Source organism: Pseudoxanthomonas sp., assembly GCF_002863005.1.
Taxonomy (GTDB): Bacteria; Pseudomonadota; Gammaproteobacteria; order Xanthomonadales; family Xanthomonadaceae; genus Pseudoxanthomonas_A.
In genome coordinates this window covers 1-54,673 of the sequence record NZ_PKDG01000038.1, presented here as the reverse complement: position 1 = coordinate 54,673, position 54,673 = coordinate 1, and the positions used below count along the sequence as shown (strand labels likewise).

Annotated in this window: 55 protein-coding genes, 1 tRNA gene and 2 pseudogenes; 27 read left to right on the top strand and 31 right to left on the bottom strand. The window is 68.5% G+C overall.

Annotated elements, in window-relative coordinates; genetic code table 11:
• Positions 1-383 precede the first annotated feature (383 nt).
• The 5 genes from lipA to CYU89_RS14165 form a co-directional block, all read right to left on the bottom strand.
• Entirely contained in the window at positions 384-1,400 is a 1,017-nt protein-coding gene (lipA, locus tag CYU89_RS14185; protein WP_296281977.1) for a lipoyl synthase, read from the bottom strand.
• Positions 1,401-1,951: 551 nt separating this feature from the next.
• On the bottom strand, positions 1,952-3,478 hold the full coding sequence (locus CYU89_RS14180; protein WP_296281975.1) for a carotenoid oxygenase family protein: 1,527 nt from the start codon (positions 3,476-3,478) through the stop codon (positions 1,952-1,954).
• 11 nt (positions 3,479-3,489) lie between these two features.
• Positions 3,490-3,918: a DUF2141 domain-containing protein gene (locus CYU89_RS14175; protein WP_296281973.1), complete on the bottom strand. Its 429-nt coding sequence runs from the start codon at positions 3,916-3,918 to the stop codon at positions 3,490-3,492.
• 94 nt (positions 3,919-4,012) lie between these two features.
• Positions 4,013-6,376: an EAL domain-containing protein gene (locus tag CYU89_RS14170; RefSeq protein ID WP_296281972.1), complete on the bottom strand. Its 2,364-nt coding sequence runs from the start codon at positions 6,374-6,376 to the stop codon at positions 4,013-4,015.
• Between the two features lie 142 nt (positions 6,377-6,518).
• Complete coding sequence (locus CYU89_RS14165) at positions 6,519-7,592, bottom strand: 3-deoxy-7-phosphoheptulonate synthase (protein WP_296281970.1); 1,074 nt, start codon at positions 7,590-7,592, stop codon at positions 6,519-6,521.
• A 352-nt stretch (positions 7,593-7,944) separates the two neighbouring features.
• Between CYU89_RS14165 and CYU89_RS14160 the strand changes: the two genes are divergently transcribed.
• On the top strand, positions 7,945-9,258 hold the full coding sequence (locus CYU89_RS14160; protein ID WP_296281968.1) for an aminotransferase class V-fold PLP-dependent enzyme: 1,314 nt from the start codon (positions 7,945-7,947) through the stop codon (positions 9,256-9,258).
• A 66-nt stretch (positions 9,259-9,324) separates the two neighbouring features.
• Here the strand turns inward: CYU89_RS14160 and groL are convergent, their stop codons facing one another.
• Both groL and CYU89_RS14150 read right to left on the bottom strand, forming a co-directional pair.
• A complete protein-coding gene (groL, locus tag CYU89_RS14155) occupies positions 9,325-10,965 on the bottom strand; it encodes a chaperonin GroEL (RefSeq protein WP_055939743.1) in 1,641 nt (546 codons plus the stop codon).
• 131 nt (positions 10,966-11,096) lie between these two features.
• A complete protein-coding gene (locus CYU89_RS14150) occupies positions 11,097-11,390 on the bottom strand; it encodes a co-chaperone GroES (RefSeq protein ID WP_093301702.1) in 294 nt (97 codons plus the stop codon).
• A gap of 206 nt (positions 11,391-11,596) precedes the next feature.
• On the opposite strand from CYU89_RS14150, the gene cutA reads away from it, so the two are divergent.
• The 6 genes from cutA (at position 11,597) to accC (ending at position 17,375) form a co-directional block, all read left to right on the top strand.
• Positions 11,597-11,932, top strand: coding sequence for a divalent-cation tolerance protein CutA (cutA, locus tag CYU89_RS14145; RefSeq protein ID WP_296281958.1), 336 nt, complete (start codon positions 11,597-11,599; stop codon positions 11,930-11,932).
• 4 nt (positions 11,933-11,936) lie between these two features.
• Positions 11,937-14,231 carry a protein-disulfide reductase DsbD gene (locus CYU89_RS14140; protein ID WP_296281955.1) on the top strand — a complete coding sequence of 765 codons (2,295 nt, stop codon included), beginning with the start codon at positions 11,937-11,939 and terminating at the stop codon, positions 14,229-14,231.
• Positions 14,228-14,821 (top strand): TlpA disulfide reductase family protein, encoded by a 594-nt coding sequence (locus CYU89_RS14135; RefSeq protein ID WP_296281953.1) that lies wholly within the window; start codon positions 14,228-14,230, stop codon positions 14,819-14,821. The genes CYU89_RS14140 and CYU89_RS14135 overlap by 4 nt, the downstream gene beginning before the upstream one ends.
• A 208-nt stretch (positions 14,822-15,029) precedes the next feature.
• Positions 15,030-15,470, top strand: a complete 441-nt coding sequence (gene aroQ, locus CYU89_RS14130) for a type II 3-dehydroquinate dehydratase (protein ID WP_296281951.1) — start codon at positions 15,030-15,032, stop codon at positions 15,468-15,470.
• A 47-nt stretch (positions 15,471-15,517) separates the two neighbouring features.
• Positions 15,518-15,997: an acetyl-CoA carboxylase biotin carboxyl carrier protein gene (gene accB / locus CYU89_RS14125; protein WP_296281950.1), complete on the top strand. Its 480-nt coding sequence runs from the start codon at positions 15,518-15,520 to the stop codon at positions 15,995-15,997.
• Between the two features lie 10 nt (positions 15,998-16,007).
• Positions 16,008-17,375, top strand: a complete 1,368-nt coding sequence (gene accC / locus CYU89_RS14120; protein ID WP_296281948.1) for an acetyl-CoA carboxylase biotin carboxylase subunit — start codon at positions 16,008-16,010, stop codon at positions 17,373-17,375.
• 88 nt (positions 17,376-17,463) lie between these two features.
• Here accC and CYU89_RS14115 read toward each other — a convergent pair whose 3' ends face one another.
• Together CYU89_RS14115 and CYU89_RS14110 are read right to left on the bottom strand one after the other, a co-directional pair.
• A complete protein-coding gene (locus CYU89_RS14115) occupies positions 17,464-17,823 on the bottom strand; it encodes a hypothetical protein (protein ID WP_296281945.1) in 360 nt (119 codons plus the stop codon).
• On the bottom strand, positions 17,820-18,755 hold the full coding sequence (locus CYU89_RS14110; protein ID WP_296281944.1) for a hypothetical protein: 936 nt from the start codon (positions 18,753-18,755) through the stop codon (positions 17,820-17,822). Before CYU89_RS14110 ends, CYU89_RS14115 begins: the two co-directional genes overlap by 4 nt.
• 135 nt (positions 18,756-18,890) lie before the next feature.
• Here CYU89_RS14110 and prmA point away from each other — a divergent pair, with 135 nt between their 5' ends.
• From prmA to purD, 6 genes are all read left to right on the top strand, one after another.
• Positions 18,891-19,805 (top strand): 50S ribosomal protein L11 methyltransferase, encoded by a 915-nt coding sequence (gene prmA, locus CYU89_RS14105; protein ID WP_296281942.1) that lies wholly within the window; start codon positions 18,891-18,893, stop codon positions 19,803-19,805.
• Positions 19,806-19,854: 49 nt separating this feature from the next.
• On the top strand, positions 19,855-20,790 hold the full coding sequence (locus CYU89_RS14100) for a DUF3426 domain-containing protein (protein WP_296281940.1): 936 nt from the start codon (positions 19,855-19,857) through the stop codon (positions 20,788-20,790).
• A gap of 120 nt (positions 20,791-20,910) precedes the next feature.
• Positions 20,911-21,183, top strand: a complete 273-nt coding sequence (gene fis / locus CYU89_RS14095; RefSeq protein ID WP_296281938.1) for a DNA-binding transcriptional regulator Fis — start codon at positions 20,911-20,913, stop codon at positions 21,181-21,183.
• A gap of 62 nt (positions 21,184-21,245) precedes the next feature.
• On the top strand, positions 21,246-22,832 hold the full coding sequence (gene purH, locus CYU89_RS14090) for a bifunctional phosphoribosylaminoimidazolecarboxamide formyltransferase/IMP cyclohydrolase (protein WP_296281937.1): 1,587 nt from the start codon (positions 21,246-21,248) through the stop codon (positions 22,830-22,832).
• A gap of 44 nt (positions 22,833-22,876) precedes the next feature.
• Positions 22,877-23,305: a hypothetical protein gene (locus CYU89_RS14085; protein WP_296281935.1), complete on the top strand. Its 429-nt coding sequence runs from the start codon at positions 22,877-22,879 to the stop codon at positions 23,303-23,305.
• Positions 23,306-23,315: 10 nt separating this feature from the next.
• A complete protein-coding gene (gene purD / locus CYU89_RS14080; protein WP_296281934.1) occupies positions 23,316-24,608 on the top strand; it encodes a phosphoribosylamine--glycine ligase in 1,293 nt (430 codons plus the stop codon).
• A gap of 4 nt (positions 24,609-24,612) precedes the next feature.
• Here the strand turns inward: purD and CYU89_RS14075 are convergent, their stop codons facing one another.
• Complete coding sequence (locus CYU89_RS14075) at positions 24,613-25,719, bottom strand: NADH:flavin oxidoreductase/NADH oxidase (RefSeq protein WP_296281932.1); 1,107 nt, start codon at positions 25,717-25,719, stop codon at positions 24,613-24,615.
• A 145-nt stretch (positions 25,720-25,864) separates the two neighbouring features.
• Between CYU89_RS14075 and CYU89_RS14070 the strand changes: the two genes are divergently transcribed.
• The 4 genes from CYU89_RS14070 (at position 25,865) to CYU89_RS14055 (ending at position 28,953) form a co-directional block, all read left to right on the top strand.
• Complete coding sequence (locus CYU89_RS14070; protein ID WP_296281931.1) at positions 25,865-27,763, top strand: MFS transporter; 1,899 nt, start codon at positions 25,865-25,867, stop codon at positions 27,761-27,763.
• Between the two features lie 113 nt (positions 27,764-27,876).
• Entirely contained in the window at positions 27,877-28,164 is a 288-nt protein-coding gene (locus tag CYU89_RS14065) for a CD225/dispanin family protein (protein WP_296281929.1), read from the top strand.
• A 43-nt stretch (positions 28,165-28,207) separates the two neighbouring features.
• A complete protein-coding gene (locus CYU89_RS14060; protein ID WP_296281928.1) occupies positions 28,208-28,543 on the top strand; it encodes a CD225/dispanin family protein in 336 nt (111 codons plus the stop codon).
• Positions 28,543-28,953, top strand: coding sequence for a DUF2752 domain-containing protein (locus CYU89_RS14055; RefSeq protein ID WP_296281983.1), 411 nt, complete (start codon positions 28,543-28,545; stop codon positions 28,951-28,953). Before CYU89_RS14060 ends, CYU89_RS14055 begins: the two co-directional genes overlap by 1 nt.
• A 16-nt stretch (positions 28,954-28,969) precedes the next feature.
• Here the strand turns inward: CYU89_RS14055 and CYU89_RS14050 are convergent, their stop codons facing one another.
• The 6 genes and pseudogenes from CYU89_RS14050 to CYU89_RS14025 all read right to left on the bottom strand — a co-directional run bounded on the left by CYU89_RS14050 (position 28,970) and on the right by CYU89_RS14025 (position 33,219).
• Positions 28,970-29,848, bottom strand: a complete 879-nt coding sequence (locus tag CYU89_RS14050; protein WP_296281926.1) for a hypothetical protein — start codon at positions 29,846-29,848, stop codon at positions 28,970-28,972.
• Between the two features lie 38 nt (positions 29,849-29,886).
• On the bottom strand, positions 29,887-30,834 hold the full coding sequence (gene nudC / locus CYU89_RS14045) for an NAD(+) diphosphatase (RefSeq protein WP_296281924.1): 948 nt from the start codon (positions 30,832-30,834) through the stop codon (positions 29,887-29,889).
• Positions 30,835-30,854: 20 nt separating this feature from the next.
• Positions 30,855-31,241 carry an iron-sulfur cluster insertion protein ErpA gene (gene erpA, locus CYU89_RS14040; protein ID WP_213604616.1) on the bottom strand — a complete coding sequence of 129 codons (387 nt, stop codon included), beginning with the start codon at positions 31,239-31,241 and terminating at the stop codon, positions 30,855-30,857.
• Between the two features lie 37 nt (positions 31,242-31,278).
• Positions 31,279-32,007 (bottom strand): DUF6776 family protein, encoded by a 729-nt coding sequence (locus CYU89_RS14035; RefSeq protein ID WP_296281921.1) that lies wholly within the window; start codon positions 32,005-32,007, stop codon positions 31,279-31,281.
• A 119-nt stretch (positions 32,008-32,126) separates the two neighbouring features.
• Positions 32,127-32,483: pseudogene (locus CYU89_RS14030) on the bottom strand (polymer-forming cytoskeletal protein); the annotation flags it as partial.
• 1 nt (position 32,484) lies between these two features.
• On the bottom strand, positions 32,485-33,219 hold the full coding sequence (locus CYU89_RS14025; protein ID WP_296281919.1) for a DUF6776 family protein: 735 nt from the start codon (positions 33,217-33,219) through the stop codon (positions 32,485-32,487).
• Positions 33,220-33,317: 98 nt separating this feature from the next.
• Here CYU89_RS14025 and CYU89_RS14020 point away from each other — a divergent pair, with 98 nt between their 5' ends.
• The 3 genes from CYU89_RS14020 (at position 33,318) to CYU89_RS14010 (ending at position 38,420) form a co-directional block, all read left to right on the top strand.
• Positions 33,318-33,938 carry a DUF4126 domain-containing protein gene (locus CYU89_RS14020; RefSeq protein ID WP_296281918.1) on the top strand — a complete coding sequence of 207 codons (621 nt, stop codon included), beginning with the start codon at positions 33,318-33,320 and terminating at the stop codon, positions 33,936-33,938.
• An 82-nt stretch (positions 33,939-34,020) separates the two neighbouring features.
• The gene (locus CYU89_RS14015) at positions 34,021-35,922 is read left to right on the top strand and encodes an EAL domain-containing protein (RefSeq protein ID WP_296281915.1); all 1,902 of its coding nucleotides are present in this window, start codon (positions 34,021-34,023) and stop codon (positions 35,920-35,922) included.
• A gap of 2 nt (positions 35,923-35,924) precedes the next feature.
• Positions 35,925-38,420 (top strand): ATP-binding protein, encoded by a 2,496-nt coding sequence (locus CYU89_RS14010; protein ID WP_296281913.1) that lies wholly within the window; start codon positions 35,925-35,927, stop codon positions 38,418-38,420.
• Here CYU89_RS14010 and bfr read toward each other — a convergent pair.
• From bfr to CYU89_RS13995, 3 genes and pseudogenes are all read right to left on the bottom strand, one after another.
• The gene (gene bfr, locus CYU89_RS14005; protein ID WP_296281911.1) at positions 38,387-38,863 is read right to left on the bottom strand and encodes a bacterioferritin; all 477 of its coding nucleotides are present in this window, start codon (positions 38,861-38,863) and stop codon (positions 38,387-38,389) included. The genes CYU89_RS14010 and bfr overlap by 34 nt on opposite strands.
• Positions 38,864-38,980: 117 nt before the next feature.
• The gene (locus CYU89_RS14000) at positions 38,981-39,193 is read right to left on the bottom strand and encodes a bacterioferritin-associated ferredoxin (RefSeq protein WP_296281909.1); all 213 of its coding nucleotides are present in this window, start codon (positions 39,191-39,193) and stop codon (positions 38,981-38,983) included.
• A 184-nt stretch (positions 39,194-39,377) separates the two neighbouring features.
• Positions 39,378-39,857 (bottom strand): annotated as a pseudogene (locus tag CYU89_RS13995) (RNA pyrophosphohydrolase); the annotation flags it as partial.
• Between the two features lie 116 nt (positions 39,858-39,973).
• On the opposite strand from CYU89_RS13995, the gene CYU89_RS13990 reads away from it, so the two are divergent.
• Positions 39,974-40,050 (top strand) — tRNA-Met (locus CYU89_RS13990).
• A 202-nt stretch (positions 40,051-40,252) separates the two neighbouring features.
• Here the strand turns inward: CYU89_RS13990 and CYU89_RS13985 are convergent.
• From CYU89_RS13985 to CYU89_RS13975, 3 genes are all read right to left on the bottom strand, one after another.
• Positions 40,253-41,107, bottom strand: coding sequence for a hypothetical protein (locus CYU89_RS13985; RefSeq protein WP_296281906.1), 855 nt, complete (start codon positions 41,105-41,107; stop codon positions 40,253-40,255).
• Between the two features lie 259 nt (positions 41,108-41,366).
• Positions 41,367-41,924, bottom strand: a complete 558-nt coding sequence (locus tag CYU89_RS13980) for a molybdenum cofactor guanylyltransferase (protein WP_296281905.1) — start codon at positions 41,922-41,924, stop codon at positions 41,367-41,369.
• Positions 41,921-43,345: a molybdopterin molybdotransferase MoeA gene (locus CYU89_RS13975; protein ID WP_296281903.1), complete on the bottom strand. Its 1,425-nt coding sequence runs from the start codon at positions 43,343-43,345 to the stop codon at positions 41,921-41,923. Before CYU89_RS13975 ends, CYU89_RS13980 begins: the two co-directional genes overlap by 4 nt.
• Positions 43,346-43,453: 108 nt before the next feature.
• Here CYU89_RS13975 and CYU89_RS13970 point away from each other — a divergent pair, with 108 nt between their 5' ends.
• Genes CYU89_RS13970 through arsN2 form a run of 6 tightly spaced genes read left to right on the top strand, consistent with a single transcriptional unit; the run spans position 43,454 to position 46,305 of the window.
• A complete protein-coding gene (locus CYU89_RS13970) occupies positions 43,454-43,792 on the top strand; it encodes a helix-turn-helix transcriptional regulator (protein WP_296281901.1) in 339 nt (112 codons plus the stop codon).
• On the top strand, positions 43,789-44,280 hold the full coding sequence (locus CYU89_RS13965) for an ArsI/CadI family heavy metal resistance metalloenzyme (RefSeq protein ID WP_296281898.1): 492 nt from the start codon (positions 43,789-43,791) through the stop codon (positions 44,278-44,280). The genes CYU89_RS13970 and CYU89_RS13965 overlap by 4 nt, the downstream gene beginning before the upstream one ends.
• A 20-nt stretch (positions 44,281-44,300) precedes the next feature.
• Positions 44,301-44,780, top strand: coding sequence for an arsenate reductase ArsC (locus tag CYU89_RS13960; RefSeq protein ID WP_296281897.1), 480 nt, complete (start codon positions 44,301-44,303; stop codon positions 44,778-44,780).
• A gap of 18 nt (positions 44,781-44,798) precedes the next feature.
• Complete coding sequence (locus CYU89_RS13955; protein WP_296281894.1) at positions 44,799-45,188, top strand: arsenate reductase ArsC; 390 nt, start codon at positions 44,799-44,801, stop codon at positions 45,186-45,188.
• The gene (locus CYU89_RS13950) at positions 45,185-45,862 is read left to right on the top strand and encodes an aquaporin (RefSeq protein WP_296281891.1); all 678 of its coding nucleotides are present in this window, start codon (positions 45,185-45,187) and stop codon (positions 45,860-45,862) included. The genes CYU89_RS13955 and CYU89_RS13950 overlap by 4 nt, the downstream gene beginning before the upstream one ends.
• The gene (gene arsN2 / locus CYU89_RS13945) at positions 45,859-46,305 is read left to right on the top strand and encodes an arsenic resistance N-acetyltransferase ArsN2 (protein WP_296281889.1); all 447 of its coding nucleotides are present in this window, start codon (positions 45,859-45,861) and stop codon (positions 46,303-46,305) included. The genes CYU89_RS13950 and arsN2 overlap by 4 nt, the downstream gene beginning before the upstream one ends.
• Positions 46,306-46,322: 17 nt before the next feature.
• On the opposite strand, the gene CYU89_RS13940 is transcribed toward arsN2, so the two are convergent.
• The 9 genes from CYU89_RS13940 to CYU89_RS13900 all read right to left on the bottom strand — a co-directional run.
• The gene (locus CYU89_RS13940; protein WP_296281981.1) at positions 46,323-47,690 is read right to left on the bottom strand and encodes an ATP-binding protein; all 1,368 of its coding nucleotides are present in this window, start codon (positions 47,688-47,690) and stop codon (positions 46,323-46,325) included.
• Between the two features lie 17 nt (positions 47,691-47,707).
• A complete protein-coding gene (locus CYU89_RS13935) occupies positions 47,708-48,382 on the bottom strand; it encodes a response regulator transcription factor (protein WP_296281887.1) in 675 nt (224 codons plus the stop codon).
• A gap of 24 nt (positions 48,383-48,406) precedes the next feature.
• Entirely contained in the window at positions 48,407-49,030 is a 624-nt protein-coding gene (locus CYU89_RS13930) for a hypothetical protein (protein ID WP_296281980.1), read from the bottom strand.
• A gap of 22 nt (positions 49,031-49,052) precedes the next feature.
• Positions 49,053-49,898, bottom strand: a complete 846-nt coding sequence (locus CYU89_RS13925) for an SDR family oxidoreductase (RefSeq protein ID WP_296281885.1) — start codon at positions 49,896-49,898, stop codon at positions 49,053-49,055.
• Positions 49,898-50,572 (bottom strand): iron-containing redox enzyme family protein, encoded by a 675-nt coding sequence (locus CYU89_RS13920; protein WP_296281883.1) that lies wholly within the window; start codon positions 50,570-50,572, stop codon positions 49,898-49,900. Before CYU89_RS13920 ends, CYU89_RS13925 begins: the two co-directional genes overlap by 1 nt.
• On the bottom strand, positions 50,569-52,074 hold the full coding sequence (locus CYU89_RS13915; RefSeq protein WP_296281881.1) for an AMP-binding protein: 1,506 nt from the start codon (positions 52,072-52,074) through the stop codon (positions 50,569-50,571). The genes CYU89_RS13920 and CYU89_RS13915 overlap by 4 nt, the downstream gene beginning before the upstream one ends.
• Complete coding sequence (locus CYU89_RS13910) at positions 52,071-52,730, bottom strand: thermostable hemolysin (protein WP_296281879.1); 660 nt, start codon at positions 52,728-52,730, stop codon at positions 52,071-52,073. Before CYU89_RS13910 ends, CYU89_RS13915 begins: the two co-directional genes overlap by 4 nt.
• Before the next feature lie 141 nt (positions 52,731-52,871).
• Positions 52,872-54,434 carry a sodium/sugar symporter gene (locus tag CYU89_RS13905; protein ID WP_296281877.1) on the bottom strand — a complete coding sequence of 521 codons (1,563 nt, stop codon included), beginning with the start codon at positions 54,432-54,434 and terminating at the stop codon, positions 52,872-52,874.
• Between the two features lie 73 nt (positions 54,435-54,507).
• Positions 54,508-54,673: putative glycoside hydrolase (locus CYU89_RS13900; RefSeq protein WP_296281978.1), on the bottom strand; the 166-nt coding region annotated here is incomplete at its 5' end.

Sequence of the window (54,673 nt, the reverse complement as noted above, 5' to 3'; positions counted from 1 at the left end):
GGCGCGGACGATACGCGTAACGGCTGTCGGACAGCAGGCCGTACACCAGCTTCGACGTGCTGGCCTGGTCGGCGGTCGGCGCCACCGCGATCGCACCCCCATCGCCGCGCGCGAGCAGCGCCAACGGGGTCGACAGAGCCAGGGCCAGCAGCAGGAGGGGGACTTTCTTCAGTGTCATTGCGTACTCATGGCCCCGGGGGCCCGTCAGGCGGAACGTAGGTCGGTTTCGACACGAAGACAGTGCACAAAGTTGCGCGCCTTGTCATCTGCCTTTCGGCAGCCTAAAGGCGGTGGCGTAGGAAAAGGTGAACCGCGCCCGTGCTCCGGTCGCCCACGATGCGGACAGGCTTCTCTGCGGCGCGACGGCGACCGCGCCGACGCGTTCAGCCCGCGTGCTGTGCGGTGAAGGCGGCCTGCGCCGCCTGCTGGTCGGCGTGGTACGAGGAACGCACCAGCGGTCCTGACGCGACGTGGCTGAAGCCCAGCGCCATGCCGTAGTCCTCGAGGGCCTTGAACTCCTCGGGCGTCCAGTAACGCAGCACCGGATGGTGGTGCGGCGTCGGCTGCAGGTACTGGCCGATCGTGACCATGTCGACGTCGTGCGCGCGCAGGTCGCGCAGCGTGCCCTGGACCTGCTCCATGGTCTCGCCCAGCCCCAGCATGATGCCGCTCTTGGTCGGCAGGTGCGGGTGCTGCTGCTTGAAGCGCTGCAGCAGGGTCAGCGACCACTGGTAGTCGGCGCCGGGGCGGACGTTCGGATACAGGTCCGGTACGGTTTCGATGTTGTGGTTGAACACGTCCGGCGGGTTGACCGCCAGGATCTCCAGCGCGCGGTCCATGCGGCCCTTGCCACGGAAGTCCGGGGTCAGGATCTCGATACGGGTCGCCGGCGAATGCTCGCGGATGGCCGTAATGCAGTCGACGAAGTGCTGGGCGCCGCCGTCGCGCAGGTCGTCGCGGTCGACGCTGGTCACCACGACGTACTTCAGGCCCATGTCGGCGACCGTGTTGGCCAGGCTCAGCGGCTCGGACGCATCCGGCGGCTTGGGCCGGCCATGGGCGACATCGCAGAACGAGCAGCGCCGCGTGCAGACCTCGCCGAGGATCATGAAGGTGGCGGTGCCGTGGCCGAAGCACTCGTGGATGTTCGGGCAGCTGGCCTCCTCGCACACCGTGACGAGGCGGTTTTCGCGCAGCTTGGCCTTGAGCTTGGCCACCGAACCATCGGACGGGATGCGCACGCGGATCCACGACGGCTTGCGCAACACGGGCGCATCGGCGAACTGCACCGGCGAACGCCCGATCTTGTCGTTGCCGAGTTGCTTGGCGCCCGTTTCCAGCGGTGCGGGAACGGAACTGACGACCTGGAGGGGAATCACGCGAGCGGGGGTATCGGCCATGAGGTCATTCTAGCCGCTTTCACCGGCCGGCCCCGGCCCGCCGCAAGCCTCTCGGGTACGGGAAAGGCGCTGGGCGACGCTGCCGGGTCAGGGAGCGCCGGGGGCTGCGGCCGCGCAGCTCGGGCCGGCGATTTACTCTCCTGGCCCCGGTTCCTGATGCCTGCGGCGCGGGAATAAAAAAGCCCGCAACGGCTAGGCCATTGCGGGCTTGCTCCCTCCCCCACGTCGGGATGCGGGGCCATCGTGAAGGGCGTGTTACGGGTGTTGCACGCTGCACTGCAAAACAGAACCCGCGGGTTCACCCTTTCGCGACGTGATGTCACATATATGAATGCGAGCAAAACCCTCGCCGTTGCGGCGTGTTACCGATATCAGACCAATTCTCAGGTGAGCAAAGAGAATTTCGGTTACGTTCTTCACTCCATTTACCTGAACAGGGCGCGCGGGTCGGGCGCGCGCGAATGCTGAGCGTGCGAGCCAGCGCCGGCCTGCGGTGCGTCGGGGTGCCCTTCCATCCGCACGGGACGCCGCCTCCGCGCCCGGCCCAAGGATCAAAGCGCTGCGGCGAAATGACCGTGGAAGCCGAGCGGCACCGTGTACGGCAGCCATGCCTGCGCCAGCGGACCGCCTTCGACCCGCCGCGCATCGAGTACGGCGATGCCGCTGCGGCCTTTCGCCGCGTCGAGCAGGGTGCCGACCAGCCAGCCGTCGTCGGGACGCGTGCTGCCGGGGCGCGGGACGAACAGGTGTTCTTCGACCAGCACGTCGCGACCGTAGTCGTGCGCCTGGCGCCGGTTGCGTGCGAGATCGAACGCACCGATGCGACTGAAGTACGGCGCGGTGGATCCGTCGGCGTGGATCGGGGCATACAGACGCGCGGCGTCCCGCGAGGGCGTCCGCGGATCGAACACGGGGAACTCGATGCCCACGATGCCGGTGTCCTGCCAGTGCGCCTTGCCGGTGCGCAGGTCCAGCACCAGCTCACGCAGCGGACCCTTGCCGCCGTGCGCATCGCCCCGTGCATTCCCGTTCATGGCGGCCTTCATGGGCGAGCGCGCTTCTTCCAGGTCGAGGTGCTGCACTGCGCGGACCGTGATGCGGCCCTTGTGCTCGCGCGCGTCGCCGAAATGGTAGATGGCGGCGAAGTCGGCCTCGAACCAGCGCGCCTGCGACGGCGTGGCCTTGTCGACGACGGCGATGCGCAGCGGCTGGTCGGACCGAAAGCGCAGGCGCTCGAAAAACGCACCCTTGCCTTCGAGATACCGGAACGGGATGAGCGCGAACACCAGATGCCGATCGGTCATCGCGAAGCTGTGCAGGTAACCCGGCACCGGCGTCTCCAGCACATCGGCCGACGCCAGCGTCCCGTCGCGGCCGATGTGCCAGACCACCAGGCCGTTGCCGCCCATCATCGCGATGGAGCCGAAGTTCCACGACGAGCCGTCGCGATCCTTCAGCGGATGGGCCGAGAACGGTATCGCCGCCAGGTCCGGGCGCCAGGTCACGGGGCCCAGCGTCGTCAGATCGTCCGGATCCAGTTCGAACGCCGATCCCGCTTCGGACAGCGCGAACAGGCGCCCATCGATCATCGTCACGGAGGTGTTGGCGGTGTTCGCATCGTCGTTGTTTCGGATCGGCTGCATGTCCGGGATGGACGTGCCCGCGACGGGATAGAGGAAGCGGCCTGCCTTCTGCTCGCGGGTGAACTTGGGCGTGGCGACCATGCGCGCATGGTGGCGCAACGTGCCGTCGCCGTCGAATCGCCAGCCGTGCACCATGCCGTCGCCATCGAACCAGTGTTCGTAGCGGAAGCCCGCGCGCTCGGTCCAGGCGGGTCCGTTGCGATACAGCGTGCCGGCGAAGCCCGCAGGCAGACGTCCCTCGATCTGCACGGTGGCAGGCCCGAGCGTTTCGGACTGCACGGAGGTCCAGCCGGCCAGCCACGGCTGCTCGCGCAGGGCGGCGGCGAAGCGGGCAGGGTCGCCGGCGAAGGCTTCTTCGCCACGCAGGAACGCGGGCGCGATGGCCAGCGCTGTCGCGCCGGAAAGGAGATTGCGCAGGAAACGGCGGCGATCCATGGCCTGGGTCCTCAGCGCAGCGCGATGTCGATGGCGGCGTCCTGCGTGCCGATGGCGATGCGCGCTTCGTCCCAGGTCGGCTTGCGCATCACGCGCGGGTTGTTGCTGAAGCCGTACGCTTCGACCGGCATGCCGATCATGTTGCTGTCGAGCTTGCCGTTGCCGTTTTCGTCGTGGGTCACCAGCACGGCGTAGGCGCCCGGCGCCAGGCCCTTGAATACGAACGTGGCGGTGTCGCCGCGCGGTGGCGCGCCGTCGGCCTGTACCGGCTTGGCCTGGCCATCCCAGCCGGCCTGGGAATCGACGACCGCTACCTTGATCACGCCCGTCTGCGCGCGCACGTCGCGCAGCACGACGGTCAGGTCGGCCGCATGCGCGGGCAGGACGGCGGCGACCAGCAGGGTGGACAGGCACAGCGTGCGACGGGCAATGCAGTTCATGGCGGGCTCCGGTAGCGAGGGGACGTGTGGCCAGTGTCGTTGTCGCCTCGCACGGAATCAGTTGCCAGCCGTCACCACCTGCACCTGCCGGAAGTCACTCCGCGGGAGCCTGCGGTACGGGCGGCCCTGCGACGATCGGACCAGGCGGACCGAACAGGTATCCCTGGACCTGGGTGCATCCCAGCGCGCGCAGCAGCTCGAACTGCCGCAGTGTTTCCACGCCTTCCGCCGTCACGGTGAGCCGCATGGCGCCGGCCAGCTGGATCACCGACGCGATGATCGACGTGGTCATGTGGCGTGCGCCGTCCTTCAGCAGCGCGGCGGCGAACGATTTGTCCAGCTTGATGCTGTCGAACGGCAGCTCGCGCAGCTGCGCCATCGACGAGTAACCAACGCCGAAATCGTCGATGGAGATGCGGATGCCCGCTGCACGCAGCCGCTCGAGCACATGGCGTGCCGCGGCGGGGTCGCGCGCCAGCACCGATTCGGTGATCTCCAGCTCAAGCCGGCCAGGCGCCATGCCGACCCGGTGCAGGATGTCCAGCACCGACTCCACCAGCGTCGGAGACGCCAGCTGGACCGGGGAAACGTTGACCGCCAGCGTGGTGTCCGCGCTCCAGCACATCGCGTCGCGGCAGGCACGCTCCAGGAGCCATAGACCGATCGGGAGGATCAGTCCGGATTCCTCCGCCGCCGGGATGAAGTCCATCGGGGCGATGCGCCCATGCAACGGGTGCCGCCAGCGCAACAGGGCCTCGTAGCCGCGGATGCGCTGGTCGTCGGCCGCCAGCACCGGCATGTAGTCCAGTTCGAGCTGGCCAGCATGTGCGGCCATCGCCAGGTCGCTGACCATGGCCAGCCGCTCCTGCAGCCGCTCGCTCATCCGCGGCGAATAGTGCCGCAGCATGTCGCGCCCCTCGCGCTTGGCCGCATACAGGGCGTTGTCCGCCTGGCGCAGCAGCTCCCCGCTGTCGGCCGCATCGGTCGGCTGCGAGGCGCCGATGCTGGCGCGCACGTCGACCCGGTAATCCGCGATCTGTTCCGGGATCCTGAGCATGTCGAGCACCGGCGACAGGCGCGCATGCACTTCGTCTTCCGCACCCTGCACGGGCAGGCCGCGCAGGAGCATGGCGAACTCGTCCCCGCCCAGCCGCGCCAGCAGGTCGCCCTGACGGCACACCTGCCGCAGGCACCCTGCCACGATGCACAGCACCTGGTCGCCCGTGGTGTGCCCCAGGCTGTCGTTGATCGTCTTGAAGTTGTCCAGGTCGATCATCGCGACGGCATGCGGTCCGCTGCGCTCCTTCTTCAGCGCCGCCAGGAACGCACGCCGGTTGGGCAGGCCTGTCAGCGGATCGTGGTGGGCGAGATGATGCAGGTGCCGTTCCCGCGCGAGCGACTCGGCTTCCCGCAGGCGGGCATCGGAAACGTCGCAGCCGACGCCGCGCCATCCCACCCACTCGCCATCGGGTGCGCACAAGGGTTTCGCGCTGAGCATCCAGCTGCGCGGCCGGCCCTCGATCGTGGCTTCCATCACTACCCCGGTGAACGCCGCCCCCGTTCGCAGGCGCGACCGCAGTGCGTCGGGACCGATGCTGTTTCCGTCGCCCTGCACCGCCACCAGTCGCTGCTGCGCGAACAGGCCGTCGAGCCGCTGACCGACCAGCTCGGCCTGGCCCCGCCCCAGCAGGTGCACCAGGCGATGGCCCGCGCGGGTCAGGACACCTTCGCGGTCGCTTTCCCACAGCCAGTCGTTGGCCTTGCTTTCGAAGTCGCGCAGCAACAGGCCCACGATCTGCCCCTGCCGGTCCGCGGCCAGCTCGGCTTCCACGCGGCGCACGAACAGGTGCGAGGCGAACAGCAATGCGATCGACAGCATCACGGCGTAACAGCACAGCAGCGTGACCGTCGTGCCCTGCGCGAGGAAATCGAGCCGCACCACCATCAGGCAGGCCGACACGGTCAGGATCGACATCCAGGTGAAGGACACGATGGGCATGGTGATGCCCGCCAGCACGCCCGTCGCGATCAGCCCCGGCGTGTAGGCACTGAGCAGCAGGCGACTGCCGTCGCTGCCGGCGAGCGGCGCCCCCAGATAGATGCCCGACCCGCACGCCAGCGCGCACAGGGCGCACCAGAGCACGCCCACGTGCAGGTCACGGTGTCGCAGTGATGCTTCGCCGGCACGCTGCGCACGTCGCGCGCAAACGACGGCATGCCAGCCCCACCCGAGATGGGTGGCGGTGAAGCATGCGAACCAGGGCCACGCGCCACGCGCATCGATGAAAGGCCACATGACCCACAGCACACCGCCTGCCGTGTAGAAATTCGACGCCACGTACCAGGGCACGACGCGGAACAGCGCGCGCAGCTGCCGTCCCAGCAACACCCGGTTCGCTTCCTCGTCCGCACGGGGCAACGCCCAGCACAGCCGCAGCCTTTCCCATATGCCCCGCATGGCCTGTCTCCCTCAGGCGCTGCGTCCACAAACGTGAGAAAGTCACATTAATCAATGGCTTGCAGCGGGGATATTAGCGGCCCGCGTCAGGATCCGTGCAACCCGTCCACCCTGGCGCCGATCCTTGGCGCGCCGGGGCCTGTCATGCAGCGCGCGAGACGGCGTGCTCGCGGCGGAAGCGGACTGCGGCCGCCAGCCGCTCCAGGACGGCGACCGAGTCGTCCCATCCGAGGCAACCATCGGTGATGCTCTGTCCGTAACGCAGGGGTTGCTGTTCGACGAGCTCCTGGCGGCCACCGATCAGGTGGCTTTCCACCATCACGCCGACGATGCGCGCCTCGCCCTGCGCCATCTGGCGGGCGATGTCGTCGATCACCGCGGGCTGGTTGTCGGGATTCTTGCCGCTGTTCGCGTGGCTGGCATCGACCATCAGGCGTGCCGGCAGGCCGGCTTTCGCCAACACCTGGCTGGCCGCTTCGATGCTGGCCGCATCGTAGTTGGGCGTCTTGCCGCCGCGCAGGATCACGTGGCAATCCGGATTGCCCGCCGTCGCGGCGATGGCGGAACGTCCTTCCTTCGTCACCGCCAGGAAATGATGCGGATGCGACGCCGCCCCCACGGCATCCACGGCGATCTTCACGTTGCCGTCGGTGCCGTTCTTGAAACCGACCGGACACGACAGGCCGCTGGCCATCTCCCGGTGCACCTGGCTCTCGGTGGTACGCGCGCCGATCGCGCCCCACGCCACCAGGTCGCTGACGTATTGCGGCGAAATGGTGTCGAGATACTCGCAGCCCGCCGGCAGGCCAAGCGCATTGATGTCGCGCAGCAGGCGGCGCGCCAGGCGCAGGCCGCGGTTGATGTCGAAGCTGCCGTCCAGTGCAGGGTCGTTGATCAACCCCTTCCAGCCGACCGTGGTGCGCGGCTTTTCGAAGTACACGCGCATGACGATTTCCAGGTCGTCCGCCAGCGCATCGCGCAGGGGTTTCAACCGTTGCGCGTAGTCCATCGCGGAAGCGGGATCGTGGATGGAGCACGGACCGATCACGACGATCAGGCGGTCGTCGCGGCCATGCAGGATGTCGTGCAGCGCACTGCGCGCATCCGAGACGGTCTGCGAGACGGCATCGTCGCAGGGCAACTCGCCGATCACGGCGGCGGGTGTCACCAGCTCATCGAGTTTGCGGATGCGCAGGTCGTCGGTGTGGGGGGCCATGGGGGTTCTCCGGGTCAACAAAAAAGCCGCCAGGTTCGCTGGCGGCTTCAAGGGGATTCTTCTGGTGTCTACCTAGAATGAACGCAGCCCCGTCTCCGCCGTAGGTTCGCGGTAATACCAAAACCAGAAGCGGGCGCGGGTCGGGTTCATCGGAGCGTAGAGATATCATGCCTTTCGCGGACTGGCGAATGTTTCATCTGCAACCTGGAATGGCACGTCCATCGTCCCCGCATGCGCAGAGGGAACATCGTGAAACGCTTGTCACGCGCGCCGCCCAGCGGTGGCCGAGTGCGGCACACGATCGCGTTGGCCCGGTTGTCGCATCCCGCGACGCCACCGGTCCCGGTGCACCATGGCCCTGTCCCGCCGACACCTGCTCGCGGCGCCCGCCGCGTTCGCCGCCACCACGCTGCTGCCCGGTCCTGCGCTGGCCGCGCTGGCCGCGCAGACGCCGGCCCTGCCCGACCTGTCCGACTGGGAGGCCGTGCGCGCGCAGTTCGCGCTGGATCCGGCCTACCTGCATTTCGCGTCGTTCTTCATCGCCAGCCATCCCACGCCGGTGCGCGACGCGCTGGAGGGCTACCGGCGCGCCATCGACGCCAACCCTTTCCTGTTCGTGGAGCGCGCGATGTTCGAAGACGATGCCCACAACCTGCCGCTGCAGGTCTGTGCGGAAGTGGCGGAGTACCTGGGCGGGCGCGGCGACGAGGTATGCCTGGCGCGCAGTACGACCGAAGGACTGGCGCTGGTCTATCACGGGCTGCCGCTTCAACCCGGCGACGAGGTCTTGACCACGGTGCACGACCATTACTCGCACCACGAGTCGATCCGGCTGGCGGCGACGCGCGCGAATGCGACGATGCGGAAGGCCACGCTCTTCAAGCAGGCACGCGATGCCAGCGTCGACGAAATCGTCGGCAACCTGAAGGCCGCCATCCGCCCGCAGACGAAGGTGGTGGGCGTGACGTGGGTGCACTCCAGCACCGGCATCCGCCTGCCGATCCGCGATATCGCCACGATGCTGCGCAGCCTTCCCGACCCGCCCCTGCTGGTCGTCGATGGCGTGCACGGGCTCGGCGCAGTCGACGACACCGTCGGGACGATGGGAGCGGACTATTTCTGCGCCGGCACGCACAAGTGGATGTTCGCGCCGCGCGGCACCGCGCTGGTGTGGGCGAACGCGACGAACTGGGGGCGCCTGCGGCCCCTGGTGCCCAATTTCACCGAGATCGAAAGCTACAACGCGTGGACCGAAGATCGCCCGCCGGCTGGACCCGCGAATGCCGCACGGATGACGCCCGGCGGCTTCCACGCCTTCGAGCACCAATGGGCAATGGCCGCCGCCTTCCGCATGCACAGGCAGATGCAGCGACCGCGCGTCGCCGCACGCATCGCCGCGATGAACGACCAGCTCAAGCAGGGATTGGCTGGCCTGCCGAAGGTGACCATGCACACCCCGCGCGCTGCGGCGCTGTCGGCCGGCCTGGTCGCCTTCGAGATCGAAGGCGTGGCACCGACCGACGTGGTGAAGCAGTTGCTCGCGCGCCGCATCATCGCCAGCACCAGTCCTTATGCCGTCACCTACGCACGCCTCGCACCCAGTCTCGTCAACACGCCGGACGAGGTGGATGCAGCCTTGCGTGCGGTGCGCGTCCTCGCGTCCTGACCGGCAAACAAAAACCCCGCCTCGCGGCGGGGTTTTCGTGGAACGGTGACGCGGGAAGCGGACTTCTTAGAAGTCCATGCCGCCCATGCCGCCCATGCCACCGCCGGCCGGCATCGCCGGCTCGTCCTTCTTCGGAGCCTCGGCCACCATCGCTTCGGTGGTGATCATCAGGCCCGCGATCGAAGCGGCGTTCTGCAGCGCGGAGCGCGTGACCTTGGTCGGGTCCAGGATGCCGAACTCGATCATGTCGCCGAACTCGCCGTTGGCGGCGTTGTAGCCGAAGTTGCCCGAACCGTCCTTCACGCGGTTCACGATCACCGACGGCTCTTCACCGGCGTTGGTCACGATTTCACGCAGCGGGGCTTCCATGGCGCGCAGGGCGATCTGGATGCCGTGGTTCTGGTCTTCGTTGGCGCCCTTCAGGGTGCCGATGGTCTGCAGCGCGCGGATCAGCGCGACGCCACCGCCCGGGACCACGCCTTCTTCCACCGCCGCACGCGTGGCGTGCAGGGCGTCTTCGACGCGGGCCTTCTTTTCCTTCATCTCGATCTCGGTCGAAGCACCGACCTTGATCACGGCCACGCCGCCGGCCAGCTTGGCCACGCGTTCCTGCAGCTTCTCGCGGTCGTAGTCCGACGAGGTCTCTTCGATCTGCGCCTTGATCTGCTTGATGCGCGACTGGATGCGCTCGGCATCGCCGGCGCCGTCGATGATGGTGGTGTTCTCCTTGGAGATCACGACCTTCTTCGCACGACCCAGGTCGTTGATGGTGGCCTTCTCGAGCTGCAGGCCGACTTCCTCGGAGATCACCGTGCCGTTGGTCAGCGTGGCGATGTCTTCAAGGATGGCCTTGCGGCGGTCACCGAAGCCCGGCGCCTTGACGGCGGCGACCTTGACGATGCCGCGGATGGTGTTGACCACCAGCGTGGCGAGGGCTTCGCCTTCCACTTCCTCGGCCACGATCAGCAGCGGCTTGCCGGCCTTGGCGACGCCTTCGAGCACCGGCAGCAGTTCGCGGACGTTGGAGACCTTCTTGTCGTGGATCAGGATGAAGGGGTCGTCGAATTCGACCTGCTGCGACTGCTGGTTGTTGATGAAGTACGGCGACAGGTAGCCGCGGTCGAACTGCATGCCCTCGACGACGTCGAGTTCGTTCTCCAGGCCCGAACCTTCTTCAACGGTGATCACGCCTTCCTTGCCGACCTTCTTCATGGCCTCGGCGATGATGTCGCCGATGTTGCTGTCGGAGTTGGCGGAGATGGTGCCCACCTGGGCGATCGCCTTGTCGTCGGCGGTCGGCTTGGAGAGCTTCTTCAGCTCTTCGACGGCGGCCTTCACGGCCTGGTCGATGCCGCGCTTCAGGTCCATCGGGTTCATGCCGGCAGCGACGGCCTTGGAGCCTTCGCGGATGAACGCCTGCGCCAGCACGGTGGCGGTGGTGGTGCCGTCACCGGCGTTGTCGGAGGTCTTGGAAGCGACTTCCTTGACCATCTGCGCGCCCATGTTCTCGAACTTGTCGGCCAGTTCGATTTCCTTGGCGACGGAAACGCCGTCCTTGGTGATGGTCGGGGCGCCGAAGCTCTTCTCGAGCACGACGTTGCGGCCCTTCGGGCCGAGGGTGGCCTTGACGGCATTGGCGAGGATGTTCACGCCGCGCACCATGCGCGTACGGGCGTCTTCACCGAAACGGATATCTTTGGCTGCCATTGGAAAAACTCCGTGATTCGTAATTCGTGATGAATGATTCGGGAAACGTCGGGCAGCGGGAAATCGGATGGAGTGGGATCGTCAACGCGGCTGCGCTACTGCGAATCCCCAATCCCCAATCCCGCCTCGGCTCAGCCGAGGATTGCGAGAACGTCGTCTTCCTTGATGATCTTGTACTCGATGCCGTCCTGCTTGTAGGCGGAACCGGAGTACTGGCCATAGATCACCTTGTCGCCGACCTTGACCTTCGGGGCGCGCACGCCACCGGTGGCTTCGACGAACTTGCCTTCGCCGACGGCGATGACTTCACCCTTGGTGGGCTTCTCCTTCGCGGCGTCGGGAATGATGATGCCGCCGAGGGAGGTTTCTTCGGCTTCGATCGGCTTGACCACCAGGCGGTCGTACAGCGGCTTGATGTTGCTCATGTCAATCCTCTTAAGTGATTGATTGGACTAGGAAAGGGGCGGCGATGTTAGCAGTCCCAGGGAGAGACTGCCAACGACGCGGACACAAAAACCCGGCAGCGCCGGATGCCGTCCGATGTTGGGTGGGGGCCATGCGCTTTCAAGGGCCGGGTCGAAAAATTTTTTCGCCAGGGCCGTCTGGGCCGGTCTGCGATAATCGCCGGCCCATGCCCGTCTTCCTTATCCTCTCCACCTGCCCGGATGCCGACACCGCCCAGCGGCTGGCGCGGACGCTGGTGGAAGAGCGGTTGGCCGCCTGCGTCAGCCTGTTGCCCGGTGTGGTCTCGACCTACCGCTGGCAGGGCGACGTGGAACAGGCGACCGAGGTCCAGCTGCTGGCCAAGACCTCCGGCGACCGCCGCGAGGCCCTGATGGCGCGCCTGGCCGAACTCCACCCGTATGAACTGCCGGAGATCCTGGCGGTCGAAACCGCCGCCGGCCTGCCCGCCTACCTGGACTGGGTCGCCGCCGAAACCCGGGCCGACGCCCGTGCCTCCGAGTGACCCGATGACGCCGATCCGCGCCCTGCTCTCCCTCCTGCTGCTGTCCCTGACCTCGCTGCTGGCGCCGGCCGCGTCCGCCGCGATTACCCAGGACGACCTGCTGCCGGTGGACGAAGCGTTCGTGCTGACAGCCACCGCGCCGACGCGCGACAGGATCGAGATCCGCTGGAAGATCACCGAGGGCTATTACCTCTACCGGCATCGCACCAGCGTGGGCGCCGATCCCGGCTTCGCCGCGCAGCCCCTGCAGTTGCCGAAGGGCAAGGCCTACCGCGACGAGTTCTTCGGCGACGTCGAAACCTACCGCGGCGAGCTGCTCGCCACCCTGCCCGGCCAGCCGACGGCGTCGACCGACCGCGTCACGCTGAAGATCAAGTACCAGGGCTGTGCCGACGCCGGCATCTGCTACCCGCCGCAGACGCGCACGCTGACGGTGGCGTTGCCGCCCGCCGCCGGCGAGGCCTTCGTGCCGCTGGGTTCCGGTGCGCTCGCCGGCGGCCTGCTCGGCCAGAAACCGCAGGCCGGCATGGACGCACTGCCGCTGCCGGAGGAACAGGCGTTCGCGTTCGAGGCGATCGCCTTCAACGGCAACGAGCTGCTGCTGCGCTTCACCCCCGCGCGCGGTTATTACGTCTACCGCGACCGCACGTCGATGGCGCTGGAAGGCGCGCCGGGCATCGCTCTGCAGGCGCCACGCTGGCCGACAGGCAAGGCGCACCGCGACGCGCATTTCGGCGAGGTCACGGTCTACTTCGACCAGGCCGAAGTGCCGGTGCCGTTGCGGCGGGAGAACGCAAAGGCCGCACAGGCGACTCTGCGCGTCACGTTCCAGGGGTGCCAGACCGACGGCATCTGCTATCCGCCGATGACGCGACGGGTGAAGCTGTCGATCCCCGCCGGCACGGTGACGCCGGCCGCCACGCCGGACGTGCCGGCGCCCGCCGCCGTCGCAGCGCTGCCGACGAGCGAGACGACACCCGCGAGCACGCAGGTCGCGGTTCCCGTCGCGGGCGCGACGACCTCACCCGTTGCGGCCGACGTCGAACGGACACGTCCTCCGGCAGACGTGCTGGCACGCAACCAGGGCAGCGCCACGTCGCTGCTCGTCGCACTCGCGCTGGCGCTGGCTGGTGGCCTGATCCTCAACCTGATGCCGTGTGTGCTGCCGATCCTGTCGTTGAAGGCGCTGTCGCTGGCCGAGAGCGGGCGCGATGGTGGTGACGCGCGACAGCGCGCGCTCTGGTACACGGTGGGCGTGCTGGTCAGCTTCGTCGCCGTCGGTGCGCTGGCACTCGCGCTGCGGGCCGCCGGCCTGGCGCTCGGGTGGGGCTTCCAGTTGCAGCAGCCGTGGGTCGTCGGGCTGTTGGCCTATGTGATGTTCGCGGTGGGTCTGAGCCTGTCGGGCGTGTTCGCGGTCGGGCATCGCCTGGCGGGCACCGGCCATGGACTTGCGTCGCGTCGCGGTCCGGTCGGCGATTTCTTTACCGGCGTGCTGGCGGTGGTGGTGGCCAGCCCCTGCACGGCCCCTTTCATGGGCATCGCACTCGCGTACGCCTTCACGGCGCCCACGCCGTTGGCACTGCTGGTCTTCGCGGTACTCGGCCTGGGATTGGCGTTGCCGTTCCTGCTGATCGGCTTCGTGCCGGCGCTGGCACATCGCCTGCCGCGCCCCGGCGCTTGGATGGAGACGCTGAAGCAGGTACTCGCCTTCCCGATGTACCTCACCGCGGCATGGCTGCTGTGGGTGCTGGGCAAGCAGCGCGGCGTCGATGCGGTGGGGCTGGCGCTGGTCGGACTAGTGCTGCTGGCGCTCGGGCTGTGGTGGTTCCAGCGCGTGCGCTTCGCGGCACCGCTTCAGCGCATGCTGGCACTCGCGTTGGCGACCTCCGCGCTGGTACCTCTGGTGATGGTGCACCGGTTGCCTACAAGCACGTCAGCAGCAGCGATGACGGACGGCCACGTGCCTTACTCGGCGGAACGCCTGGCCGCCCTGCGTGCGGAGGGCCGCATCGTCTTCGTCGACATGACCGCCGACTGGTGCGTGACCTGCAAGGCCAACGAAAAGGCCGTGCTGAACACCGACGCGTTCCGTGAGCTGCTGTCAGAACACGATGCCGTGATGATGACGGGCGACTGGACGAACGTGGACCCTGCCATCACCGCCTTCCTCGAACAGCACAAGGCCGTCGGCGTGCCGCTGTACGTGATGTACCCGCGCAACGGCGGCGAAGGCGAGGTCCTGCCGACCGTGCTGACCCACGACACGGTGCGCCAGGCCTTCGAACGGGCGGCGCGATGAAGGCCACCACGCCGCGCATCCTGGCGGTCGCCGGCCTGGCGGCCGGACTGGGTTTGCTCGCCAGCCTCTGGCTAGACGGCAACCCCCTGTGGCGGACCGGCCCGGGCGAGCGCGCCCTGCATGCCGCCATCAACGCCACGGCACCGACGCCGCCGCCAGGCGTCACGCCGGCGGCCATCGGCGATCCGATGCCCGCCATCGCGTTGCCGGGACTGGATGGCAAGATCGTCGATCTCGCCGCCCACTACCGCGGCAAGCGGCTGCTGATCAATGTCTGGGCCAGCTGGTGCGGCCCCTGCATCGAGGAGATGCCCGAGCTGCAACGCTTCGCGATGGCGCAGGGGGCAGAGGGCGTGCAGGTGATTGGCCTGGCGCTGGATTCGCCGGAAGCGGTGCGGGATTTCCTGTCCCGCGTGCCGGTCGGCTATCCCATCGTGCTGGACACGCCGGGCCCGTCCGACGCCAGCGTATGGCTGGGCAACGCCAAGGGCGTCCTGCCGTATACCGTACTGATCGGCACGGATGGCCGGGTCGAGCGACAGAAGATCGGCCCGTTCCAGCACGGCGAGATCAGCGACTGGGCGCAGTAGCAACGCCGCGTTACGTCGTCGAAACGGCGGTCATCGTGCGCCATCAGTTGAAAACCCGCCTTGCCGGCGCGCCTTGTCGCCCCGCCTCGACCTGATCGGCACGAATCGCGCCAGGAATCAAACAAGCGCTTAAAACGAGGCAAACTTCGGCGAACTGGACAGCATTGCCGGGTTCGCGCAGACTGCCGGCCTTCCGCTGGAGAGCCGAATGGCGAAGCTGCTGGTCCTGCATGGCCCCAACCTCAATCTGCTCGGGACGCGCGAGCCGGAGCTCTATGGCCACACGACGCTGGCGGACATCGACCTGGCGCTGACGGCACAGGCGCAGGCGGCCGGGCATGAACTCGCGACCTTCCAGTCCAACGCGGAACACGCGCTGGTCGACCGCATCCAGGCCACCCGCACCGACGGCACCGCCTTCATCCTGATCAACCCGGCCGCGTTCACCCACACCTCCGTCGCGATCCGCGACGCGCTGGCGGCGGTAGCGCTGCCCTTCATCGAAATCCACCTGTCCAACCCGCACAGCCGCGAACCCTTCCGCCACACCAGCTACTTCAGCGACAAGGCGGTCGGCGTGGTCTGCGGGTTCGGTGCGGACAGTTACCGCTACGCGCTGGACGCCGCCCTGCAGCGGCTGCCCGCCTGACTTTCCTCTGTTCCCCGCGGGGAACGATGTTCAACCACGAGGCTCCCATGGATCTCCGCAAAATCAAGAAACTCATCGACCTGCTGGAAGAGTCGAACCTGGCCGAAATCGAGATCAAGGAAGGGGAAGAATCAGTGCGCCTGGCGCGGACGCCCAAGGGCGGCTATGCCGCGCCCGCCGCACCGGCGCCCGTGGCCTACGCCGAACCGCGCCCCGCGGCACCGATGCCGATGAGCTCGCCGACCGAAGCCTCCACCGGCGGCACCGCCAAGCCCGGCAACGCGCTGCCCGACGGCCACGTGGTGCGCGCGCCCATGGTCGGCACCTTCTATGCCTCCCCGTCGCCGGACAAGCCTGCCTTCGTCAGCGTCGGCCAGTCGGTAAAGGCCGGTGAGACGCTGGCGATCATCGAGGCGATGAAGATGTTCAACCCCATCGAAGCCGACGTGTCCGGCACCGTGCTGTCGATCCTGGCCGACAGCGGCCAGCCGATCGAATTCGACCAGCCCCTGTTCGTGATCGGCTGAGGTCGGCACCATGCTGGACAAGGTCGTTATCGCCAACCGGGGTGAGATCGCGCTGCGCATCCTGCGCGCCTGCCACACCCTCGGCATCCGCACGGTCGCGGTGCACTCCACCGTCGACCGCAACCTCAAGCACGTGGCCATGGCCGACGAGTCCGTCTGCATCGGCCCGGCCGCCTCGAAGGACAGCTATCTCAACATCCCGGCCATCATCGCCGCGGCCGAGGTGACCGACGCGCAGGCCATCCATCCGGGCTACGGCTTCCTGTCGGAGAACGCCGACTTCGCCGAGCGCGTGGAGCAGTCCGGCTTCATCTTCATCGGCCCGAAGGCGGACACGATCCGCATGATGGGCGACAAGGTGGAAGCGATCCGCGCCATGCAGGCAGCCGGCGTGCCGTGCGTGCCCGGCAGCGGTGGTCCGCTGGGCGACGACATCGTCGCCAATACCCGGATCGCGCGCGAGATCGGCTATCCGGTGATCATCAAGGCCGCGGGCGGCGGCGGCGGCCGCGGCATGCGCGTGGTGCATGTCGAGGGCGCGCTGAAGGCCGCCATCGAGACCACCAAGTCGGAAGCCAAGGCGGCGTTCGGCAACGGCGAGGTCTACATGGAGAAGTTCCTGGAGAATCCGCGCCACGTGGAGATCCAGGTGCTCGCCGATGGCCAGGGCAACGCCATCCACCTGGGCGAACGCGACTGCTCGATGCAGCGCCGCCACCAGAAGGTGGTCGAGGAAGCGCCGGCGCCCGGCATCACCGAGGAACTGCGCAACGAGATCGGCAAGGTCTGCGTGGAAGCGTGCATCCGCATCGGCTACCGCGGCGCAGGCACGTTCGAATTCCTGTTCGAGGACGGCCGCTTCTACTTCATCGAGATGAACACCCGCATCCAGGTGGAGCATCCGGTGACCGAGCGCATCACCGGCATCGACCTGGTCTGCGAACAGCTGCGCATCGCGGCCGGCCACAAGCTGAGCATCAAGCAGTCCGACATCGTGCTGCGCGGCCATGCCATCGAATGCCGCATCAACGCGGAAGACCCGGACACGTTCATGCCGCACCCGGGCCTGATCCAGCATTTCCATCCGCCGGGCGGCCCCGGCGTGCGCGTGGACACGCACATCTACGAAGGCTACCGCGTCCCGCCGAACTACGATTCGATGATCGCCAAGCTGATCGTCCACGGCCCGGACCGCGACACCGCGATCGCGCGCATGCGCGTCGCGCTCAGCGAGATGGTCATCGACGGCATCAAGACCAACATCCCGCTGCAGCAACGCATCATGCGCGACCAGGGCTTCCAGGCCGGTGGACAGAACATCCACTATCTGGAAAAGCGCCTGGCCGAACGCAAGAACAAGGCGATCTCGCTGGTCTGAGGATTCGCCGCGCCAGACGCACGAAGGGCCGGGATGGCGACATCCCGGCCCTTGCCGTTTCCACGTTCGGGCGAGGCGACGCGGTGTATTACCGCTCGGGTGCCTGCTGCGTGCCGGGCACCGGTACGGCACCGAGCGGCGAGGACGGATCGGTGATCCGCACCACCTCCGACGACCCGTTGGGCCAGACCACCCTGATCGTGCTGCCCGGCGCCAACGTCGAGAACGGCGTGCCGCTGCGCGCGCGGTACAGCGCGGCGACCTGCGCGGCGCCGAGGCGGCGCGCCTCGTCCGGCGCATGGATGGTCATGTGGCCAACCCGCGACAGATCGCGGAACGCGGGGTCGCGTGTTTCGATCACGATCGTCGCCGCCGCGGCGGCATACGCCACCACCACCAAACCCCAGACCAGGAGATTGGCTCCCGGCCGCGTGCGCTTGTATTTCATCCTTCCACTCCCGGGTGGGACAGCAACGTGCCCACCATCTCGTCCACGTTGTCCCGACCTTGGCGCGGCACACCGGCATCGCGCGCGAAGGTGGTGAAATCCTGCGATTCGTCCTGCGAACAGATGCCGCCGTTGACGCAGTAGTTGGTCATCATCGTGCCGCCGGGGCTGCAGTCCATGCCGAGCCGGCAGGCCGCCACGCGCCAGGCGATCTCGGTCAGTTCGCTGCCCGACACCTCGCCCAGCGTGTCGCGACGGCCGCTGCCGATCGTGCCCATCGCCGGCGCGATGGCCAGGTAGGCGAACGGATCGCCCGAATCGAGTACGCGCTGCACCAGGTCGCGCTGGTAGTCGTCGCCTTCCCGCAAGGGCTGCTCCATCGCCAGCAGCGCGGCTTCCGCCGCCAGGCTGCCGGCCTGCGCCGCCTGCAGGCGACGCGTGAAGACCGTCGCCGACGAGAAACCGTCCGCCGGCATGAAGCGTGCGCAGCGTTGCTGCACGCGCTGGCGGGCGGACAGCATCGCAGCACCATTCGACAATCCCAGGCCGGCGATCACGCGCGTGTCCTGCACATAGCCTGCGGGATCGGCCGCGTAGCCCGCGCAGTGATCCTGCACCAGGCTCAACAGCCACATGGCATCCGCATCTCCAGCCGCGGCGAGCACCATGAGTTCGCGCGAATAGGCGAACAGGTCGGTGCTGTCCTCGAACGCGCGCCGCAACGGCGACAAGACCGGCACGGTCCGCGCCGACATGGGGCGCAGCATCGCGTCCGGTGTCGCAAGTGCGGACGGATCCCCGTCGTGCGCAATGGCCGGGGCCTCTCCCGATCCTCCGGCATGCGGCAGCCAACCCGCCTGGCGCAGCGGCATCCACGCCAGCACACCCAGCAGGCCCACCAGCATCGTCGGCAGCAGCAGCTTCCGGGGCACGCGCGCATTATCCCGGTGCCCGCCACCCCTTACAACGTGGCGCACGCGCGTCCTTGACCGCGATCACGCGCAGGCGCGGGGCAGCCGCGGGCGCGTGAGACAATCCCAGCCTGTCCATTCCCCCGCCCGGCCGACATGCCCTACCTGGAACTCTCACTGCGCTGCACCGAAGCCGAGCAGCCTCGCTACGAGAATGCGCTCGACGACGTGGGCGCCCTGTCGGTGACCCTGCTGGATGCCGACGCCGATACCGGCAACGAGCGCGCCATCCTGGAACCCGGCGTCGGCGAGACGCCGCTGTGGAAATCACTGGTGCTGACCGCGCTGTTCGATGCGGACGCCGATGCACTGACGTTGCTGGCCGCACTGGAAGCCTTCGATCCGGGACTCGACTGGACGCAGGCGGGTTTCCGCAAGGTCGAGGACGAGGACTGGGAACGCGCATGGCTGGACCAGTTCAAGCCGATGCGCTTCGGCGCACGCACGTTCATCGTGCCGTGGAACCATGAGGTGCCCGAGGAGGCGGGCGACGATGCGGCGATCGTGCGCCTCGATCCCGGGCTGGCGTTCGGCTCCGGCACGCACCCGACCACGGCGCTGTGCCTGCGCTGGCTGGACACGCTCGCGGGCGAGGGCCTGCTGCAGGACCAGCGCGTGCTCGACTTCGGTTGCGGCTCCGGCATCCTCGCACTGGCCGCGCTGAAGCTCGGCGCCGCGCACGCGACCGGCGTCGACAACGATCCTCAGGCCCTGCTGGCGAGCGCCGACAATGCGCAACGCAACGGTGTCGATGCGCATTTCCACGTCTACCTGCCGGATGACGAACCGGCCGCCACCTATCCGGTCGTGGTGGCGAACATCCTCGCGTCGGCGCTCGACGCCCTCGCCGACGTGCTCGCCGCGCGCGTGGCGGCGGGGGGCCGCATCGCGCTGTCCGGCATCCTCAAGGGGCAGGAAGACGAACTGCTGGCCCGCTATGCCCCCTGGTTCGATGCACTGTCCGCCACGCAGGAAGGCGACTGGATGCGCATCGACGGCATCCGCCGCTGACGCAGCCGGTCACAACACGCCCGCGGACGAGCATGGTTGAATAGCCGCCATGTTCACGGCCTGCCCGCACTGCCAGTTCCTTGTCGCCCGCGATCCGCGCTCCGGCGCGACGCCGGCGGACTGTCCGCGCTGCGGCAAGGCGCTGGTCACGAAGGATGATGTCGCCACGCCGGCCCCCAGCTTCGTGACCCTGCTGCACGCCGCGCCGGATCCCGTATCGACTGCATCGGGGCCGGACGCATCCGACGCGGCGATGGGTGAGCAGGAAGCGTCGCCTGCGACGTCCGCGCCGTCGATGGACGCGCCTGCCCAGATGATCGGCGAGGAGACGCCGCCACTCCCGCCTGCGATCGACGAAGACGCGATCACGCCGCGCGATCCTGCCTCCGCTGGTTCCCACGCGCCCGCAACCGCAACCGCAACCGCAACCGCAACCGCCAGCACGCTCGACGTACCCGTCGCGCGCAAGGCGACAGGGCCCCGCTTCCTTCATCGGACACGCACCACGCCGGTGCATGCGAAGCGCGCGCGCCTGCAGTGGGCCATCGTCGCCGCGCTGTCGGCGCTGCTGTGCATGCAGGTCATCGTCGCGGACCGCGCGAGGCTCGCGATGCAGGCCGGCTGGCGGCCCATCGTCGTCGCGCTGTGCGGCATCGCCCGCTGTGATGTACCGATCTGGCGCGAACCCGCTGCGTTCACCATGCTCAGTCGCGACGTCCGCCCGCTGCTGGACACGCCCGGCACCTTGCTGGCGCAGGCCACGTTCCGCAATGAAGCGCGCTGGGCGCAGGGCTGGCCCATCATCCTGCTGACGCTGAAGGATGCGGATGGGCGCACGCTGGGCGCACGCGCCCTGCGACCAGAGGAATACCTGGCCGAAGGCGAGGCAGTCACCGCCATCGGCCCCGGCCAGAGTGCGCAGGTCGCCGTGCGCATACGCGAGCCCAGCGCCAGCGTCGTCGCGTTTTCCTTCGACTTCCGTTAAACGCGCGGGTTCATGAAAAAAGCGGATGCATGCGCCGCGATCAGGCGCTAGACTCGTCCCCCCGCCGAATACCCACAAGCACAAGGCGGCACCTGCTTCCGTAGCGCCCAGGGGATCCGTTTGAACGCTGCCTCCACACGCCAGGACACGCCTCGCACCGCGTCGCGCCCGCCGTTGCGCGAGCATGTCGCGCAGTCCGTGCGCCGCTACCTGCGCGACCTGGACGGCTGCGAAGCCGACGATGTGTACGAGATCGTGCTGCGCGAGATGGAAATCCCACTGTTCGTGGAAGTGCTGAACCATTGCGACGGCAACCAGAGCCGCGCGGCCGCCATGCTCGGCATCCATCGCGCAACGCTGCGCAAGAAGCTCAAGGATTACGGGCTGGCCTGAGGCACCGGACGCCGTGCTGCAGCGCGTTATAATTCGCGCCCCGCTCCGCACCGTCGTCCTCCATGACTCCTGATCTCCAGCCCGTGCGTCGGGCGCTGTTGTCCGTTTCCGACAAGACCGGCCTGCTCGAGCTGGCGCGCGCGCTGGCGGCGCGCGATGTCGAACTCTTGTCCACCGGCGGCACCGCCAGGACACTGCGTGACGCGGGCCTGGCCGTGCGCGATGTCGCCGACGTCACCGGCTTCCCGGAAATGATGGATGGCCGGGTCAAGACGCTGCACCCCAAGGTGCACGGCGGACTGCTGGGACGTGCCGGCACCGACGACGCGGTGATGGCCGAACACGGCATCGGCGCGATCGACCTGCTGGTGCTGAACCTGTATCCGTTCGAATCGGTCACCGCGAAGGCCGACTGCACGCTGGCGGAGGCGGTGGAGAACATCGACATCGGCGGCCCGGCCATGCTGCGCTCGGCCGCGAAGAACTTCGCGCGCGTCGCCGTCGCGACCGATCCGTCGCAGTACGCCGGCCTGGTGGCCGAACTCGACGCCAACGATGGTGCGCTGTCGGCGGACACCCGTTTCGCGCTGTCGGTGGCGGCGTTCAACCGTGTGGCGCAGTACGACGCGGCGATCAGCAACTACCTGTCCGCGATCACCGACACCTCCGGCGCGGTACCGGTGCGCAGCGCCTTCTCCGCGCAGGCGAACGGCAGCTTCGTCAAGGTCATGGACCTGCGCTACGGCGAGAATCCGCACCAGCAGGCCGCGTTCTATCGCGACCTGTATCCCGCGCCCGGCTCGCTGGCCACGTTCGAGCAGTTGCAGGGCAAGGAGCTCAGCTACAACAACATCGCCGACAGCGATGCGGCATGGGAATGCGTGCGCCAGTTCGACGCGCCGGCGTGCGTGATCGTCAAGCACGCCAACCCGTGCGGCGTTGCCGTGGGCGTGGCCTGCGGGGATGCATACGAGCTCGCGTACGCCACCGACCCCACCAGCGCGTTCGGCGGCATCATCGCGTTCAACCGCACGCTGGATGCGGCCACGGCGAAGGTCATCCTGGACCGCCAGTTCGTCGAAGTCCTGATCGCGCCGGACTACGAGCCCGCCGCCCTCGACTACGCGACGAAGAAGGCCAACGTGCGCGTGCTGCGCATCCCGATGGCGGCTGCCTCGCCCGGCTTCATCGACACCAAGCGCATCGGTTCCGGCCTGCTGCTGCAGACGGCCGACGACCGCGTGGTGACACGCGACGAATTGAAGGTGGTGACGAAACTCGCGCCGACCGACGCGCAGTTCGCCGACCTGCTGTTCGCCTGGAAGGTCGCCAAGTTCGTGAAGTCCAACGCCATCGTCTATGCGAAGGACCATCGCACCATCGGTGTCGGCGCCGGCCAGATGAGCCGCGTGTATTCGGCGCGCATCGCCGGCATCAAGGCGGCCGATGCGAACCTGGTGGTCGAGGGTTCGGTGATGGCCAGCGATGCCTTCTTCCCGTTCCGCGACGGCATCGACGCCGCCGCCGCCGCCGGCATCAAGGCGGTGATCCAGCCGGGTGGCTCGATGCGCGACAGCGAGGTGATCGCCGCGGCGGACGAGCACGGCATCGCGATGGTGTTCACCGGCGTCCGCCACTTCCGCCACTGAGATTCTTCGCCGCGTCGTCGGGCATTCGAGGAGCAGCGCAGGACATGACTCGCAACGTATCCACCGTGCTGGCGTCGATGATCGCGGCGTGTGCCCTGGCCGGGTGCTCGGACACGCGGCAGCCCGTGCAGGAAGCGAGGACGCGGATCGCCGCTACCTTGCCGGCGCCCTACTTCGAGGACCTGGTCACCGAATCGGTGTCCGTCGACGGCGACCGCCTGGTCCTGCTGGTGCGCAGTCCGGCCGGCAGCGCCGCGAAGACGCGCGGCGCCCCCGGCTTCGACGCACTGAAGGACAGTGAGCAGGCCGCGCTGCGCGACCTGTGCGGACGTCCCGAGATCATGCCGCTGCTCGATACCGAAGCGGTGCTCGTACGCCGCTTCGTGGACCGCGAAGATGTCCTGTTCTTCGAAGTCGCCCTCCCCGCGCGCGCCTGCGCGAGCCCGCCGGCCGACGCGCCGGCCCAGCCCTGAGGAAAGCCCCTTGAAAGTCCTGGTGATCGGTTCCGGCGGTCGTGAGCACGCGCTGGCGTGGAAGCTGGCGCAGTCGCCGCGCGTGGACGAGGTGATCGTGGCGCCCGGCAACGCCGGCACCGCGACCGAGGCCAAGTGCCGCAACGCCGCCGTCAAGGCCAATGACATCGAAGGCCTGCTTGCGCTGGTGCGGGCCGAAGGCGTGGGCCTGACCGTGGTCGGCCCCGAAGTGCCGCTGGTGGCCGGCGTGGTGGACCGCTTCCGTCTGGCCGGGCTGCGCATCTTCGGCCCCACGGCGGCAGCGGCGCAGTTGGAAGGCAGCAAGGCGTTCGCCAAGGACTTCCTCGCACGCCACGGCATCCCGACCGCGTTCTACGCGGTGCATACCGACGTGGACGCCGCACTGGCGTACCTCCGGGAGAAAGGCGCCCCGATCGTGGTCAAGGCCGACGGCCTGGCAGCGGGCAAGGGCGTCATCGTGGCGATGACCTTGCAGGAAGCCGAAGACGCGGTGCGCGACATGCTGTCGGGCAATGCCTTCGGCGACGCCGGCGCGCGCGTGGTGATCGAGGAATTCCTGGACGGCGAAGAAGCCAGCTTCATTTCGATGGTGGATGGCAACACCGCCCTGCCGATGGCGACGAGCCAGGACCACAAGCGCGTGGGCGACGGTGATACCGGCCCCAACACGGGGGGCATGGGCGCCTATTCGCCGGCGCCGGTGGTCACGGCGGACGTGCATGCGCGCGTGATGCGCGAGGTGGTGAATCCCACCGTGCAGGGCATGCTCGCCGACGGCGTGCCGTTCACCGGGTTCCTGTATGCGGGACTCATGATCGATGCGGCCGGCGCGCCCAAGGTCATCGAATTCAACGTGCGCTTCGGCGACCCGGAAACGCAGCCGGTGATGCTGCGCCTGAAGTCCGACCTGGTGGAGCTGGTCGAAGCGGCCATCGACGGCCGCCTGGACGCCGCCGAGGCGCAGTGGGATCCACGCCCGTCGCTCGGCGTGGTGATGGCCGCCTCACCGTATCCGGAGACGCCGGTGACCGGCGACGTGATCCTCGGGCTGGACGAGGTGCCGGCCACGGCCAAGGTCTTCCATGCCGGTACCGCGCTGGATGCCGAAGGTCGCGTGGTCAGCGCCGGCGGGCGCGTGCTGTGCGTCGCAGCGCTGGGCGATTCGGTGTCCGATGCGCAAAGACATGCGTACGCAGGCGTGGACAAGGTGCGATGGACGAACGAATTCCACCGCACCGACATCGGCTGGCGCGCGATCGCGCGCGAACGCGCGGACGACTGACCGTCTACTCCGCCTGCACGAAACTCGCCGCGTGCTCGCGCGGCGCACTGCGCAGGTATTGCGGCGCGACGGCGACCTTCGCTCCCAGCGCTGCGGCGGCATGCCACGGCCAGCGCGGGTCGTAGAGGATGCCGCGCGCGATGGCGATCGCGTCGGCCCGGTCCTGCACCAGGAGGTCTTCGGCCTGCTGCGGTTCGGTGATCAGGCCGACGGCGATGACCGGCATCGCCACCTCGCGCTTGATCGCCTCGGCGAAGGGCACCTGGTAGCCCGGCCCCAGCGCGATCCGCTGCGCCGGATGCAGGCCGCCGCTCGATACATGGATGAAATGGCAGCCGCGCGCATCCAGCGCCTTCGCCAGCACGAGGCTCTGCGCGAGATCCCACCCGCCGTCGACCCAGTCGGTGGCCGAGATGCGGATACCGACCGCCACCGACGCCGGCACGGCAGCCTTGACGGCGTCGAACACCTGCAGCGCGAGGCGCATGCGATTTTCCAGCGTGCCGCCGTAGGCGTCATCGCGCTGGTTGCTCAACGGCGACAGGAACTGGTGCAGCAGATAGCCGTGCGCGGCGTGGATCTCGATCAGTTGCAGCCCGAGTCGCACGGCGCGACGCGCACTGTCGGCGAACGCGGCGACGACGGCATCGATGCCGGCCTGATCCAGCGCGTCCGGCGCATGCTGGCCCTCGGCGTAGGCGACCGGCGAAGCCGACACTGTCTGCCAGCCGTGCGGTGCGTCCGGCGCGATCTGCGCGCCGTGGTGGTCCCAGGGACGATGCGTGGACGCCTTGCGGCCGGCGTGCGCCAGTTGCACGCCGATCGGCATGCTGGAGTAGCGGCGCGTCGCCGCCAGCGCGTTGGCGAACGCGGCTTCGGTGGTGTCGTCCCACAGGCCGAGGTCCGCCCAGCTGATGCGGCCGCGCGCTTCAACGGCGGTGGCCTCGATGATCGCCAGGGCGGCACCGGACTGCGCGAGGTTGGGCCAATGGAAGGCGTGCCATGCGGTGGCGCGGCCTTCCTCCGAGGAGTACTGGCACATCGGCGCAATGACGATGCGGTTGGAAAGCGACAGCGGCCCCAGCGCGAGGGGCGAGAACAGGCGACTCATGGACGGGGCGATACCGGACGACGTGGGGCGGCCACTATCCCCCTGCCCCCTCTGCCCTTCAATGCCATCGACGGAACACTGTCGGGCGCAGCGGCGCGCATCGCCATCGCGATTTGCTAGGCTGCGCGCAACCCATGGAGGGCGCATGTCCAGCCACAGCCAGTTTTCGCTGCTGACGCAACGGCGGTTCCTGCCGTACTTCACCGTCCAGGCGCTCGGCGCCTTCAACGACAACGTGTACCGGCAGGCGATCATCGGCCTGCTGATCTTCCTGGGCGCCAGCACCGACGAACGCGCGCTCTACGCCATCATCGCGCCGGCCATCTTCATCCTGCCGTATTTCCTGTTCTCGGCAATCGCCGGCCAGATCGCGGAGAAACTGGAGAAGCACCGCCTGATCGTGATCACCACGACGATGGAGATCGTGATCATGTCGCTGGCCGCGGTGGGCTTCCTGCTGCAGAACATGCCGGTGCTGCTGGTCGCCCTGTTCTGTACCGGCGTGCAGTCCACGTTGTTCGGACCGGTGAAGTATTCCGTGCTGCCGTCGATCCTCAAGCCGGAGGAGCTGACAGGCGGCAACGGCCTGGTCGAGATGGGCACGTCGATCTCGATCCTGTGCGGCATGATCGCCGGCGGCATGATCTTCCAGGTGGCCGGCGCCCACGGCCCGCAGGCGGCCGCCGTCGCCATCGTGCTGCTCGCGTTGCTGGGCAACGCGTTGTCGCGGCTGATCCCGCGCATGGATGCCGGCGCGCCGGACCTGAAGATCAACTGGAATCCGATCCCCGAGTCGCTGGTCGTGCTGCGCATGGCCAAACAGCAACTGGCCGTGCGCAACGCCATCCTGGGCGTGTCGTGGTTCTGGTTCTTCGGCACGCTGCTGACCTCGCAGCTGCCCACGTATGCCGAACTGCATCTCGGTGCGCCGGGCGATTCCGCCACGCTTTACGTGGCGGCACTGGCACTGTTCTCCGTCGGCACCGGCATCGGCTCGCTGCTGTGCGAGAAACTGTCCGGCCGCACCGTCGAGATCGGCCTGGTGCCCGTCGGCGCGGCCGGCATGACGGCCTTCCTGCTGGACCTGTATTTCGCGCGCCCCGGCCTGGCGCCGGTCGGAGGACTGGACCTGGCGCAGTTCGTGCGCCAGCCCGGCAGCGTGCGCATCATCATTGATCTGGTGGGTATCGGCCTGTTCACCGGCATCTTCGTGGTGCCGCTGTTCGCGCTGATCCAGAGCCGCACGCGCGCCTCTGAGATGGCGCGCGTGTTCGCGGCGCTGAACATCCAGAACTCCGGCTTCATCGTGCTGGCGGCCTTGACGGGTCTCGCCCTCCAGCGAGGGCTGGACTGGACCAGTCCGCAGATGTTCCTCGCGCTGGCCATCGCCAACGCCGCGGTCGCCATCTGGATCTTCACGATCGTGCCCGAGTTCCTGATGCGTTTCCTCAGCTGGGTGCTGGTGCGCGCGCTGTACCGGCTGCGCCTCCACGGCATCGAGAAGAACGTCCCCGACGAAGGCCCGGCACTGATCGTCTGCAACCATGTCAGCTACATGGACGCGCTGATCCTGGCGGCCACGATCCCGCGCCCGGTGCGCTTCGTCATGTACTACAAGATCTTCAACATCCCGGTGATGAGCTGGATCTTCCGCACCGCCAAGGCCATCCCGATCGCCGGGGCCCGGGAGAATCCCGAACTCATGCAGCGCGCGTTCGAGGAGATCGACGAGGCGCTGGCCGAGGGCGAGATCGTGGGCATCTTCCCGGAAGGCGCGTTGACGAAGGACGGCGATATAGCCGCGTTCAAGTCGGGCGTCGAGAAGATCCTCGAGCGGCGCCCGGTCCCCGTCGTGCCGATGGCGCTGAAGGGCATGTGGGCCAGCATGTGGAGCCGGCGCGACTCGCGGCTCGGCCGCATGCGCGTACCACGGCGATTCCGCGCGCACGTCGAGGTCATGGCCGGCGAGCCGATGGACGGCGCGACCGTGGATGCGGACGCGCTGGAGGCGAAGGTGCGCGCGTTGCGGGGCGATGCCGCGTGATGCTTCCGCAGCGCCGGGTTACCGGCTAGGCTGACGGCAGGGGCTTCTTCCATCACGCGTCACCGCGCACGGCGGCGGCCCCGCCCTGCCCTCCGTCTTTCCGCGAGAACCGCATGAGCAGCCTGCCGCCCTCCACGCACGGACCCTATGTTCCCAACCATCTGGTATGGGCCATCCTCACCACGCTGTTCTGTTGCCTGCCGCTGGGCATCGTCTCCATCGTGTTCGCCGCGCAGGTGGATGGAAAGCGGGCGGCGGGCGATCTGGCCGGCGCACAGGACGCGTCACGGAAGGCGTTGAACTGGGCGATCGCATCGGCGCTGATCGGCCCGATCCTGATGGCGCTCTGGTTCTTTTTGTTCGGCGGTCTGGCACTATTGGGCGGCATGAGCGGCATGTAGGCCGACTCGCACGACCCTCCATCCCTGCATAAGGAAAGCCTGCATGAGCGCCGTACCTCCCATGCCCTCGTCGTCCACGCCGGACAGCGTACCCAACCATCTCGCATGGGCCATCGTGTCCACCGTACTGGCCACCTGCCTGTGCTGCCCGCTCGGCCTGATCGGCATCGTCGCGATCGTGTTCTCGTCGCAGGTGAACGGCAAGCTCAACCAGGGCGACCTAGAAGGCGCGCGCCGCGCGTCCGCCAACGCCAAGACCTGGTGCTGGGTGGCCACTGCGTTCGCCATCATCGGCCTGCTGCTCAACATCATCATGATCGCCACCGGCGGCATGGAGCAGTACATGGAGATGATGCAGCAGATGCAACAGATGCAGTGATCGCGCTGCGACCCCTGCACTACGCGGCATTGACGGCGGCGGCCCTGGTGGCCGCCGCTGGCGTATGGCTGCTGCTGACGTTCGATCCCAATGCCGCGGACAGCCCGTTCCCGGGCTGCATGTTCCGTGCACTGACCGGTTATTTCTGCGTGGGATGCGGCCTGACCCGCGCCCTGCACGCACTGGTCCACGGCGACCTGGGGCGCGCCTTCGCGATGAATCCGCTCGCGGTGCTGCTGTTGCCGGCGATCCCGATGATGATCGCGCACGGACAGGGCTGGCGCCCGCGTGCGCTCGAACCGGTGATGCGCGTCCTGCTGGCGCCCCGCTTCTGGCTGGTGCTGTTGCCGGCGTACTGGATCGCGCGCAACCTGCCGTGGTTTCCCTTCACGCTGCTCGCGCCGGGCTGACGCTGCACACGCTGGCTCAGCTGACCCAGCCGCCGATCACGAACACTGCCAGCGTCGCCAGCCACAGCAGCAGGATGCGCCACACCAAGCTCATCGCATCGCGCAGTTCGGGCAGGTCGCGCATGGCCTGCACCATGCCCTCCTCCGCATATTCCTCGGCCTCCTCCGCCAGCTCACCGCGCACGCTTGCGCGGGCGGCGTGCGGCAGGAAGCCCGTGTCCAGGCGGAAACGCGTGCCGCCCGCTTCACGCCAGGCGGTGAACACCGTATCGAAGTTGCCCACCAGCGCCATCGCGAGCGTCATCAATTGCGCGACCGGCCACTCGAGTGCCGTCGTCAGCACCTGCGTCCCGCGCCGGTTCTGCTCGGGCAGGACCTCCGAAGCGCGACTGTGCACCGCAAGCCGATAGAGCATCGCCCCCACGGGGCCGAGCAGCAGGAACCAGAACAGCACGCCGAACCAGCGGCGCAATGCATTGGCGAACACGGCCTCCACCAGCGCGGGACCATCCAGCGCCGCCGTCTCGCCCGTCAAGCCGAGGCGCGCGATGGCGGCGCGACGGCTCGGGGCGTCGTGCGCATCGATGACCGCTTCGACGTCGACATCGAGATCGCGCGGACCCCACGCATAGACCAGGACCGCGATATCGAACAACAGGCCCACGAGTCCGTAGACCGGTCCATCGAGCAGCCCCTGCAGCAGCGCGACCACCAGCAGCACCGGCACCAGCGCCAGTGCGATGCCATAGCGTGCCTGCCACGCGCCGCCCGCCGATTCGCCCAGCCAGTGAAGCCACGCGTCGTACCACGCGTAACGACGGAGCGAGGCGACCAGCGTGGGCGCGACATGGCCCAGCACCAGCGCAAGCACGACGGCAACGAGCGTGATCGACATGCAGGCTCCTCCGGCCGGGATTCTAGCGTGGGGGGCTGTTAATGCCCGGTCTCGGCTGCCGTGGGCGCGAGGCGCGCGCGCATGCCGGCGTGCCAGTGCTCGATCAGCGCGCGCGCGATCGAAATCGACGGCGACAACAGCAGGCCTTCGCCATCGTCGCTGCCCTCGCGCGCGAGCGCGGCATCGATCTCGTCGAACGAGAACCAGCGCGCGTCCTCGAGCTCGCCGTCGACCTGCGGCGTGTCCGGTTCGGCGTCCGCACAGAAGCCCAGCATCAATGCGCCCGGGAACGGCCACGGCTGCGCACCCAGGTAGCGGCACGACCGCACGCGCACCTGGGTTTCCTCGCGTACTTCCCGCGCGACGGTCTGCTCGAGCGTCTCGCCCGGCTCCACGAAGCCGGCGACGACCGAATAGCGTCGCGGTGGCCACGATGCCTGCCGGCCGAGCAGCAGGCGCTCGCCGTCGCTTACCGCGACGATCACCGCCGGATCGACGCGCGGATAGTGGTCCTTGCCGCACTGCGTGCAGTGCGCGATGTACCCGGCCCGGCGGAACGTGATGTCGCCGCCGCAGGCGCTGCAGAAACGGGTCGAGGACTGCCAGTGCAGCAGCGCGCGCGCCATCGCGAAGACGCCGGACTCGAACGCAGGCCAGGTCGCCGCCGCGCGTCGCAGGTCACGCCATGCAGGCGCATCCACGGCGTGGTGGCGGGCGTGTGCGGCGAACCACGCCACGCCGTCGCGCACGCCGAGGAAGAGACTGGCGCCTGGCCCCCCGCCCAACGACGCGCCTGCGCAGGCCAGCAGCGCACCGTCGGCATCCGCCATCGCGCGCCCTTCATCGTCCAGCACCAGCACGCACGCATCGGGCCACAGGCGCGCCAGCGCGTCGGCGTCGTCGCGCAAGGCGTCGGCGCGGTCCAGCGTGTCGCCCGCGAAGGCGAACCCGGAAAGCGGCGCAGAAAGGGAAGCGTGACCTGTCACGGGACGCGGCAGGCCGGGCGTCACATGCTGAAACTGCTGCCGCAGCCGCAGGTGGTCTTGGCGTTCGGGTTGCGGATGACGAACTGCGCACCCTGCAGGCTTTCGCTGTAGTCGACTTCCGCCCCCATCAGGTATTGCAGGCTGAGGGGATCCACCAGCAGCGACACGCCATCGGTATCGACGGCGACATCGTCTTCCGCGCGATTCTCGTCGAACTCGAACCCGTACTGGAATCCCGAGCACCCACCGCCCTGGATGTAGACGCGAAGGGCGAGCGAATCGCTGCCTTCTTCCTGGATCAGCTCGCGCACCTTGGCGGCCGCCGCCGGCGTGAAGTTCAGCGGACGGTCGATCGACTGGTAATCGGGCGCGGCCGCCGCGGTGGGCAGGGAAACGACGGTGGTCATGCGGCAAGGATGGGGGCTGGCGGAAGGCAGTTCAAGCTCAGCGCGTGGCGGCGCCCTGGCCGGCACCCTCTTTCGCCGACGCCTGCGCCCACGGGAACGACTGTTCCACGGCCGCGCCGCTCTGCGGCACGACGCGGGCGATGACGCGCACGGGCTTGAAGCCGGGCGGCAGCAGCAGGTCGCCCTCGACCTGCTGGAAATACTTGAACGAGTACGGCACGCCGGGCGCGTTCGGCTGCTGGCGCAGGTCGGCCCAGGCCAGGCGGCGCAGCTTGCCGGCCTCGGTGCCCTCCACGGACACCAGCAGGCGGCCCGCATTCACGGCGCCGCGGTTGAGGTTCTGCGTAAGCGTGGCGGTGAAATGCCAGGCCTGTTCGTCCTGCGGCTGCAGGATGAGCTCGTGCACCGACAGGCCGCGACGTTGCGCGGTGGCACCGACGAACCGTTCGTAGAACGCGACATCGGCGCGAAGGCCGGCGATTTCCTCGTCGCGCTCGGACAGGGTGGCCTGCAGGTCGCGGTTGGCGTCGCGGCTGATCTGGTCGGAGCGGGACAACGTGGCGACCTGCTGCTCGAGCACCTCGATGCGCTGTTGCTGGACCCGCAGTTGCGCGGGCGTCGGACCCGGCTCCGCGTCGCCCGCCAGCGCGTGCCACAGCGCCCAGCCGCCCAACACGAGTGCGCCGCCCAGCACCGAGAGCGCGATGAACGGCCCCCGTTTGAAACGGGGCGGAGGTACGTTCGGCGGGACGGGCCTGGCGTTCATGGCCGCAGGATAGCGCGGCCGTTCCCAGCGGGCTCTGAATGGCGCCGTCAGGCGTCGGCGGTGGCCCAGGCGTCGGTCGGTGCCGCTTCGTGCGCGCCGGTGTCCGCGGGCACCGCGTCGGCATGCACCAGCCGCCCCGTGAGTTGCGCACCGGCAGTCATCTCGACCACCTTGTAGTGCAGGTTGCCCTGCACGCGCGCCTTGGCGGCCAGTTCGATGCGCTCGAGGGCATGGACATCGCCGGTCATGCGCCCGTTGATCACCACCACCGGCACCTGCACCTCGCCTTCGATGCTGCCCTGTTCGGCAAGGGTCAGCACGGCACGACCGCCGGCTTCGGCGATCACCTTGCCCTGGATGTGGCCTTCCACGTACAGGCCACCACTGAACACGACGTCGCCCCGGATGGTGACCTGCGGACCGATCAGGGTGTCGATGGCGCCCACGTCGGGACGGATGGGCTTGGGCTTGAACATCTCACTTGCCTCCTGCGGCTGTGGCGGTCTTCCAGTCGAGGGCCTGCTCCACCGCCGCGTCCTCGCCATGCAACGACACCTTGACGCGTTGCGGGGTGAAGTCCGGCGGCAGCATCACGTTGCCATCCAACTGCTGGAAATAACGGAAGGAATACGCCTGCGCCGGGGCGCTGCGCTGCTGGTGCAGTTCGTCCCACTGCACCGTGGCCAGCTTGCCGGCGCGGACCCCTTCGACGATGAAGCGCATCTGGCCCTGGCTGATCGCGCCGCGGTTCATCGTCTGGGTCAGCATGATCTGGTAGCGCCAGGTGCCGCCGGCTTCAGGCGCGAATTCGGCCACGTGGACACTCAGGCCCTTGCGCTGGCTCGTCGATCCGACCAGACGCTCGTAGAACGCGATGTCCGCGCGCAGCGCAGCGATTTCCTCGTCGCGCTCGGCCAGACCCTCCTGCACTTCGGCATTGGCCGCGCGGCTGATCTGGTCTGAGCGGGCCAGCGTGGATTCGCGCTGGCGCAGGGTGGTCAGTTCGGCGCTCACCGCCTCGAGTTCGCGCTCGGCCTGGGTGCGCGCCGCATCGGCCTGCGCCAGCCGCGGCGCGGCGGTGTGGCTGGCTGCCCACCAGACCGCGCCAAGACTGGCCACCCACGCCACCAGGAAGAGCAGCGAGGTGCCGCGGCGGCGTACGGCCGCGTCGCGCGGCACGATCCGAAAGCGGGAAGGAACAGGCGCAGGCATGACGGACAAGCGGCGGGCGGCGCTCAGCCGGCAGCCACACGGGACCCCTATACTCGCCGCAGTGGCGCGAGCCCAAGAGTCTAACGGGAGTGGCCGGGATGTCCGAAGCGCATCTTTTCGTAATTGGGATCCTGTTGGCATGGATGGCGGGGATCCGCGTCTACCTGACGGTGTTCGGCGTCGGCCTGGCTGGCGCGCTCGGCTGGCTGGACCTGCCGCCGGCGCTGCAGGCGACCGAATCGTGGTGGGTGCTGGGCACTTCCGGTGCGCTGGCGCTGACGGAGTTCTTCGCCGACAAGATCCCGGGCGTGGACTCCGGTTGGGACCTGCTGCAGACCTTGGCCCGGGTGCCTGCCGGCGCCTTCCTCGCGGCCGCCACGCTGTCGCCGGACGGCCAGCTCAGCGGCGGCGTGCTGGCGGCCGGCGCCGGGGTCGCCCTGACCAGCCATGTGCTCAAGAGCGGCACACGCGCACTCATGAACACGTCGCCCGAGCCTGTCAGCAACTGGGCTGCGTCGGTCACCGAGGACGCGGTCGTGGTCGGCGGACTGACCTTGGCCTTTGCGCACCCCTGGATTGCGTTGTTGCTGGTGGTCGGGACGTCGCTGCTGATCGCGGCGGCCGTCTGGTGGGTCTGGCGCAAGCTTGCGCGTGGCGTGAAGCGTCTGCTGCAGGCCGCGCCCCCGGCACATGCCTCGCCCCCGGCCTCCGGCCCGTGACAGGCGCCGGTGCATCGGTAATCATGACTCCGCCTCGGTCGTGAACTTCATCGCATAATGGGGCTCAGCTTGGGGAAGCCTGATGTCCACGCTCGATGCCACATCCCGCCCGCAGGACGAGCCTTCACGCTCGCGCCTGCGGGCCGAAACACCACCGGCGCACCATTGGCGCCGCTGGGTGGACGATGCCGCCCCTGAGGACGCGGCGGATGCCCCTGGAGCCGGAGAGCCCGTCGAGATGACCCAGACGCCACCGCCCCCGCCTGTCGCCGCCCCGGCCGCTGCGCCTGCCGCGCCCACGGATGCGACCGCGCCCGCACCGCCGCCGGAGCCGGTCGATCCGGAATCCCCGTATCGCGTGCTGATCGTCGAAGACGATCGCGGCCAGGCCCTGTTCGCCCAGAGCGTGCTGCACGGCGCCGGCATGCAGGCCGAAGTGCAGATGCAGTCCGACGGCCTGCTGGACACCATGCGCCGCTTCCGTCCGGACCTGGTGCTCATGGACCTGCACATGCCCGGCAAGGACGGCATGTCGCTGACCATGCTGCTGCGGCAGCAGCCGGAGTACCTGCACCTGCCGATCGTGTTCCTGACCGGCGATCCCGACCCGGAACGCCAGTTCGAGGTGCTCGAAAGCGGCGCCGACGATTTCCTCAACAAGCCGATCCGGCCCCGGCACCTGATCGCCGCGGTCTCCAACCGCATCCAGCGCGCGCGCCAGCGCAGCCAGGCACTGCAGGCGCCGCGGCCGTCGGTGAATACCGACACCGGCCTGCCGACGCGCAGCTTCGTGCTGCAGCAACTGGCGGACTCGCTGCAGCGCCAGTCGCGCGGCGGCCTGTTCTTCGTCGAGGTCAACAGTGCGTTGAGCCTGCGCGAGCGCTACGGCTACGCGGTGTTCGAGCACCTGATGAACCAGGCCGGCCGGCAACTGGCCTCCGCCGCGTCGCCGCATCCGGTGGCGCGCCTGAACGACAACAGTTTCCTGATGCTGGCCGACAGCGTCGACGAGGCCACGCTCGCCGCGCTCGCGCAGCAACTGCGCGACGGCCTGGCGGGCCACGATTTCCAGACGCGTCCCAACGAAGTCCTCAAGCTCCGCGGCTCGGTCGGGTACACCGCACTGTCGCTCGGCTTCGCCGACGCCGGCAGCGCGCTGGAGGCCATCGAACGCGCGGTCCTGCAGGCACGCCTGAAGCCCGACAGCCTGGCCGAATTCGTGCCTGCCGAAGTCGACGACGACGCGCCCCGCATTTCGCTGGAGGACGGCCAGTTCGAACTCGCCTACCAGCCGATCGTGGCCGTCGCTGGCAGCGACCAGGCGCAGTACCAGGTGCTGCTGCGCATGCGCCAGCCCGACGGCTCGCTGCTGCCGGCATCGCAGGTGATCCCGGCCGCCGAACTGGCCGGCGGCATCGCCCAGATCGACCATTGGGTGCTGGAACACGCGCTGTACGTGCTGGCCGAACGGCAAGCGGCCGGTCCTTCGCTGCGCCTGTTCGTTTCGCAGTCGCCGCGCTCGCTCGCGCGCGAATCGCATGCGCAGTGGCTGCTCGACGCGCTGCGCGCGCGCGGCATCGAAGGCACGTCGCTGGTCATCGACCTGCGCCTGGCCGATGCGCTGATCCACACCGTCACCCTGCGCCAGTTCTGCCAGCAGCTGATGCCGGCCGGCGTGCAGTTCTGCCTCAGCCAGTTCGAACCCGGCGCGGAAGCCGACGCCCTGCTCACGCAGCTGCCGCTCGGCTTCGTCCGCGTTTCCAGCAAGTACGCCAGCGCGCATGCGGATCCGGTGCTGCGCGACCAGCTGCGCGGCATCATCGACAACGCCCACCGCCAGGGATTGCAGGTGATCGGCCAGCAGATCGAAGACCCCCAGGCCGCGGCCGCCATGTGGATGGGCGGCGTCGACTTCATCCAGGGCAACCTGGTGCAGGCGGTCGGCAGCGAACTCGGGTTCGATTTCCACAACGCGGTGCTGTAACGATGCCCACGGCCGGTCGTACGCCGGTGATGCCATGGGTGACCGTGGCGGGTGTCGCCGCCTCGGGCGTGGCGCTCGGCCTGCACTGGTCCGGCGTACCGGGACCCTGGCTGGCGCTGACCGCAGGCATGGCCGCCCTTGCGCTGGTCGCCGCCGTGGCCTCCGCCCTGAACGCACGCAGCGAGGCGCATCGCCACGCGGGCGTGCAGGCGCGCGCGGCGATGGCCGAATCGGAACGCGACGGCCTGCAGCGTGACCTGCAGCGCCATGATCGCCTTGAGCAGGAACTCGTGCGCGCCAAGCAGGCCGCGGAGTCCGCCGCGATGGCCAAGGGCGAGTTCCTGGCCACGATGAGCCACGAGATCCGCACGCCGCTCAACGGCATCGTGCCGATGCTGGAAATGCTGTCGCGGGCGCCACTGGCCGCCGACCAGCGCGAGATGCTGAGCACCGCGACCGCGTCGTCGCACCAGCTGCTGCGCATCGTCGACGACATCCTCGACTACTCCAAGCTCGAAGCGAACAAGCTGGACCTGGAGATCACCGGCTTCAACCTGCGCGAACTCCTCGACGGCGTGCTGCAGCTGATGTTCCGGCCGGCGGAGAACAAGGGCCTGCGCCTGAGCCTGCAACTCGACCCCGCCGTTCGGCTGCCCGTGCGTGGCGATCCGGTCCGCCTGCGCCAGGTGCTGACCAACCTGATCGGCAACGCCATCAAGTTCACCGAGCGCGGCACGATCACGCTGGTGGTGCGCCGGCTGGGCGAAACCGCCGCTCAGCACCTGCTGCGATTCGAAGTACGCGATACCGGCATCGGCATCGAAGAGGACGCGCGCCATCGCCTGTTCCACTCTTTCAGCCAGGCCGATGCCTCCACTACCCGCCTGTACGGCGGCACCGGGCTGGGGCTGGCGATCTGCCGGCGCATCGTCGACCTGATGGGCGGCCGCATCGACGTGGTGTCGGAGGTGGGGCGCGGCTCCACCTTCTGGTTCGAAGTGCCGCTGATGAAGATCATCGGCGACCTGCGCCAGCGCGACAACGGCGCGCTGGACCACGGCCGCGTACTGATCGTGTCGCCCGACGCGCGCCTGCGCCAACGTCTCACGCTGCTGGCGACCAACTGGGGCATGCAGCCGGTGGCGGTGGAAACGACGCAGGAAGCCCTGGATCGCCTGCGCCTGGTCGGCGAACAGGGGCAGCAGGATTATCTGGCGGTGCTGGCCGACGTCGGCGGCATCCGCAGCACGGCGCTGGCGCTGCACCGGACCATCACGCGACGCCCTTCGCCCGACGCGCTGCGGCTGGTGTGGCTGTACGGCGACGAGACCGTGCCCGTCGAACTGCATCCCCGCAGCACGCTGCTGTCACGGCAATCGCCCGACGCCGACCTGCGCGCCGCCCTGACCGGCGCGGCACCCGAACAGGAGCCGGCGAACGAAGCGCTGGACGGGATGTTCCCGGAGCTGGCCGACATCGCGGCGCCGCCGGCGGATGTGCCCCCCGCTCCCACTGAAGCAGAAGGCGTCGCGCGCCTCTCCGCCGCGCCCGCGGAAGAGCCGGCAACCGCACAACCCGAGTCCGCGGTCGTCAGCGCGATGCGGACCGAACCCCGCCTGCTGCTGGTCGAGGACAACCCGGTCAACCTGCTGGTGGCGCAGAAGCTGCTGTCCGCGCTCGGCTTCTCGTGCGAGACGGCGGCCAACGGCGACATCGCGTTGAAGCGCATGCAGGTGGAGCACTTCGACCTGATCCTGATGGACTGCCAGATGCCGGTGCTCGACGGCTATGCCGCGACGCGGCGCTGGCGCGAGCTGGAGGCGCAGCGCGCCGACGGCGGTCGCCTGCCGATCGTGGCGATGACGGCCAATGCCATGGCCGGCGACCGGCAACGCTGCCTCGATGCCGGGATGGACGACTACCTGGCCAAGCCGGTGTCGCGCGAACAACTGGAAGGCTGCCTGCACCGCTGGCTGCCGGACCGCATGAACTTCGTGCTCCGCAATGCCGCCCTGGTGACGAACGCCGAACCGGCGATCCCCGCCCCCGCCGTGTCGACGGCCCGGGCGCCGGCGCCGAGTTTCCCGGTCCTGGACCAGACCATGCTGGAGGAACTGCGCGAGATCGCCGGCGACGAAACCACGCGCATCATTTCGATCTTCCTCGAAGACGCGCCCCGCCTGATCGGCACGCTGGAGAAGGCGGCGGCCGTGCCCGACCTCGATGCGATGCGCGACGCCGCGCATACGTTGAAGTCGTCGAGCGCGAACGTCGGCGCGATGGCCCTGTCGGCCGCGGCCAAGCGGGTGGAACTGGGCGCCCGTGCGCGGAAGCTGGAACGTCCGGCCGTGGCCGTGGCCCTGGTGATCGCCGAGTACGCGCGCGCGCGCATGGCCCTGCAAGGCTATGCGGCGCAGCAGCTCGGCCGGCGGCTGCTGCAGCAGCCGCCTGTCGCGACCACGCCTCAGTCGTCGCCTTCGAGCTTGGTCAACAGATAGTTCGGCTCGCCGATGCGGTCGATGACCGACAACTGCGTTTCCAGCCAGTCGATGTGCTCTTCTTCGGAATCGAGGATGGCGACGAACAGCTGCCGGCTGACGTAGTCGGCGACGGATTCGCAATGGGCGATCGCCTCGCGCAATAGCGGCAGCGCTTCGTGTTCCAGCGCCAGGTCGCATTCGAGGATTTCACGCGGCGTCTCGCCGATGCGCAGCTTGCCCAGCGCCTGGAAGTTCGGCAGGCCATCGAGGAACAGGATTCGCTCCGACAGTTTGTCGGCATGCTTCATCTCGTCGATGGATTCCTTGTACTCGTGCTCGGCGAGTTCCCTGAAGCCCCAGTTCTTCAGCATCTTGGCGTGCAGGAAGTACTGGTTGATCGCGGTCAGCTCGTTGTAGAGCGCCTTGTTGAGGTACTCGATGACCTTGGTATCGCCTTTCATGGCCATGCTCCGTGGGCGGAAGGACGGCGAAGGTTAGCCCGTGCGCGCCGCGGGTGACGGAACGCGAATCGTGATCATTCGGTGATGCGACCGCGCTGCGACGCAGCCACGGGATCGTCAGGCGGCGTGCGACAGGCCGATGATCGGGAACACGCTCTCGCGAGGTGCGGGCTGGGCGGCCTGCAGCACGTCCATCGCCATGTCCAGGCAGCTGCCGCAGTTGGCGCCGGCACCGGTCCGCATCGTGAGTTCGGCCATGGTGGTGCACCCGGCGCTGGCGGCTTCGCGGATCTGGCGGTCGGTCACGCCGTTGCAGATGCAGACGTACACGGTGGCGGTGGCGATGCGGCGGGCACGGAACGGCCCGGGGCTATTCCACCCCGAATGAGAATGATTGTCAATTCTTGAGGGGTTCGCCCACACCGCCACGTTTACGCAGCGGTCGGTCGCGTCCCCGCCGCCGGGGCGCGTCCTGCGACCGGGGCATGGGCAACTGGGGAGGGATCGCCTGCGGACCGGCGACGGTCCGGGCGAAGGTGGCCAAGTGCTCCAGCGCGCTGGCATAGACCCGGCGCTTGAAGATGACCACATGCTCGAGCGGGTACCAGAAGTCCACCCAGCGCCAGTGGTCGAACTCCGGGCTTTCGGTCAGGTCGAGGCGAAGATGCGCCTCGTCGCCCACCAGCCTCAACAGGAACCACACCTGCTTCTGCCCGATACAGACCTGGCGTTCGTTGCGCCGGATGGCGCGGGGAGGCAGTCGATAGCGCAGCCAGCCGGGCGTGACACCCAGAACTTCAACATGTTCGGGCAACAGGCCGGTTTCTTCGCGCAACTCACGATACATGGCCTCGACCGGCGTCTCGTCCGTGTTCATGCCGCCTTGCGGAAACTGCCAGCCATCCCGGCGCACGCGTCGTGCCCAGAACACCCGGCCATCCGGCCGCATCAACACGATGCCGACATTGGGTCGGTAGCCGTCCGGATCGATCACGATGCGGACTCCTGAAATCTACTGTCACCGACTCTGCCATGCCCCGCCGCAGGCGACAAGCACGTGCCGGCGGCTTGACAGGCGGGGGGTCGAAATGAAGAATACGCGGTTCACGCGGCTATGTAGCTCAGCCGGTTAGAGCACAGCACTCATAATGCTGGGGTCGGTGGTTCGAGTCCACCCATAGCCACCAGATTCCCGAGCGGAATCAACGCGTTGAAAGAAACCCGCCGCGAGGCGGGTTTTTTGTTGTGTCCGCGGGTGCGCCGGGCGAGTGCAACTCCTTGGCAACCCGTTCTCCCGTGTCACCCCGGTTCTACGTCTCAAGGGCAAGATTCTTTCCCGCCGCTGCCTGGATAGCGGGCGTCGCTTTCCGCCACACGGGCTGCCTCCCTTCAATAGCGCAGCGTGATGTAGAGGTGAGGTGTCGCACTGCGGATGCGGAAGTTGCCGCTGAACGTTGACGCGGGGGCCGGCATGCCGGACGCCGCAGGGTTGTTTCGCTCCAGTTCGGTGCGATGGATCGAATAGCGAACTCCTATCGCCATCACGGACACAGGAAGGTACTCGAGGCTTACGCTGGCTTCTTGACTCCGAGCCGCCAGCCGGTCTCCACTCCTGCGGCCGAGCGAGGCATCCGCCCCGACTCGCCAATCGCCTATCCGTCTGGCGTACTCAGCCCTGACATGCGGCAGGGTGACACGCTCGCTGGCGCTACTGTCGATTTCGAACTCACCCGGAAATCCCTCGACGATGGCACTCAGGTTGTTTTCGATCCGAACTCGGGAAGTACCGAACCCGATACCCCATGCCTGCCTGGCATCCTTGGCCAGGAACCACGTATAGGAAAGCGTCTCTATCTTGGCGTCCAGCGAATTGGAGATTGCCGTGCCACTCGAGAATCCGTTGCCATCGATGGTGATTGGCCGAGTTGTCCTGCCTCGATAGGCGTTCCCGATCTTCCAGCGCGTGGCCTGGAGCCGGTGCGAGTCGGCCAAGGTCACACCTGCTTTCCACTGGGACTCGTCGAAATGCGGCAAACCCAAGTCGTCGTAGTAATCGACCTGGGTTCCGCTTGACAGGCCTGGGTAATCCCAGCGAGCGCCGAATTCAGTGCTTTCCAGTGGGATTGCGCTGCTCAGGTAGACCCGGTCGAGCACGGCGCCTGCTTGCGCTGCAGCCGGACCAGCGTGAACACAAAGACCCAGGCCAACAGCCAGGGGCAGCAGGGTGCGATTGACGTGATGCAAGGAGAACTCCTTCCTTCGGTCGGCGGCTCGGCGGCAAGAGGCGATGTACCGTATACGGGCACAGGGAACAAAGCGTCGCGGACAGATCCCGCCACGAGGTACCAGCAGCGTCATGTAGGTCCCGTGCTGGCGGCGTGCGCCCGCTAATCCGCCCCGCCCGCGTGCTTGATCGGGCCGCGCGGCGCCGGTCAGAAGAAGGTTTGCTCAACCACGTGTGCACGCAGGGGTTACTTCTGCAAGAAATTTCCGCTCGCGAGGATCAGCAGAACTCCGCCTGCAGCGCCCTCCACTCCGCCGGTGTATTGCAGTTGCGCAACGCATGCTCCCAACGCGTCGCCGGCAACACACATGTACCCACCGCGCGCTGCAGTGCACGCAGCGAACGCTCGCCGCCGGAACGCGCGCCGACAGCCTCGATCACGGTGCGCGTGGCGGCATCCACGCGCAGCGCCATCGGCAGTGGGTGGCCGTCCACGCAGGTGCAGGTGGCGCCGGTGGTGAGCAACGCCTGCAGCAGGTCGACGGACAGCAGCGGCATGTCGACGGGCACGACGATCCATGCACCGTCGTGCATGCGCGGCGCCAGTTGCGCCAACGCGCCCATCGGCCCGGTATCGAGCGTTGCATCGGGTATGCCCCCCAGGCAAGGACGGTCGCCGCTGACGATCACGTCGTCCGCGCCCGCCGCGATCAAGCGTGCGTGCATGTGCGTCAGCAGCGTGCCATTGCCCCAGAGCAACGCCGCCTTGTCCGTGCCCATCCGCGACGAGCGACCCCCGGCCAGCAGGACGGCGCGCCACGTAGATACGCCGCTCATTCGCAGGTCCAGGACGGGGCGCACAGATGGCTGCTGCCATGGACGTCCACGCATGTCCCGGCGTCGACGCGGTACACGTCCGCCGACAAGGTGATCCACACGGACGATCGCGAGAACGGCAATAGCCGGAACGAGGCCTGGGCGTCGGACACGTGCGCCCGCAACCGCCCTTCCGCGTCGCATCGGAGGGTGCCATGAAGCGCCGTGAGCAATCCCTCTCGCTTGTCGCAGTGCCTGGCGAGGGGTACGCGTCGCCGTGGTTCCGTAGGCAGGCCCAGCCAGGCGCGCAGCAGCGGCTCCACCAGGAAGCGGAAGGTCGCCGCCGTCGACAGGGGATTGCCTGGCAGGCCGACGAACGTCGGTCCGTTGCGCAGGCGCGCGGCCAGGACCGGCTTGCCCGGCCGCATCGCGACGCCATGGAAGAGCATGTCTGCATCGCGCACGGCGAGCGCGGCGGGAACGAAGTCGTAGCATCCCTTCGACACTGCGCCCGTGCTGAGGACCAGATCGACCCCGTCGGCGAGCGCCGCATCGAGCGCGGCCTGGAACGCGGCAACGTCGTCGCCGACGCGGGTGATGTGGATGGCTTCCGCGCCGGCCGCCGACAGCGCGTGCAAGAGCCAGGGCGAGGTGGCGTCGTGGATGCTGCCGATCGGCAGCGGTTCGCCAATGCGTGCGATTTCACGCCCCGTCACCAGCAACGCCACGCGCGGGCGACGCACGACCCGGATCGCGGCAATGCCCAGGCCCGCGAGAAGCATCAGCGCCCCGGCATCAACCACATGGCCGGGCTGCAACACGCACTGCCCCGGCTGCACGTCTTCGCCGCGTCGACGCAGGTTGGCCCCCGGCACGACATCGTCGCGCACGCGGACGCGTGATACCCCCGATGCGGACGAAGCAAGCCGGTCGATACGTTCCAGCGGCACCACGGTATCGGCGCGCGAGGGCAGCGGCGCGCCCGTCATGATCTCCCACGCCTCGGCGTCGTCCTGCGGCGCGGGTGCACCGGCACCGAGGCGCGCGCCGATCTCCCACACGCGATCGGGGGCGATCGGCCGGCCTTCGGTCACGAGAGCCACGCCGTCGACAGCGGCGTTGTCGAAGGGCGGCAGGGCAATGTCGCTCACCACCGGGGCCGCCAGCACACGACCCATGCCATCGAGCGGCGCGACCGCGCATGCATCCAGCGGCAGCACGCCGTCTGTCAGCCGTTTCACCGCCTCGTGATAACCGATCAACTGTGTCCTCTTGGCCAGCGGCGCGGCACGACAGCCTAGTGCCCGACCCCGTACTTGCCAATCGCGTCCCTCGCCCACGGGTGCGTCGAGCCACGCCCGCACCGTGTGCGCGATCCGCGCTGCCCTGCGCCGGACAGAGAAAGGCCTCCGTGTGCGCGTGACGGGGCGGGCCTGCTCCATAAGCGCCCGCGGACAGGCGGGACACGGATGCGCGCACGACGATTACGCCTACACGGCCTGCATGCCGGAAGGGATTGACCTGTCGTATATTTCCTATATTCTGGAATTATGGAAACAATGACCGCCCTGAAATCGCTCGCTGCGCTCAGCCACGAGTCCCGCCTGGCCGCGTTCCGCACGCTGGTGCAGGCGGGCCCCGACGGCCTGGCGGTCGGCGAGTTGCGCGACCGGCTCGACCTTCCACCCGCCACGCTGTCCGCACATCTCAACGTGCTGCGTGCCGCCGCGCTGGTCCACGACACCCGCGAGGGACGGGTCATCCGCGTGCGCGCCAACTACCTGCAGATGAACGGGCTGATCGCATATCTCACCGAGAACTGCTGCAACGGCGTCGCCGCCTGCGCGCCCGCCACGTCATGCCCACCCCGAAAGAAGGCCACGTCATGAACCGCTTCCATGTGCATCTCAACGTCACCGATCTTGACGCCAGCATCCGCTTCTATACGCACCTGTTCGCCAGCGAACCGGCGGTGGTGAAGCCGGACTACGCGAAATGGATGCTCGACGACCCCCGCGTCAACTTCGCCATCTCCCATACCGGCCGCGCGCCGGGCGTGGACCATCTGGGTCTGCAGGCCGATGACGATCGCGGGCTACGCGAGTTCGGCCGTCGCCTGGATGCCGCCGGCGGGAGTGTCGTACCGGAGCAGGCGGCGATCTGCTGCTACGCGACGTCGGACAAGCTGTGGACCGAAGATCCGCAGGGCACGCGCTGGGAAACCTTCCACACGCTCGGCGAAGCCACCACCTACCACGCGGGCGATGCCGCCTGTGCGACGGACGGCGCGAGCTGCACGCCCGATCCGAAAGCGATGAAGACCAAGGTCGCCGCTGCGGGGACGGCCTGCTGCGCACCCCGGTCCGGCTGCTGCTGACGCGCGCACGAGACGCCGACATGACCGACCATGCCTATCGCGTGCTTTTCCTCTGCACCGGCAATTCCGCCCGCAGCCAGATGGCGGAAGCGCTGCTCAACGTACTCGGCCAGGGACGCTTCCATGCGTCCAGCGCAGGGAGTCGACCGGCGGGCTACGTGCAGCCGCTGGCACGCACGCTGATCGACCAACTGGGTTACACCACGCCGTTGCGCAGCAAGGCATGGGACGAATTCGCCGCACCCGGCGCCCCGCCGCTGGATTTCATCATCACGGTCTGCGACAAGGCCGCTGGCGAAGCCTGCCCTGTGTGGCCAGGCCAGCCGGCACTGGCGCATTGGGGCGTGCCCGATCCTGCCCGGCGACCCGACGACCCGGCTGGCTTCATGGATGCCTGGGTCACCCTGCGCCGTCGCATCGAACTGCTGCTCGCGTTGCCGCTGCCTTCCCTCGATGCCCTCGCGCGCGAACAGCGCCTGCGGGACATCGGTCTCTCCTGACCCACCCACGACCTCTCCATGACCACGCCCCGCATTCTCTTCGTCTGCATCGAAAACTCCAACCGCAGCCAGATGGCCGAAGCCTTCGCGCACTTGCACGGCGGCGACCGCGTTGAAGCCTGCAGTGCCGGTTCGCGGCCGTCGGGCCGCATCAATCCCAAGGCCATCCGCTTCATGGCGGAACTGGGCTACGACCTTTCTGCCCATGGTTCCAAGTCGCTGGACGAGGTGGACGGCGAATTCGATGCCGTCATCACCATGGGCTGCGGCGACGAATGCCCCTGGATCCCCGCGAAACGGCGCGAAGACTGGGGCCTGCCGGATCCGCGCGACATGGACGACGACGGGTACCGGGCCGTGCGCGACGACATCGGGCGCCGCGTGAAGGCGCTGCTGGAATCGCTATGATGCAACGCGCCCTGCTGGCCGAAGGCCTCGGAACGCTGTTGTTGCTGTCCGTCGTGGTCGGCTCGGGGATCATGGGCGAGTCGCTGGCAGGCGGAAACGTTGCCGTGGCATTGCTCGCGAACGCGGCGGCGACCGCCGGTGCGCTGTACGTACTGATCACCACGCTGGGACCGGTGTCGGGCGCGCACTTCAATCCTGCGGTGACGCTGGCCATGCGCTGGCGTGGCGCGATCGGCACGCGTGCGGCGCTCGCCTACATGGCCGTGCAGATCGTCGGCGCCGTAGCCGGGGTGCTGCTTGCGCACGCGATGTTCGATCTCGCACTGTTCCAACCCGGTACGCGTGCGCGCAGCGGTGGCGCGCAGTGGCTCAGCGAAGGCGTCGCCACGTTTGGCCTGCTGCTGACGATCCTGCTGGGCCTGCGCCATCGTGCAAGCGCGATCCCCGCGCTGGTGGCGAGCTACATCTTCGCGGCGTACTGGTTCACCGCCAGCACCTCGTTCGCCAATCCGGCGGTGACGGTGGCGCGTGCGCTGACGCAGACCTTTGCCGGGATCCGACCCGACGACGTCCCGGGTTTCATCGTCGCGCAGCTTGTCGGTGCGGCCCTCGCCGTGGCCGTCGCAACGCGGCTCGCTTCGTCGGCGCCGCCCGTTCAGGAGGAATCCGCGTGACCACGATCCGTTTCGCCACCGAGGACGACCTGCCGCACCTGCTTGCGCTGTTGAAGCAATCCTCGCTACCGACGGAAGACCTGGTGGATGCCGACGTGGCATTCCTGGTCGCTGACAGCGATGGCACCATGGCGGGGGTGATCGGGTTGCAGTCCTTCGGCACGGATGCGCTCCTGCGTTCGCTCGCAGTCGCAGCGGATCATCGTGGCCAAGGGCTCGCGCGTCGACTGGTGGCGGAACTGGAGGCCGCCGCGCGCCGTCGCGGCATCGACACGGTGTACCTGCTGACCCAGACCGCCGAGCGCTTCTTCCTGCTGCAGGGTTTCGAGGCGCTGCCTCGCCACGAAGCGCCCGCCACGCTGCAAGCCTCGGCGGAGTTCCGTTCGCTCTGCCCTGCCTCCGCGGTGTGCATGCGCAAACGCCTGACGCGGTCGGTGGCCTGACGGGCGCACCGATCAGGTCAGGCCAGGCAGGGCAGCTCCACCCGCACGGACAGCCCGCCCCACCGCGACGAAGGCGCCAGTCGGATGGTGCCGGCGTGTGCGGTGACGACTTCCTTGACGATCGCCAGGCCCAGGCCGCTCCCTTCGTGCGGGCTGCCCAGGCGGCGGTAGAAGCGGTCGAACACGCGGGCATGGTCCTCGTCGGGGATGCCGGGGCCGCTGTCGTCGACCACGAGGAACGCGCGGCCGTCGCCCTGGCCGGTAAGCACTTCGATGCTGGCGCCAACGGGGGCGTAGCGGGAGGCGTTCTCGACCAGGTTGCGCACCAGCAGGCCGAGCGCGATCTCGTCGCCGGACACCTGCACGGGCTGCAGGTCCGCGTGCAGGACCTGGCGCTTGGCGTCGAGCAGGGGTCGGGCCGCGTCGATCTCGACGCCCGCCAGCGCCGAGAGGTCCAGCCGTGCGGAAGCCGGCGCGCGCGCCGTGCTCTCGGCGCGACTCAACGACAGCAGCTGCGCGACCAGGCGCTCGACGCGCTGCACGCTGGCGGCCAGCAGTTGCTGCGACGCCTCCCGCTCGCGGTCGTCGCGGGCATGCTGTGCGTTGTCGGCGTGGATTTTCAGTGCGCTGATGGGCGTGCGCAGTTCGTGCGCGGCGTCGGCCACGAAGTTGCGCTCGCGCACCAGCGCCACGTCCAGGCGCTGCAGCAGGCCGTTGATGGCATCGACCAGGCCGCGCGCCTCCTGCGGCACCTCCGCCGGATCCAGTGGCGAGAGTCGCTCGGGATCGCGCTGGCCGATCTCATGCGAGATACGTCGCAGCGAGCGCGTCGCCAGCGCCACACTCCACCACACCGCCAAGGCGATCAGCGGAAGCGACAGCAGCAACGGCAGCAGCGTGCCGCCGGCGATGTCGCCGGCCAGTTCCTCGCGGATGTCGGTGAGTTCGGCGGACTGGAACCATCGTCCGTTCGGCGATTGCAGCGTGAACGCACGCCAGTGCGCCCCGTCCACCACCACGTCCTCGTAGCCGGCCTCCAGTGTCGCCAACGGACGCGCCGGCGCGCTGTCGGAGCGCAGCAGCAGCCGACCCTGCGCATCCCAGACCTGGAACGCCAGCTTGTTCTCGTAGGCATGGCCATCGTTGAACGCCAGCGCCTCGCCCACGCCGTGCGCCTCGCCATGCCAGCCGCGCAGCACGATCGGCTCGCCCGGAAACGCATTCAATTCGCTGAGCGGCTCGTCGACCAGGCTCACCAGTACGCGGGTGGACTGCACCAGGCGTGCATCGAACATCTCGCCCGCTTCCTGCAGGCCCGCGCGATAACTGAGCAGGCCCGCGGCGGCCATCACCACCGCCAGCGTGCCCAGCAACAGCCACAGCAGCGTCGCGCGCATCGACCTCATGCAGCATCCCCACCGGCGTCGCCCAGGGCGTAGCCGAGGCCGCGCACGGTGCGGATGATGCCGGGCTCCAGCTTGCGGCGGAGCTGGTGCACATGGACGTCGACGGCATTGCTGGCCACGTCCGCGTCCCAGCCGTACAGGTGCTGCTGGATGGCGTCGCGCGCCATCGGGCGGCCGCGCTGTTCCATCAGCACGCGCAGCAGGGCGAACTCGCGTCGCGTCAGGTCCAGCGCCCGTCCCTTCCAGGTCGCGGTGAGCGAGGCAGGATCGAGCCGCAGCGGGCCCGATTCCAGCGAAGGATTCGCGCGCCCCGCGCTGCGCCGGATCAACGCACGCACGCGCGCCAGCAGTTCGGCGGTATCGAACGGCTTGCCCAGGTAATCGTCGGCGCCGACATCCAGCCCAAGGGTGCGATCGGCCGGGCGTTCTCGTGCGCTCAGCACGAGGATCGGCACGGCGTCGCCGGTGGCGCGCACCTGGCGGATCACCTCGATACCGTCCATCCGTGGCAACCCCAGGTCCAGCACCACCAGGTCGAAGCCGCCATCGCGCAGCGCGAGCAGGCCGCTCGCCCCGTCCTGCACCCAGTCGACGGCGAAGGCGCCGCGCCGCAACGCGGTGCGGAGGCCTTCGCCGAGCGACAGATCGTCTTCCACCAGCAGGATGCGCATGCAGCCAGTCTGGTGGCCGCCCCGTCAGTGCGCAAGATGCGTCGCCACGTCCTTCAGCTTCGCCTGCGCTTCCTGGCGGCGACCGGCGTCGGCGACCTCGCGACCCGGGCGCGCAGGCGCCGCGAGCGCCTTCTGGAACGCCGCACGGGCACCGGCCCAGTCCTTCTGGTCGCGCAGGAAATCGGCGTAGAAATAATTGGCGTCGATGCCGTCCGGATCGATGGCCAAGCCCTTGCGCAGCATGGTGCGCGCGGCATCGTCGTCGCCGAAGCCGAGCGGCCAGCCGGGCACCTGGTAGTAGAGCGCGCCCAGGCTCGTGTATGCCGCGCCATCGAGCGCATTCGCATCGAGCTTGATGGCCGCTTCGAAATCCGCGCGCGCGCGCTTCACCAGGCCCAGCGCACCCATGCCGCCCTTCTCGCCGGCCAGACTGGACAGCACGATGCCTTCCCAGATCAGCGCCGAAGCGTCGCGCGGGTTCGCCTGCCTGACCTTCTCGGCCTGGTGGAGGAGATCCTCGAACGCGGACTCGCGCTGCGCCTTGGGCACCTGGTAGTTGACCTGCGCCCAGCGGTCGCGCACCTGCGATGCGCTGCTTGCGCCCGGCTCGGCGGCCATCGCGATGCCCACGATCAGGGCGGTGGACATGAGGATCAGGAAGAGCATGGACTTACCGTGGCGTCGTTTCATGGCGAAGGGTCTCCTGCGGTGCATGGGAAGTTCGGGGTGGTCGCGCATGGCGACGGATGATGGGCAGGCTGGCGCGCAGGCTGCGGTCGACGAGGCCGGGCAGCGCCCCGTTGAGGCGGGCGAAAAGCTTTTCCGGCCAGCCGATCTGCAGCCGCGGCGCACCCCGCACGATCGCGGCGACCAGCTGGCGCGCAACGTCGGCGGGCGCATCGCTGGCCACCTTCAGGTCCGCGTTCAGGGCGTCGACCGTGGCGCTGTTGAACGGCGTGCGCGTGGCGCGCGGCGACAGGTACTGGAAGCGCAGCGGCGTGTCGGCATACTCGCGCGCCAGCGCTTCGGTCATGCCGCGCAGGCCGAACTTGCTTGCGCTGTAGGCGGCGAAACCTGGGAACGCCAGGCTGCCGAAGGTCGAGCCGACCACGGCCACCGACGCCGACGGATGCGCGAGCAGGACCGGCAGCATCGCGTGCACCAGCAGCATCGGCGCCACCAGGTTGGTCTGCATCAGGTGCGCCATCTCCTCCGGCGACTGGTCCTCGAACAGGCCGAACGCGGCCTGCGCATGCGCGAGTACGAGCACCGATGGCGTGGGAACGGCGGCACGCGCGGCCTCGATCACGCGCGCACGACCCGCTTCGGTCGCCACATCACCCACCGCCCACGACAGGCGGCCCGCAGGCAGTTGCTGGGCGAGCCGGCGCAGCCTGGCTTCGTCTCGCCCGACGGCCAGCACATGCGCGCCGGCGGCGAGCAGCGCCGCGCACAGCGGCACGCCGATGCCGCCACTGGCCCCGGTGACGACCACGGTCCGACCGGCAAGGTCCATCAGGCCGCCTCCGCCAGGCGCACGCCGTCGCTGCGCAGCGTGCGGAAGACATCGCCGTACAGCACGTAGAAGCGGCGCGCCGCGTGCACGATGGCGGCCTTGTCGCCCTCGTCGTCGATGCGGTCCATCAGCCGCTTGAAGAAGCCGACATGCTCGACGTCGAGGTCGCCATGCGAGAGCAGGTAGCTGAAGGCGTTGCGCGGAAGATCGAGCGACGTCTGCAGCGTGTTCGCCGCGCGCGTGGCGAGCGCCACGCTGGTGCCTTCCAGCACCAGCACCATGCCGAAGAAGCCGACCGGATTGCCGCGCTGGATGGTGTCGTAGGCGTAGCTGACCATGAGCTCCGTCGCCAGCGAAGGCGTGGACGCTTCCGCCGCCGCGCGGTCTTCACCGCACCCGGCAATGTCGTCCAGCACCCATTCGTGGTGCCCCATCTCCTCTTCGATGTACTCACCCACCGCCGTGCGCAACCACTCCAGTCGCGCGGGCAGGCGTGCACCGCACGCCATCAACAGCGGTACCGTATGGCGGACGTGGTGGAAGGCCTGGGTCAGGAACGCCACGTAGTCGTCGCGGGCGATCCTGCCCGCAAGCGCGGACTGGATGATGGGGATGGACAGCAGGCCATCGCGCTCGCGCGCCGTCTTCGCGACCAGTTCGTCATGGAAACTCATGCAGCAACTCCGGAGGGGGATACGTTGGGGGCGCGCCGGTAGCAGGCGTCGACGTCGGCCTGGTAGTGGCCGAGGATCGCCTCGCGGCGCGGGCGGCCGTTGGCGGTCATCAGGCCCGCGTCCGCAGTGAAGGGGGCGCCCGCGCGCACGAAGCGGGCGATGCGTGCGTAATCGGGCAAGCCGGCGTTGACGTCGGCCAGCGCACGCGCGAGGCGCGTGTCGTCGATGTCGGCGCGGCGCGGCACCAGCACCGCCACGTTGTCCGCCTGGCCCTCGCCCCACACGACCGCCTGGGCGATGGCGGGGTGTGCGAGCAACTCGCTCTCGACCCACTCCGGCGACACGTTGCGGCCGAACGCGGTGATGAAGACGTTCTTGCGGCGACCGGTGATGTGCACGAAGCCCTCGTCGTCCATGTAACCGAGGTCGCCGGTGCGGACCGGGCCTGCCGGCAGCGGTTCACCGCCGAGGTAGGCGAGCGCACGCGCGCCGTCGACCTGGATCTCGCCGTCCACGATCGAGACGCGGGCGTGCGGCAGCGGGCGACCAACGCTGCCCTCGCGCAGCGCATCGGGGCGGTTCAGGCAGACCACCGACCCGCATTCGGTCAGGCCGTAACCCTCGAACACCGGCAGCCCGAGCGCGCGAGCGCGTCGCAGCAGGCCCGGACCGACGCGTCCGCCACCGACAGCGACGTAGCGCAGCGACGGCGGAAGTGGCGCGCCCTGCTCGGCCGCCATCACCAGCGCCAGCAACAACTGCGGCACCAGGATCACGCTTTCCGGCTGGTAACGGTGCAGGCAACGCAGCAGGGTGGGCACGTCCAGGCCGGTGGCGCCGGTGTAGCCGATCTCGGACAGCGACGGCAGCGCGATTTCCGCGTCGGCAAGCAGGGTCGCGTACAGGCCCGCCACGTTCTCCAGCAGCGTGGCCAGCGGCATCAGGCACAGGTGCCGCCGCGGCGCGATCGACGCCGCGGCATCCACCAGCGACGCGGCGACGGTGAACAACGTGTCCGCGTCGAGGCATACACCGCGCGGGCGACCCGTCGTGCCGGAGGTATAGGTGATGCACGCCGCGCGCGCCGGCAACCCCGTCGCGCCGCTCTCGTCGGCCGGCGTTCGCCAGCATGCCAGCCGCTCGCCATCGAGGAAGCCGGTCAACGCTTCCGCGCCCGGCGGCATGGCATCCTCGCGTGCCGTCATCACGCACTGGGCGCCGCTGTTGGCGAGCGCATGCCGGACCTGCGCTTCGGAGAAGAACATCGGCAGCGGCACATGCACACCGCCGACCTCGCGCAGCGCCAGGTCCAGCACGAACCAGGACGGCCCGTTGTCCAGGCGACTGGCGACACGGCGGATGCCGCTCTTCGCCAGCCAGGCGACCAGCGCATCGATCCTTGCGGCCAGCATCCGGTCGTCCAGCACGCCGTCCGCGGTGATCACGCGCGGCAGGGTGCGCTGGCCCGGGTTGCGCAGCACGACATCCATCGGCCGGATCATGGCGCGCCCGCCAGGCACAGCATCGGCGCATCGCATGCCTGTGGCCGCGGGACTCCGCGCAGATAGGCGACGCCTTCGGCCAGGTTGCCGCAGATCAGCCGCGGACGCGAGGCGTAGTAGCGACCCCAGTCGCCGCTGGCGTCGCCGAGTCGTTCCGCGCGGGCTTCGGCCAGGTCCAGCATCGGCAGGTGCAGTCGCTCGAATGCATTGCGCAACTGCTGGGTCGCCACCAGCAACACCCAATCCATGCCCGCGGCCTGCAGGGTGAGTGCGAGCTGCAGGATGAGCTCGCGTGCGATGCCGGGCGTGGTGGCGGCGAAGTTGCCCACTTCCACCACCCGGCGCCGGTCGACGTGCGCCAGGCCATGCTGCGACATCGCCTGTTCCACCGGAACGTCCAGGTAGTGTTCGACGAACAGCGGCCCCTCGCCGCCGGCACGCACGCCGACCGCGGCGGCGAGCCGTCCATCGCTGTCGCGATAGGCGATCAGGTGGGGGAAGAAGCTGCGCAGCGTTGCGCCGTGGCGGTCGCGATAGACGCCGGCGATGAACGCCTCCACCTCGGCGCGGTCCGGATCGCCCGGATCGACGAAGCGGACGCTGACGAAACGGCCGGGGAGCGGTGCGAGGGCGATGTGGGAGCGGATCCAGTGCATGGCGGGCATGCTGGAAGCGCTGGATTAAGGCCCAATTAGCCGGAAGTTAAGCCGCCATTAGATTCTGCGAATGAATTCGTGAGAATGCGCGCTGCATCGAGCCGCAGCTAAATCCCTTGTGAATGCCGCCCCGTTGGCGGGTTACCAGAACAGCGTGTAGAGCGCCGCCAGGATGCCGAGCACCGCCACCGCTCCGATGTTGAACGAAGTGCCGGTGCGGTACTCCACGTCGTCCGTGCGGATGACGTCCTTCTCCGGCGCATGCGGCGTCGCCAGCGAGACGACGACGGCCAGCGCCAGCGCCAGCAGGAACACCAGGCCGACGCGGTCGATGAAGGGTAGCGCCGGCCACGCCAACTTCAGCACGATGGACAGCGCGAACGAACCGATCGCCGCCGCCAGCGCGCCGGCCTCGTTGGCGCGCTTCCAGAACAGGCCCAGCATGAAGATCACCACGATGCCCGGGGTGAAGAAGCCGGTGTATTCCTGGATGTACTGGAACGCCTGGTCGAAGCTGCCGAGGAGCGGTTTGGCCGCGAGGATGCCGAGCACGACGGTCACGACCGCGGCGATGCGGCCCACGCGCACCAGCGTGGCTTCGCTGTGCTGGCGTTTGCCCTTGGCGTAGAAATCCAGGGTGAAGATCGTCGCCACCGAATTGATCTTCGATGCCAGCGACGCGACGATCGCCGCCACCAATGCGGCGAACACCAGGCCGAGGATGCCGGTGGGCAGCAGCCGCATCATCGTCGGATAGGCCTGGTCGGGCTTGTCCAGGCCCGGCGCCAGCATCACCGCGGCGATGCCGGGCAGCACCACGATCACCGGCATCAGCAGCTTGAGGAAGGCCGCGAACAGCACGCCCTTCTGGGCCTCGCCGATGTCCTTCGCGGCGAGCGCGCGCTGGATGATGTACTGGTTGAAGCCCCAGTAGCTGATGTTCATGATCCACATGCCGCCGATCAGCACGCTGAGGCCCGGCAGGTCCTTGTAGAACGGGTTGTCCTTATCGAGGATCATCTCGAAGTGGCCCGGCTGCGCGGCCCAGAGCTTGTGGAAGCCGGCGACGACACCGGCGCCCTCGCCCAGTTCGTTGAGCGTGAGGCCCGCGACCAGCAGGCCACCCAGCACCAGCAGCGACACCTGCACGATGTCGGTCAACGCGACCGCCTTCAACCCGCCATAGAGCTGGTACAGCAGCGCGAACACGCCGATCAGCACCACCGCCAGCATCTGGTCCATGCCGGTGACCTGCGACACCGCGATGGCGCCCAGCCACAGGATCGAGGTGACGTTGACGAACACGTACAGCCCCAACCAGAACACGGCCATCAGCGTGCGGATGCGCGTGCCGTACCGCTGCTCGAGGAACTGCGGCATCGTGTAGATGCCGTTGCGCAGGAAAACCGGCAGGAACCACTTGCCGACGATCAGCAGCGTGGCCGCCGCCATCCATTCGTACGACGCGATGGCCAGGCCGATGGCGTAGCCGGAACCGGACATGCCGATGATCTGTTCGGCCGAGATGTTGGCCGCGATCAGCGACGCGCCGATGGCCCACCACGGCAACGACTTGCTTGCGAGGAAGTAGTCCTTCGCGTCCTTGGTGTGCCCGGCCTTCTCGCGCGACACCCACTGCGCAAGCACGAAGATGCCGGCCAGGTAGGCCAGCACGATGGCGATATCCAGTCCCGACAGTGTCATCCCGCTCCCCTTCCCCGTTCGTTTGCCATCGCGGGCGATCCGGACACTGATGCGTCCGGATCGCCCTTCGTGGTCAGCGTGCGCAGTCCACGGTCTGTTCCGCCTGGTCCAGCGCGCCCAGCGCCACGCGCGATACCGAGATCGTCATCGTCCCGGCGCTACCGACAGACCACGGACGATCCAGCTTGGCGACATCGGCACCTGCCTTGGCCAGGCATTTCAGCGGCACGCCGACGCGC

Coding starts and splice junctions, on each gene's coding strand:
- CYU89_RS13960 (WP_296281897.1), top strand. CDS start 44,301: ATGACCGACCATGCCTATCGCGTGCTTTTCCTCTGCACCGGCAATTCC.
- CYU89_RS13925 (WP_296281885.1), bottom strand. CDS start 49,898: ATGGACCTTGCCGGTCGGACCGTGGTCGTCACCGGGGCCAGTGGCGGC.
- CYU89_RS14070 (WP_296281931.1), top strand. CDS start 25,865: ATGTCCAGCCACAGCCAGTTTTCGCTGCTGACGCAACGGCGGTTCCTG.
- aroQ (WP_296281951.1), top strand. CDS start 15,030: ATGGCGAAGCTGCTGGTCCTGCATGGCCCCAACCTCAATCTGCTCGGG.
- CYU89_RS13950 (WP_296281891.1), top strand. CDS start 45,185: ATGATGCAACGCGCCCTGCTGGCCGAAGGCCTCGGAACGCTGTTGTTG.
- CYU89_RS14150 (WP_093301702.1), bottom strand. CDS start 11,390: ATGAGCAACATCAAGCCGCTGTACGACCGCCTGGTGGTCAAGCCGATC.
- lipA (WP_296281977.1), bottom strand. CDS start 1,400: ATGGCCGATACCCCCGCTCGCGTGATTCCCCTCCAGGTCGTCAGTTCC.
- CYU89_RS13965 (WP_296281898.1), top strand. CDS start 43,789: ATGAACCGCTTCCATGTGCATCTCAACGTCACCGATCTTGACGCCAGC.
- CYU89_RS14085 (WP_296281935.1), top strand. CDS start 22,877: ATGACTCGCAACGTATCCACCGTGCTGGCGTCGATGATCGCGGCGTGT.
- accB (WP_296281950.1), top strand. CDS start 15,518: ATGGATCTCCGCAAAATCAAGAAACTCATCGACCTGCTGGAAGAGTCG.
- CYU89_RS14025 (WP_296281919.1), bottom strand. CDS start 33,219: ATGCCTGCGCCTGTTCCTTCCCGCTTTCGGATCGTGCCGCGCGACGCG.
- CYU89_RS14060 (WP_296281928.1), top strand. CDS start 28,208: ATGAGCGCCGTACCTCCCATGCCCTCGTCGTCCACGCCGGACAGCGTA.
- CYU89_RS13980 (WP_296281905.1), bottom strand. CDS start 41,924: ATGAGCGGCGTATCTACGTGGCGCGCCGTCCTGCTGGCCGGGGGTCGC.
- CYU89_RS13920 (WP_296281883.1), bottom strand. CDS start 50,572: ATGAGTTTCCATGACGAACTGGTCGCGAAGACGGCGCGCGAGCGCGAT.
- CYU89_RS14140 (WP_296281955.1), top strand. CDS start 11,937: ATGACGCCGATCCGCGCCCTGCTCTCCCTCCTGCTGCTGTCCCTGACC.
- CYU89_RS13970 (WP_296281901.1), top strand. CDS start 43,454: ATGGAAACAATGACCGCCCTGAAATCGCTCGCTGCGCTCAGCCACGAG.
- CYU89_RS13930 (WP_296281980.1), bottom strand. CDS start 49,030: ATGTCCACCGCCCTGATCGTGGGCATCGCGATGGCCGCCGAGCCGGGC.
- CYU89_RS14165 (WP_296281970.1), bottom strand. CDS start 7,592: ATGGCCCCCCACACCGACGACCTGCGCATCCGCAAACTCGATGAGCTG.
- CYU89_RS14175 (WP_296281973.1), bottom strand. CDS start 3,918: ATGAACTGCATTGCCCGTCGCACGCTGTGCCTGTCCACCCTGCTGGTC.
- CYU89_RS14010 (WP_296281913.1), top strand. CDS start 35,925: ATGCCCACGGCCGGTCGTACGCCGGTGATGCCATGGGTGACCGTGGCG.
- CYU89_RS14115 (WP_296281945.1), bottom strand. CDS start 17,823: ATGAAATACAAGCGCACGCGGCCGGGAGCCAATCTCCTGGTCTGGGGT.
- bfr (WP_296281911.1), bottom strand. CDS start 38,863: ATGAAAGGCGATACCAAGGTCATCGAGTACCTCAACAAGGCGCTCTAC.
- groL (WP_055939743.1), bottom strand. CDS start 10,965: ATGGCAGCCAAAGATATCCGTTTCGGTGAAGACGCCCGTACGCGCATG.
- prmA (WP_296281942.1), top strand. CDS start 18,891: ATGCCCTACCTGGAACTCTCACTGCGCTGCACCGAAGCCGAGCAGCCT.
- cutA (WP_296281958.1), top strand. CDS start 11,597: ATGCCCGTCTTCCTTATCCTCTCCACCTGCCCGGATGCCGACACCGCC.
- CYU89_RS13915 (WP_296281881.1), bottom strand. CDS start 52,074: ATGATCCGGCCGATGGATGTCGTGCTGCGCAACCCGGGCCAGCGCACC.
- CYU89_RS14075 (WP_296281932.1), bottom strand. CDS start 25,719: ATGAGTCGCCTGTTCTCGCCCCTCGCGCTGGGGCCGCTGTCGCTTTCC.
- CYU89_RS14100 (WP_296281940.1), top strand. CDS start 19,855: ATGTTCACGGCCTGCCCGCACTGCCAGTTCCTTGTCGCCCGCGATCCG.
- CYU89_RS14015 (WP_296281915.1), top strand. CDS start 34,021: ATGTCCACGCTCGATGCCACATCCCGCCCGCAGGACGAGCCTTCACGC.
- erpA (WP_213604616.1), bottom strand. CDS start 31,241: ATGACCACCGTCGTTTCCCTGCCCACCGCGGCGGCCGCGCCCGATTAC.
- CYU89_RS13935 (WP_296281887.1), bottom strand. CDS start 48,382: ATGCGCATCCTGCTGGTGGAAGACGATCTGTCGCTCGGCGAAGGCCTC.
- CYU89_RS14135 (WP_296281953.1), top strand. CDS start 14,228: ATGAAGGCCACCACGCCGCGCATCCTGGCGGTCGCCGGCCTGGCGGCC.
- CYU89_RS14160 (WP_296281968.1), top strand. CDS start 7,945: ATGGCCCTGTCCCGCCGACACCTGCTCGCGGCGCCCGCCGCGTTCGCC.
- CYU89_RS14050 (WP_296281926.1), bottom strand. CDS start 29,848: ATGTCGATCACGCTCGTTGCCGTCGTGCTTGCGCTGGTGCTGGGCCAT.
- purH (WP_296281937.1), top strand. CDS start 21,246: ATGACTCCTGATCTCCAGCCCGTGCGTCGGGCGCTGTTGTCCGTTTCC.
- CYU89_RS14065 (WP_296281929.1), top strand. CDS start 27,877: ATGAGCAGCCTGCCGCCCTCCACGCACGGACCCTATGTTCCCAACCAT.
- CYU89_RS13975 (WP_296281903.1), bottom strand. CDS start 43,345: ATGGAGCAGGCCCGCCCCGTCACGCGCACACGGAGGCCTTTCTCTGTC.
- CYU89_RS14180 (WP_296281975.1), bottom strand. CDS start 3,478: ATGGATCGCCGCCGTTTCCTGCGCAATCTCCTTTCCGGCGCGACAGCG.
- CYU89_RS13955 (WP_296281894.1), top strand. CDS start 44,799: ATGACCACGCCCCGCATTCTCTTCGTCTGCATCGAAAACTCCAACCGC.
- CYU89_RS14035 (WP_296281921.1), bottom strand. CDS start 32,007: ATGAACGCCAGGCCCGTCCCGCCGAACGTACCTCCGCCCCGTTTCAAA.
- accC (WP_296281948.1), top strand. CDS start 16,008: ATGCTGGACAAGGTCGTTATCGCCAACCGGGGTGAGATCGCGCTGCGC.
- CYU89_RS14020 (WP_296281918.1), top strand. CDS start 33,318: ATGTCCGAAGCGCATCTTTTCGTAATTGGGATCCTGTTGGCATGGATG.
- CYU89_RS14170 (WP_296281972.1), bottom strand. CDS start 6,376: ATGCGGGGCATATGGGAAAGGCTGCGGCTGTGCTGGGCGTTGCCCCGT.
- CYU89_RS13910 (WP_296281879.1), bottom strand. CDS start 52,730: ATGCACTGGATCCGCTCCCACATCGCCCTCGCACCGCTCCCCGGCCGT.
- CYU89_RS13905 (WP_296281877.1), bottom strand. CDS start 54,434: ATGACACTGTCGGGACTGGATATCGCCATCGTGCTGGCCTACCTGGCC.